This window comes from Paracoccus sp. N5 (genome assembly GCF_000371965.1).
In the GTDB taxonomy this organism is placed as follows: domain Bacteria; phylum Pseudomonadota; class Alphaproteobacteria; order Rhodobacterales; family Rhodobacteraceae; genus Paracoccus.
This window is the reverse complement of the sequence record NZ_AQUO01000001.1, coordinates 166159-220353: the sequence shown is the minus strand read 5'-3', so window position 1 is coordinate 220353 and position 54195 is coordinate 166159. Positions and strand designations below refer to the sequence as shown.

Annotated in this window: 53 protein-coding genes, 2 tRNA genes and 5 pseudogenes (1 of these 60 only partly in view); 38 read left to right on the top strand and 22 right to left on the bottom strand. The window is 68.2% G+C overall.

Annotated features, from left to right (window positions below; all coding sequences use genetic code 11):
- Positions 1 to 193: 193 nt before the first annotated feature.
- Positions 194 to 268: transfer RNA gene (locus PARN5_RS0101075), tRNA-Gln, on the bottom strand.
- A gap of 97 nt (positions 269 to 365) precedes the next feature.
- Here PARN5_RS0101075 and PARN5_RS0101070 point away from each other — a divergent pair.
- On the top strand, positions 366 to 1574 hold the full coding sequence (locus PARN5_RS0101070; protein ID WP_017997953.1) for an NAD(P)/FAD-dependent oxidoreductase: 1209 nt from the start codon (positions 366 to 368) through the stop codon (positions 1572 to 1574).
- Here the strand turns inward: PARN5_RS0101070 and kdsA are convergent, their stop codons facing one another.
- Genes kdsA through PARN5_RS0101055 form a run of 3 tightly spaced genes read right to left on the bottom strand, consistent with a single transcriptional unit; the run spans position 1575 to position 4784 of the window.
- Positions 1575 to 2408, bottom strand: coding sequence for a 3-deoxy-8-phosphooctulonate synthase (kdsA, locus tag PARN5_RS0101065; RefSeq protein WP_017997952.1), 834 nt, complete (start codon positions 2406 to 2408; stop codon positions 1575 to 1577).
- Entirely contained in the window at positions 2405 to 4147 is a 1743-nt protein-coding gene (locus PARN5_RS0101060; protein ID WP_017997951.1) for a capsule polysaccharide transporter, read from the bottom strand. Before PARN5_RS0101060 ends, kdsA begins: the two co-directional genes overlap by 4 nt.
- Entirely contained in the window at positions 4131 to 4784 is a 654-nt protein-coding gene (locus PARN5_RS0101055; RefSeq protein ID WP_017997950.1) for an ATP-binding cassette domain-containing protein, read from the bottom strand. The genes PARN5_RS0101060 and PARN5_RS0101055 overlap by 17 nt, the downstream gene beginning before the upstream one ends.
- Before the next feature lie 183 nt (positions 4785 to 4967).
- Between PARN5_RS0101055 and PARN5_RS0101050 the strand changes: the two genes are divergently transcribed.
- A complete protein-coding gene (locus PARN5_RS0101050) occupies positions 4968 to 5579 on the top strand; it encodes a uracil-DNA glycosylase family protein (RefSeq protein WP_036744646.1) in 612 nt (203 codons plus the stop codon).
- Positions 5563 to 6315, top strand: coding sequence for an SseB family protein (locus PARN5_RS0101045; protein ID WP_017997948.1), 753 nt, complete (start codon positions 5563 to 5565; stop codon positions 6313 to 6315). The genes PARN5_RS0101050 and PARN5_RS0101045 overlap by 17 nt, the downstream gene beginning before the upstream one ends.
- Positions 6316 to 6382: 67 nt before the next feature.
- Here the strand turns inward: PARN5_RS0101045 and PARN5_RS0101040 are convergent, their stop codons facing one another.
- Positions 6383 to 6943, bottom strand: coding sequence for a DUF882 domain-containing protein (locus PARN5_RS0101040; protein ID WP_026155082.1), 561 nt, complete (start codon positions 6941 to 6943; stop codon positions 6383 to 6385).
- 309 nt (positions 6944 to 7252) lie between these two features.
- Between PARN5_RS0101040 and PARN5_RS0101035 the strand changes: the two genes are divergently transcribed.
- The 11 genes and pseudogenes from PARN5_RS0101035 (at position 7253) to PARN5_RS0100990 (ending at position 16902) form a co-directional block, all read left to right on the top strand.
- Positions 7253 to 8887, top strand: a complete 1635-nt coding sequence (locus PARN5_RS0101035) for a L,D-transpeptidase family protein (protein WP_232419271.1) — start codon at positions 7253 to 7255, stop codon at positions 8885 to 8887.
- A 28-nt stretch (positions 8888 to 8915) separates the two neighbouring features.
- Positions 8916 to 10019 (top strand): UDP-3-O-(3-hydroxymyristoyl)glucosamine N-acyltransferase, encoded by a 1104-nt coding sequence (locus tag PARN5_RS0101030; RefSeq protein WP_017997945.1) that lies wholly within the window; start codon positions 8916 to 8918, stop codon positions 10017 to 10019.
- A gap of 12 nt (positions 10020 to 10031) precedes the next feature.
- On the top strand, positions 10032 to 10292 hold the full coding sequence (locus PARN5_RS0101025) for a phosphopantetheine-binding protein (protein ID WP_036744643.1): 261 nt from the start codon (positions 10032 to 10034) through the stop codon (positions 10290 to 10292).
- 137 nt (positions 10293 to 10429) lie between these two features.
- Entirely contained in the window at positions 10430 to 11638 is a 1209-nt protein-coding gene (locus PARN5_RS0101020) for a beta-ketoacyl-[acyl-carrier-protein] synthase family protein (RefSeq protein WP_026155081.1), read from the top strand.
- Positions 11639 to 12093: 455 nt separating this feature from the next.
- Positions 12094 to 12229, top strand: a pseudogene (locus PARN5_RS23940) (IS5/IS1182 family transposase); the annotation flags it as partial.
- Between the two features lie 124 nt (positions 12230 to 12353).
- The gene (locus tag PARN5_RS0101015; protein ID WP_017997942.1) at positions 12354 to 12905 is read left to right on the top strand and encodes a thioredoxin family protein; all 552 of its coding nucleotides are present in this window, start codon (positions 12354 to 12356) and stop codon (positions 12903 to 12905) included.
- Positions 12906 to 13589 (top strand): phosphoglycolate phosphatase, encoded by a 684-nt coding sequence (gene gph / locus PARN5_RS0101010; RefSeq protein WP_017997941.1) that lies wholly within the window; start codon positions 12906 to 12908, stop codon positions 13587 to 13589. It abuts the gene before it with no gap.
- Positions 13590 to 13677: 88 nt separating this feature from the next.
- Positions 13678 to 14106, top strand: coding sequence for a TIGR01244 family sulfur transferase (locus PARN5_RS0101005; protein ID WP_017997940.1), 429 nt, complete (start codon positions 13678 to 13680; stop codon positions 14104 to 14106).
- Between the two features lie 30 nt (positions 14107 to 14136).
- Positions 14137 to 14277, top strand: coding sequence for a hypothetical protein (locus tag PARN5_RS23935; protein ID WP_156429043.1), 141 nt, complete (start codon positions 14137 to 14139; stop codon positions 14275 to 14277).
- A gap of 75 nt (positions 14278 to 14352) precedes the next feature.
- The gene (gene typA / locus PARN5_RS0100995) at positions 14353 to 16173 is read left to right on the top strand and encodes a translational GTPase TypA (protein WP_017997938.1); all 1821 of its coding nucleotides are present in this window, start codon (positions 14353 to 14355) and stop codon (positions 16171 to 16173) included.
- A gap of 84 nt (positions 16174 to 16257) precedes the next feature.
- Entirely contained in the window at positions 16258 to 16902 is a 645-nt protein-coding gene (locus PARN5_RS0100990; RefSeq protein ID WP_017997937.1) for a hypothetical protein, read from the top strand.
- A 25-nt stretch (positions 16903 to 16927) separates the two neighbouring features.
- Here PARN5_RS0100990 and PARN5_RS0100985 read toward each other — a convergent pair whose 3' ends face one another.
- Positions 16928 to 17251 carry a 2Fe-2S iron-sulfur cluster-binding protein gene (locus tag PARN5_RS0100985; protein ID WP_017997936.1) on the bottom strand — a complete coding sequence of 108 codons (324 nt, stop codon included), beginning with the start codon at positions 17249 to 17251 and terminating at the stop codon, positions 16928 to 16930.
- 78 nt (positions 17252 to 17329) lie between these two features.
- Here PARN5_RS0100985 and PARN5_RS0100980 point away from each other — a divergent pair, with 78 nt between their 5' ends.
- Positions 17330 to 17623 carry a hypothetical protein gene (locus tag PARN5_RS0100980; RefSeq protein WP_026155080.1) on the top strand — a complete coding sequence of 98 codons (294 nt, stop codon included), beginning with the start codon at positions 17330 to 17332 and terminating at the stop codon, positions 17621 to 17623.
- Positions 17624 to 17821: 198 nt separating this feature from the next.
- Positions 17822 to 18197, top strand: a pseudogene (locus PARN5_RS24690) (IS3 family transposase); the annotation flags it as partial.
- 50 nt (positions 18198 to 18247) lie between these two features.
- Here the strand turns inward: PARN5_RS24690 and PARN5_RS0100975 are convergent.
- Together PARN5_RS0100975 and PARN5_RS0100970 are read right to left on the bottom strand one after the other, a co-directional pair.
- Positions 18248 to 18324, bottom strand: a tRNA-Arg gene (locus tag PARN5_RS0100975).
- A gap of 208 nt (positions 18325 to 18532) precedes the next feature.
- Positions 18533 to 19021, bottom strand: coding sequence for a GNAT family N-acetyltransferase (locus PARN5_RS0100970; RefSeq protein WP_017997935.1), 489 nt, complete (start codon positions 19019 to 19021; stop codon positions 18533 to 18535).
- 187 nt (positions 19022 to 19208) lie between these two features.
- On the opposite strand from PARN5_RS0100970, the gene PARN5_RS0100965 reads away from it, so the two are divergent.
- Together PARN5_RS0100965 and PARN5_RS0100960 are read left to right on the top strand one after the other, a co-directional pair.
- Positions 19209 to 19934: a molecular chaperone DjiA gene (locus PARN5_RS0100965; protein ID WP_017997934.1), complete on the top strand. Its 726-nt coding sequence runs from the start codon at positions 19209 to 19211 to the stop codon at positions 19932 to 19934.
- A 61-nt stretch (positions 19935 to 19995) separates the two neighbouring features.
- Positions 19996 to 20460 carry a hypothetical protein gene (locus tag PARN5_RS0100960; protein ID WP_017997933.1) on the top strand — a complete coding sequence of 155 codons (465 nt, stop codon included), beginning with the start codon at positions 19996 to 19998 and terminating at the stop codon, positions 20458 to 20460.
- Here the strand turns inward: PARN5_RS0100960 and PARN5_RS0100955 are convergent.
- From PARN5_RS0100955 to PARN5_RS0100945, 3 genes are read right to left on the bottom strand one after another with little or no spacing between them, the layout of a single operon-like run.
- Positions 20457 to 20885 carry a Fur family transcriptional regulator gene (locus tag PARN5_RS0100955; protein ID WP_017997932.1) on the bottom strand — a complete coding sequence of 143 codons (429 nt, stop codon included), beginning with the start codon at positions 20883 to 20885 and terminating at the stop codon, positions 20457 to 20459. The genes PARN5_RS0100960 and PARN5_RS0100955 overlap by 4 nt on opposite strands.
- A gap of 49 nt (positions 20886 to 20934) precedes the next feature.
- Positions 20935 to 21678, bottom strand: coding sequence for an SDR family oxidoreductase (locus tag PARN5_RS0100950; RefSeq protein WP_017997931.1), 744 nt, complete (start codon positions 21676 to 21678; stop codon positions 20935 to 20937).
- Between the two features lie 9 nt (positions 21679 to 21687).
- Positions 21688 to 23133 (bottom strand): aldehyde dehydrogenase family protein, encoded by a 1446-nt coding sequence (locus tag PARN5_RS0100945; RefSeq protein ID WP_017997930.1) that lies wholly within the window; start codon positions 23131 to 23133, stop codon positions 21688 to 21690.
- Positions 23134 to 23252: 119 nt separating this feature from the next.
- On the opposite strand from PARN5_RS0100945, the gene PARN5_RS0100940 reads away from it, so the two are divergent.
- Both PARN5_RS0100940 and PARN5_RS24445 read left to right on the top strand, forming a co-directional pair.
- The gene (locus PARN5_RS0100940) at positions 23253 to 23963 is read left to right on the top strand and encodes a VIT family protein (protein WP_017997929.1); all 711 of its coding nucleotides are present in this window, start codon (positions 23253 to 23255) and stop codon (positions 23961 to 23963) included.
- A 643-nt stretch (positions 23964 to 24606) separates the two neighbouring features.
- Positions 24607 to 24786, top strand: a pseudogene (locus tag PARN5_RS24445) (hypothetical protein); the annotation flags it as partial.
- On the opposite strand, the gene PARN5_RS0100935 reads toward PARN5_RS24445, so the two are convergent.
- From PARN5_RS0100935 to PARN5_RS0100915, 5 genes are all read right to left on the bottom strand, one after another.
- Positions 24756 to 25523, bottom strand: coding sequence for an ABC transporter ATP-binding protein (locus PARN5_RS0100935; RefSeq protein ID WP_017997928.1), 768 nt, complete (start codon positions 25521 to 25523; stop codon positions 24756 to 24758). The pseudogene PARN5_RS24445 and the gene PARN5_RS0100935 sit on opposite strands and share 31 nt — an antisense overlap.
- A gap of 43 nt (positions 25524 to 25566) precedes the next feature.
- Complete coding sequence (locus PARN5_RS0100930) at positions 25567 to 26433, bottom strand: ABC transporter ATP-binding protein (protein ID WP_017997927.1); 867 nt, start codon at positions 26431 to 26433, stop codon at positions 25567 to 25569.
- Complete coding sequence (gene nikC / locus PARN5_RS0100925) at positions 26430 to 27335, bottom strand: nickel transporter permease (protein ID WP_026155076.1); 906 nt, start codon at positions 27333 to 27335, stop codon at positions 26430 to 26432. The genes PARN5_RS0100930 and nikC overlap by 4 nt, the downstream gene beginning before the upstream one ends.
- A complete protein-coding gene (locus PARN5_RS0100920; RefSeq protein ID WP_036744641.1) occupies positions 27332 to 28333 on the bottom strand; it encodes an ABC transporter permease in 1002 nt (333 codons plus the stop codon). The genes nikC and PARN5_RS0100920 overlap by 4 nt, the downstream gene beginning before the upstream one ends.
- Before the next feature lie 87 nt (positions 28334 to 28420).
- On the bottom strand, positions 28421 to 30022 hold the full coding sequence (locus PARN5_RS0100915) for an ABC transporter substrate-binding protein (protein WP_157403889.1): 1602 nt from the start codon (positions 30020 to 30022) through the stop codon (positions 28421 to 28423).
- A gap of 182 nt (positions 30023 to 30204) precedes the next feature.
- Between PARN5_RS0100915 and PARN5_RS0100910 the strand changes: the two genes are divergently transcribed.
- The 4 genes from PARN5_RS0100910 (at position 30205) to PARN5_RS0100895 (ending at position 34126) form a co-directional block, all read left to right on the top strand.
- Positions 30205 to 31428: a glutathionylspermidine synthase family protein gene (locus PARN5_RS0100910; protein WP_017997923.1), complete on the top strand. Its 1224-nt coding sequence runs from the start codon at positions 30205 to 30207 to the stop codon at positions 31426 to 31428.
- Between the two features lie 3 nt (positions 31429 to 31431).
- Complete coding sequence (locus PARN5_RS0100905) at positions 31432 to 32079, top strand: DUF1190 domain-containing protein (RefSeq protein ID WP_017997922.1); 648 nt, start codon at positions 31432 to 31434, stop codon at positions 32077 to 32079.
- A gap of 174 nt (positions 32080 to 32253) precedes the next feature.
- A complete protein-coding gene (gene eda, locus PARN5_RS0100900; protein ID WP_017997921.1) occupies positions 32254 to 32892 on the top strand; it encodes a bifunctional 4-hydroxy-2-oxoglutarate aldolase/2-dehydro-3-deoxy-phosphogluconate aldolase in 639 nt (212 codons plus the stop codon).
- 7 nt (positions 32893 to 32899) lie between these two features.
- Positions 32900 to 34126 (top strand): MFS transporter, encoded by a 1227-nt coding sequence (locus tag PARN5_RS0100895; RefSeq protein WP_017997920.1) that lies wholly within the window; start codon positions 32900 to 32902, stop codon positions 34124 to 34126.
- Between the two features lie 471 nt (positions 34127 to 34597).
- On the opposite strand, the gene xseA is transcribed toward PARN5_RS0100895, so the two are convergent.
- Complete coding sequence (gene xseA / locus PARN5_RS0100890; protein ID WP_017997919.1) at positions 34598 to 36145, bottom strand: exodeoxyribonuclease VII large subunit; 1548 nt, start codon at positions 36143 to 36145, stop codon at positions 34598 to 34600.
- Between the two features lie 93 nt (positions 36146 to 36238).
- On the opposite strand from xseA, the gene purD reads away from it, so the two are divergent.
- Complete coding sequence (purD, locus tag PARN5_RS0100885; RefSeq protein ID WP_017997918.1) at positions 36239 to 37501, top strand: phosphoribosylamine--glycine ligase; 1263 nt, start codon at positions 36239 to 36241, stop codon at positions 37499 to 37501.
- A 345-nt stretch (positions 37502 to 37846) separates the two neighbouring features.
- Complete coding sequence (locus PARN5_RS0100875) at positions 37847 to 39409, top strand: 2-isopropylmalate synthase (RefSeq protein WP_017997916.1); 1563 nt, start codon at positions 37847 to 37849, stop codon at positions 39407 to 39409.
- A 32-nt stretch (positions 39410 to 39441) separates the two neighbouring features.
- Here PARN5_RS0100875 and PARN5_RS0100870 read toward each other — a convergent pair whose 3' ends face one another.
- The gene (locus PARN5_RS0100870) at positions 39442 to 40281 is read right to left on the bottom strand and encodes a putative rhamnosyl transferase (protein ID WP_017997915.1); all 840 of its coding nucleotides are present in this window, start codon (positions 40279 to 40281) and stop codon (positions 39442 to 39444) included.
- Between the two features lie 254 nt (positions 40282 to 40535).
- On the opposite strand from PARN5_RS0100870, the gene PARN5_RS0100865 reads away from it, so the two are divergent.
- The 9 genes and pseudogenes from PARN5_RS0100865 (at position 40536) to PARN5_RS23100 (ending at position 50526) form a co-directional block, all read left to right on the top strand.
- Positions 40536 to 41570, top strand: coding sequence for a rod shape-determining protein (locus PARN5_RS0100865; RefSeq protein WP_017997914.1), 1035 nt, complete (start codon positions 40536 to 40538; stop codon positions 41568 to 41570).
- 10 nt (positions 41571 to 41580) lie between these two features.
- Positions 41581 to 42531 carry a rod shape-determining protein MreC gene (mreC, locus tag PARN5_RS0100860; protein ID WP_017997913.1) on the top strand — a complete coding sequence of 317 codons (951 nt, stop codon included), beginning with the start codon at positions 41581 to 41583 and terminating at the stop codon, positions 42529 to 42531.
- Positions 42524 to 43054 carry a hypothetical protein gene (locus PARN5_RS0100855; protein WP_017997912.1) on the top strand — a complete coding sequence of 177 codons (531 nt, stop codon included), beginning with the start codon at positions 42524 to 42526 and terminating at the stop codon, positions 43052 to 43054. The genes mreC and PARN5_RS0100855 overlap by 8 nt, the downstream gene beginning before the upstream one ends.
- Entirely contained in the window at positions 43054 to 45000 is a 1947-nt protein-coding gene (mrdA, locus tag PARN5_RS0100850) for a penicillin-binding protein 2 (RefSeq protein ID WP_017997911.1), read from the top strand. Before PARN5_RS0100855 ends, mrdA begins: the two co-directional genes overlap by 1 nt.
- Positions 45001 to 45003: 3 nt before the next feature.
- Complete coding sequence (gene rodA / locus PARN5_RS0100845) at positions 45004 to 46146, top strand: rod shape-determining protein RodA (protein ID WP_017997910.1); 1143 nt, start codon at positions 45004 to 45006, stop codon at positions 46144 to 46146.
- Positions 46124 to 47068, top strand: coding sequence for a glyoxylate/hydroxypyruvate reductase A (locus PARN5_RS0100840; RefSeq protein ID WP_017997909.1), 945 nt, complete (start codon positions 46124 to 46126; stop codon positions 47066 to 47068). The genes rodA and PARN5_RS0100840 overlap by 23 nt, the downstream gene beginning before the upstream one ends.
- Before the next feature lie 73 nt (positions 47069 to 47141).
- On the top strand, positions 47142 to 48563 hold the full coding sequence (locus PARN5_RS0100835; protein WP_017997908.1) for a mannose-1-phosphate guanylyltransferase/mannose-6-phosphate isomerase: 1422 nt from the start codon (positions 47142 to 47144) through the stop codon (positions 48561 to 48563).
- Between the two features lie 67 nt (positions 48564 to 48630).
- Positions 48631 to 49617, top strand: coding sequence for an ABC transporter substrate-binding protein (locus PARN5_RS0100830; protein WP_017997907.1), 987 nt, complete (start codon positions 48631 to 48633; stop codon positions 49615 to 49617).
- Positions 49618 to 49763: 146 nt separating this feature from the next.
- A pseudogene (locus PARN5_RS23100) lies at positions 49764 to 50526 on the top strand (integrase core domain-containing protein).
- 54 nt (positions 50527 to 50580) lie between these two features.
- Here the strand turns inward: PARN5_RS23100 and PARN5_RS0100820 are convergent.
- The 3 genes from PARN5_RS0100820 to PARN5_RS0100810 are packed head-to-tail and all read right to left on the bottom strand — an operon-like array spanning position 50581 to position 52317.
- Entirely contained in the window at positions 50581 to 50907 is a 327-nt protein-coding gene (locus tag PARN5_RS0100820; protein WP_081614979.1) for an ArsC/Spx/MgsR family protein, read from the bottom strand.
- Between the two features lie 17 nt (positions 50908 to 50924).
- On the bottom strand, positions 50925 to 51014 hold the full coding sequence (locus PARN5_RS23930; RefSeq protein ID WP_232419269.1) for a lipoprotein: 90 nt from the start codon (positions 51012 to 51014) through the stop codon (positions 50925 to 50927).
- Between the two features lie 7 nt (positions 51015 to 51021).
- Complete coding sequence (locus tag PARN5_RS0100810) at positions 51022 to 52317, bottom strand: DUF3422 domain-containing protein (protein WP_017997903.1); 1296 nt, start codon at positions 52315 to 52317, stop codon at positions 51022 to 51024.
- A 178-nt stretch (positions 52318 to 52495) separates the two neighbouring features.
- On the opposite strand from PARN5_RS0100810, the gene PARN5_RS0100805 reads away from it, so the two are divergent.
- The 3 genes and pseudogenes from PARN5_RS0100805 (at position 52496) to PARN5_RS0100800 (ending at position 54045) form a co-directional block, all read left to right on the top strand.
- Positions 52496 to 53002, top strand: coding sequence for a L,D-transpeptidase family protein (locus PARN5_RS0100805; RefSeq protein ID WP_017997902.1), 507 nt, complete (start codon positions 52496 to 52498; stop codon positions 53000 to 53002).
- Positions 53003 to 53256: 254 nt separating this feature from the next.
- Positions 53257 to 53369, top strand: a pseudogene (locus PARN5_RS23925) (IS481 family transposase); the annotation flags it as partial.
- Between the two features lie 406 nt (positions 53370 to 53775).
- Complete coding sequence (locus PARN5_RS0100800; protein ID WP_017997901.1) at positions 53776 to 54045, top strand: hypothetical protein; 270 nt, start codon at positions 53776 to 53778, stop codon at positions 54043 to 54045.
- Between the two features lie 65 nt (positions 54046 to 54110).
- Here PARN5_RS0100800 and PARN5_RS0100795 read toward each other — a convergent pair whose 3' ends face one another.
- Positions 54111 to 54195: the 3' portion of an NAD(P)(+) transhydrogenase (Re/Si-specific) subunit beta gene (locus tag PARN5_RS0100795; RefSeq protein ID WP_017997900.1), read on the bottom strand. 1349 nt of this gene lie beyond the right edge of the window; 85 of the gene's 1434 nt are visible here — the last part of the coding sequence; the start codon falls outside the window, past its right edge; the stop codon is at positions 54111 to 54113.

The window sequence follows — 54195 nt, the reverse complement described above, 5'->3', positions numbered from 1 at the left end:
CCCGAGGATCCGACCGCCTCGGGCACCCTTGATCTTCACCTCACCAGCACCCCCCTGGGGCAGAATCTGGGGCATTTGAAGCCCGGCCATTACAGGTCAGGGGCCGTATTCAGCAGCCTCGCTACCCGCCAGGCCAATGATCGCGCTGCGAAAATCCAGCTTCGCGACCTGTCTGAAATCACTTTGATGGATCTGGCTGGGGCGGTAGGATTCGAACCTACGGTACACGGTACCAAAAACCGTTGCCTTACCACTTGGCCACGCCCCAACTCTGTGGAGGCGTATCTAGCCAAGCTGGCAGGGGGGTGCAAGAGGCATTTCCGAATTTTCTTGTGGACGAAAGTTCAGGCCGGTAAGCGCCCGCCATGGAACAGTTCGATACCGTCATTCTGGGTGCCGGCGCGGCAGGGCTCTTCTGCGCCGGCTCGATTCTTGCCGAGGCGCCGGGCGGCGCGGGACGCATCGCCGTGCTGGATCATGCCAGGGCACCGGGCGAAAAGATCCGCATCTCGGGCGGCGGGCGCTGCAATTTCACCAACCTGGCAAGCGCGCCTGACCGCTTTCTGTCGCGCAATCCGCGCTTCTGCGCCTCGGCGCTGGCCGGCTTCACCGCGCGGGATTTCGTCGATCTGGTGGATCGGGCCGGCATCGCCTGGCACGAGAAGACGCTGGGACAGCTTTTCTGCGACGGCAGCGCGCGGCAGATCGTCGACTTGCTGCTGCATCGCATCCGCGGCTGCGAGTTGCGGCTGGAGACGAGAATCGATGCGGTCGACCCCGAGCCGGAAGGTTTCGTGCTGCGCGGGCCGCAGGGCGCGCTCAGGACGCGGCGGCTGGTGGTGGCCAGCGGCGGCAAGTCGATCCCGAAGATGGGGGCGACCGGTATCGGCTACGACATCGCCACGCGCTTCGGGCTTGAACTGGTCGAGCCTCGGGCCGGGTTGGTGCCGCTGACCTTTGCCGCGCAGGATCTGGACCTGTGCCGGCCGCTGGCCGGGCTGTCGCTGGACGCCGAGGTCGCGCATGGCAGCGGGCGCGGCCGGACGCGGTTTCGCGACGGGCTGCTCTTTACCCATCGCGGGTTGTCGGGACCGGCCATCCTGCAGATCTCGAGCTTCTGGCGGCCGGGCGAGCCGATCGTGGTCGATCTGGCGCCCGAGGTCGACCTGTCGTCGGCGCTGCGGGAGTTGCGCGGGCAGGGCGGGCGGGTCGCGCCTGGCACGGCTTTGGCGCGTTGGCTGCCGGCGCGCCTGGCCGAAGCGATCTGCGCCGAGTTCGGCCTGGCTGGCGCGCGGCTGGCCGACCAGGGCAACGCGGCGCTGGATCGCCTCGCAAACCGGGCCAATCGCTGGCAGTTGCGCCCCGTCGGCTCGGAAGGCTGGCGCACGGCCGAGGTCACGGTCGGCGGCGTCGACACGCGCGGGCTGGATTCGCGCAGCATGCAGGTCAAGGCCGTGCCCGGCCTCTATTTCATCGGCGAGGTCGTGGACGTGACCGGCTGGCTTGGCGGCTACAACTTTCAATGGGCCTGGGCATCGGCCCATGCTGCGGCCAAGGCCATCGCCGCCGGCTGATCAGCCCATCACCGGATCGGATTTCGCCAGCGCGTCGAAGCGCATCAAAGAGGCGACCAGGTCCGGCATTCGGTCCAGCTGGATCATGTTCGGGCCGTCCGAGGGTGCGTTGTCGGGATCCTGATGCGTCTCGATGAAGACGCCGGCGACGCCCAGCGAAACCGCGGCCCGTGCCATCACCGGCGCGAATTCGCGCTGCCCGCCCGAGGAGCCGCCCTGGCCGCCGGGCTGCTGCACGGAATGCGTGGCGTCCATGATGACCGGCCAGCCGGTGCGCGCCATGATCGGCAGGCTGCGCATGTCCGCGACCAGGGTATTGTAGCCGAAGCTGACGCCGCGTTCGGTCAGCATGATGCGCCGGTTGCCGGTCGAGGCGACCTTGTCGGCGACGTTGGGCATGTCCCAGGGCGCCAGGAACTGGCCCTTCTTGATATTGACCACCGCGCCGGTCTCGCCCGCCGCCAGCAGAAGGTCGGTCTGGCGCGACAGGAAGGCCGGGATCTGGATCACGTCGACCACGGCGCCGGCCGTGCGGGCCTGCGCGCTGTCATGGACATCGGTCAGCACCGGGCAACCGATGCGGGCGCGCACCTCTTCCAGCATGCGCAAGCCTTCTTCGATGCCGATGCCGCGCCGGCCCTTCAGCGAAGTGCGGTTGGCCTTGTCGTAGCTGGCCTTGAACACGAAGCCCGCACCGGCGCGGCGACAGGCCCCGGCCATGGTCTCGGCGATCATCAGGGCGTGGTCCAGCGTTTCCAGCTGGCAGGGGCCGGCGATCACCGCCAGCGGCAGGTCATTGCCGAAGGTCACGTTGCCGATCTGGACATGGTTCATGAGGACACCTGTTCGCGCAGGATCGAGGCCGTCAGCGAGAGCATCAGGTAGATGCCCGAGAAGATCAGGAAGGCGACGATCGTGTTCTGGAAAGCCTTGGGATAGGTCGCCTCGTCCGGGGGGACGGGCGCGACCGAGAGCGAGAGATAGCGCACCTGCTTGTTGGCCTCGATCCGCGCATTTTCCATCTGCGCGGCGGCGGCGGCCAAAAGCTCCTGCCGGGTCATCAGATCGGATTCGGCGATGCGAATCTCGCCCGAGATCGAGGCCAGCGAGCCGCGCGCGTTGCTGTCTTCGGTCAGTTGGCCGCGGGTATCGGCCAGCATCTGCTCAAGCCGACTGATGTCGCCCTGCACGCCGGCGACGCGGCTCTGGTTCGGGCGGGCGTTGGATTGCAGCTGACCCAGTTCCAGCTTCTTCTCGGCCAGCTGGCGCTCGAGCTCGGCAATATGGCCCATGATGACCGAGCCCTCGGCCACCGGGTCGAGCACGCCCAGCTTCTGCTGCAACTCCTGCACCCGCCGCTGGGCTTGCAGCACCTTCTCCTCGGCGTCCTGGTAGCTTTCGACCGAGCCCTTCATCTGGTCCTCGCGCAGGCGCGCGGTCATCTGGTCGACCTGGCCCTCGGCATATTTGATCAGCGCCAGCGAGAATTCCTGGCTGAGCTTCGGGTCCGGTGCGATCACCTCCATGTTGACCACGCCCTCGGTCGGGTCATAGCCGATCTTCACCGAATTCTGGTAAAGCTTGTAGGCCTGTTCGTTGGTCGCATCGGGCGCGAGGCGCAGCACCGGATCGATGGCGGGGTTCTGGAACGCCTGCTTGAAGCCCAGATCCTTGTCGAGCCGCAGCATGGCATCGCGCGAGGTCAGGTAGCTTTGCACCGACACCGAGTCGGTATTGGTCGCCAGCTGCGTGCCGCTGAACAGCCCGCCCAGGCTGCCCGAACTGGATTTCTCGGCCTGCTGGATCTGGAACTGCGAGATGGTGGCGTAAAGCGGCGTCGCGACCGTGAAGTAATACCAGGCCGCGATCACGGTCGGCAGGCCCACCAGCGCGATCAGCCGCGCCGCCAGCATCATCAGCTTGCGGCGACGGCGGCGGGCGATGTCCTGCTGGATGCGGATGATCTCGGCGGCGCGGCGATCCTCGGTCAGCGCCTCGCGCGAGGGCAGGTTGGTCTGGCCGGGTGGCAGCGGCACGATCTCGCTACCGCGGCCACGGCGGGCGGGGCTGTTCTTGCGGGTCGGCACCGGCATGGTGCTCGGGGCAGGCTCGGCCTGGGCCTGGGCGCGCGCGCCTTCTTCGGACAGGATCTTGCCGACGGCGGCGCGGTGGAACGGATCGATGCCGCGATCGCGCAGCATCACCACCGCCTCGTGGTCCGATTCGACGTCGATCTCATGCATGGCGGCGATGCGGCGGGCCATGCGCAGCTGGCGATCGGTCAGGTTCTCGGCCCGGACGGCGGCAATGCGCTCGGCCATCGCGGTCGGCGCGGATGCGGCGGGGGCGCGTGGCGCCGCGCCGGGAAAGCGCATGTCGCCGAAGCCGTCGTCGCCGGCCGCTGCCGCGAACAGTTCCTCCGGCGCGGTCTGCGGGCGCTGCGCCGGGTCGCGCTTCTGCACCGAGATCTGCACCTTGCGCGCCGTCTCGACCGCGTTCGAGCCGCGACTGACCGCCAGGACCGATTCCTCGCGGGTGATGCGATAGGCGCGGGCCTTAGGCGGTGTAGTCATAATATTGCTTGGCCTCTTCGAGGGTTTCGAACTGATAAAGCTTGCCGTTGCGCAGCACCGCGGCGGAGCTGCAGAATTTCTCGATCGTCTGCGCCTGGTGCGAGACCACCACAACCGTCGCCGATTTCAGCCGGTCATACAGGACCGAGCCGGCCTTGCGGTTGAATTCCGCATCGGTGGTGGTCGGCATGCCCTCGTCGATCAGGTAGACGTCGAATTCCAGCGCCAGCATCAGCGAGAAGGTGAAGCGCGAGCGCATGCCGGCGCTGTAGGTGCCGACGGGCATGTCGAAATATTCGTCGATGTCGGTCAGCCAGCGGCAGAACGCCTCGACATAATCCGGGTCGAGCCCATAGATGCGGGCGATGAAGCGGGCGTTTTCGTTCGCGCTCATGGTGCCGGTGATGCCGCCCATGAAGCCCAGCGGAAACGAGACCCGGCAATCGGTGCGGATCGTGCCCTCGTCGGGCTTTTCCAGCCCGCACATCATGTTGATGATCGTGGTCTTGCCGGTGCCGTTCGGCGCCAGGATGCCCATCGAGCGCCCCATCTCGATGCGGAACGAGGCCCGTTCGAGGATCACCTTGCGCTGCGTCCCGGTCCAGAACGACTTGGAGACATCGTCGAATTCGATCATCAGCCCGTCCCGAGCCGCGCTTTTGCTGCGGCCGCCATGTTGAACCCGCCGCGCGTCCTGCCCGGCGGATTTCGCGGACATTATGCGCAGGGGCCTGCGCTGTCCACCTTGGCCGATCAATGCTTGAAATATCGTGAAGGCCCAACTCTTTTTTACCGGGCATTGCGCGCATATCTGCCGGGGATGACCCGCTCCTCCCAGCTTGTGCGCGAGATCTCGGCCTGCCGGCTTTGCGCGCCGCGCTTCGCCGCGACCGCGACCCGCCACGCGCCCCGGCCGGTGGTCTGGTTCCGGCCCGGCGCGCGCATCCTGATCGTGGGCCAGGCGCCGGGCCTGCGCGTGCATGAGGCGGGGCGGCCCTTTGCCGACCGCTCGGGCGACCGGCTGCGCGAGTGGATGGCGGTCTCGTCCGAGGAATTCTATGACCGGCGCCGCGTCGCCATCGTGCCGATGGCCTTCTGCTTCCCGGGCTATGACGCCAAGGGCTCGGATCTGCCGCCGCCGCCGCTTTGCGCGCTGACCTGGCGCGACAAGGTGATGGCGCGGTTGCGGCCCCGGCTGACGCTGCTGGTCGGCGGCCATGCGCAGCGCTGGCACCTGGGCGCGAAGGCCGGCGTCACTTCCACGGTGGCGGGCTGGCGCGATCATGCGCCGCGCATCTTTCCCTTGCCTCATCCGTCCTGGCGCAATACCGCCTGGCTGCGGCGCAATCCCTGGTTTCAGGCCGAGCTTCTGCCCGAGCTGCGCGCCGCCGTCGCCGATTTGCTGAGAGAGCCCGATGACCCCGCTGGATGAGCTTTGCCAGATCCCCTTTCACGAGGCCGAGGCCCCGGCCCGCGCCCTGATCCTGTCGCGCCTGGCCGATAGCGAGCTTTTCGCCGCGCTGGTGGCGGAGCCCGTCGCGGACGCGGCCGAGCTGCGCATGTTCGACCTGCCCGAGGGTCGCTTCGCGCTGGCCTGCGACCGCGAGGAGCGGCTGGCCGGCTTCATCGGCGGGCCGGTCGCCTATGTCGGCCTGCCGGGCCGGGTGCTGGCGCAGGCGCTGGCATCCGAGGGGCAGGGGCTGCTGGTCAACCCCGGCCATGCCTCGCAGCTGATGCTGGATGCGCCGATGCTGGCCTGGCTGGTCGAGGCGCTCGAGGCGCGGCCCAGCATGGCGCCCGACGAGGCCGCGCGCCGGCTTGGCGCGCCGCTGCCCGCGGTGGCGGCAACGCTGGCCGCGCCGCTGGCGCAGCGGCTGGCGGACATGCGCGGGGTGGTGGAACGCCTGGCGCTGGTGCTGGCGGAATGGCCGGACGGGCGCCTCAGCCATCTGCTGATGCCTCAAGGCGTCGCGGCCGAACATCAGCCCGCCGTCGCCAAGGCGCTGGCCGAACTGCTGGCCTTTCTGCCCGAACTGCCGGGGGGCGTCGACATCGGCTTCGCGGCCGGCGCGCCGCCCGCAGGCGCGCTGGTCCTCTCGCCGCCGCCGCCGGAACCCGCGCCCGAGCCGGTGCGCCGCGATCCCAAGGCGCCGCCGCGGCTGCGCTAGGCGCAAACGAAAACCCGCCCCAAGGGGCGGGTCTTTGCGTGATCATCGGATTGTGATCTCTCGCGAGTCAGGCGCCCCAATGGCGGACCGGGCCGCAGTCCATATGGACGAAGTTCGAGCGCGAATATTTGCCGACGCCCCCCGCCTGGCAGGCGGAAGCGGCCTTGTACATCTGCGAGACCGAGCGCGATTTCAGGCGCAGGTCGGCAGCCTTGCCCACCATGTGCAGCGAGTTGCGCGCCACGCCCGAGGACCGCGAACGCAGCATGGCGTTGGTCTTGGGCGAGCGATAGCCCGACAGCATCATGTAGGGTTCGTTGGTTTGCAGCAGCCGGTGCGAGGCTGCGGCGATGTCGACGGTGCGCGGGTCGATCCCGATCACCTGGCCCGTGCGCCAGTCGCGCATGAACACGTTGATTTCATTCAGGGCGTCACGGATATATTTGCCATCGACCCAATAGACGGTATCGATGCTTTCCCCCGTGCGCCCGGAATACATGCGGATGCGGCGGATGTCGCCGGCGCCCCGCAGCAGCCCGAAGGCATTGGCCATAACCGGCGCGGCTGCCACTGTCGTCGCTGCGAAGGCACCAAGAATGCCCCGCCGCGAGATGGTTTCAAACGTCATGTCAGATCGCCTGTCCTGCTTCGTTTGTGTCGCCGCCCATGGTGGAGCGACCCGTCCCGGTTTAGCCGGAACTGATTAAGAATATGTCACCGCCGCGCGAGCGGAGGGAAGCATTTGATTCCGGGCGCGGCGAAGTTCCGCCATTCTCGGCGGGTTTCCGCCGATCGTCTAACCGATTCGGAACCCGGCAGCAGAATTTTGCGGGGGCGTGCTCGGGCCGCATCACTGATGCAAGAAAAATCTGCCGGCGCTGGACCGCAAATCGCGCCGATGCGAAGATTTCCGCCACCGGAAAAGGAAATGCAAAAGGTGTCTACCGCAAGATTGATTCGCGCCATGGTTGTTGTCGGGCTGCTGGCCGTCGTGCCGCGCCCGATGCTGGCGCAGGCGCTGGAAGCGGCGCCGGTAGCCGCCCTTCCGGCCCCGCGGCTGGCGTTTTCCGAACAGGAAATGCAGCTGGCGCGGCAGGTTGCGCGCTTTCCGGCGCTGGCGGATTTCTATGGCACCAACGGGTTGAAGCCGATCTTCCTGGGGCAGGGGGGCGCCGCCCGGCGCGCGGCGCTGATCGACGCGGTGGGGCAGGCGGAATCGCATGGCCTGCCTGCCGCGCGCTATCGTCAGGCGGCCTTGCGTCGGCTGGACGGCGCCGATCCGGATTCCATCGACGAGGAACTGGAATTCGCCCGGGTCTTCGCCGACTGGAGCCACGACATCACCGGCGGCATCCTGGATCCGCGCAAGGTCGAATCCGGCATCCGGCGCGAGGTGGCGCGGCCGCGCACGGGCGACCTGCTGCGGGCCTTTGCCGGCTCGACCGACCCGGTCTCGGTGCTGGCCGGACTGCCTTCGCAGGATGCCCGCTATCAGGCGCTGCGCGAGGCGCTGGCGAAACAGGCGCGTTTCGTCGTGCCGCAGGGCATGCCGGCGGTGCCCGAGGGGCTGTGGCGCGAAGGCACCAGCGATCCGGCCGTCGCCGCGCTGCGGCTGCGGCTGGCCGCCATCGGCTTTGCCGCTGCGCCGACCGCGAGCCCGGTGACCTTCGATGCGCCCCTGGCCGAGGCGGTCGCCGGTTTCCAGCAGGCGGTGGGGCTGCCGGCCGACGGCGTTGCCGGGCCGCGCACCGTGGCGCGGCTGAACCGCGGCACCGGCCCCGAGGCCGACGCCATCCTGGTGGCGCTGGAGCGCATGCGCTGGATGAACGGCCACGACCTGAACGCCCGCCATGTCTGGGTCAACCTGCCCGAGTTCAACGCCCGCATCTTTGACGGCGGCCAGGAAATCTTCGAGACCCGCACCGTCATCGGCAAGGCCAACCAGGAATTCGAGACGCCCGAGTTCAGCGAGACGATGAAATACCTGGTGGTCAATCCGCGCTGGAACGTGCCGCGCTCGATCACCGTCAAGGAATACCTGCCGCGGCTGCAGGCCAATCGCAACGCGGTCAGCCACCTCGACGTGGTCGACGGCGCCGGCAACGTGATCGCGCGCGACCGCATCGACTTCCGCAAGTATTCGGCCAGGACCTTCCCCTATCGCATGCGCCAGAAGCCCAGCGACGACAATGCCTTGGGGCAGGTCAAGTTCATGTTCCCGAACCCCTGGAACATCTATCTGCACGACACCCCGACCAAGCACCTGTTCAACCAGTCGAGCCGGGCCTATTCGCATGGCTGCATCCGCATCGGCCGGCCGGTCGACCTGGCGCATGAACTCTTGCGGCCGCAGGTCGCGGACCCCGACGCGGTGTTTTCCAAGGCGCTGGCCTCGGGGCGAGAGACCTATCTGAACCTGCGCCCGCCGGTGCCGGTGCATCTGGTCTATTTCACCGCCTTCCCGGACGAGGCCGGGCAGATCCGGCGTTTCCCCGACATCTACGGTCGCGACGCGCTGGTCCATGCAGCACTGGTCAAGGCCGGGCTGGATTCTGCCGCGGCGGGTGAATAGATACTGCCCCAACGACAGGGGAGCCCGCATGACCGTCACCATCGCCGACCTGGCCCGAGCCCTCGACGCCCGCCTGTGGGGCGACGGCAGCCTGACCGTCACCGGTGCCGCCGAGGCGGGGCAGGCGGGTCCCGGCCAGATCGCCCTGGCGACCACGCCCGCCTATGCCGAGAAATTGGCGCCGGGCGGCATGGCGCTGCTCGCCGACGGCAGCGACCCCGAGGCCCTGGGGCTGAAGGCCGCGATCCTGGTCGCCCGGCCGCGCCTGGCCATGGCGGGGCTGACGCGCGCCTTCGATCCCGGCCCGGGCATCGCCCCGGGCATCCATCCGACCGCCGTGATCGACCCCGGCGCCGAGATCACCGAGGGCGCCGCCATCGGCCCCTTCGTGGTGATCGGCGCGCGCGTGCGCATCGGGGCAGGGGCGCGGATCGCCGCCCATGTCTCGATCGGGCCGGATACGGTGATCGGGCGCGATGCGTTGCTCCATCCGGGCGTGCGCATCGCCCATGGCGTGACCATCGGCGACCGGGTGATCCTGAACCCCGGCGTTTCGATCGGCGGCGACGGCTTCTCCTTCGTCACGCCCGAGAAATCCGGCGTCGAGGAAATCCGCCATACCCTGGGCGAGCGCGCCGAGATCCGCCAGCAGCACTGGACCCGCATCCATTCGCTGGGCGGCGTCGAGATCGGCGACGATGTCGAGGTCGGCGCCAATTCGACCATCGACCGCGGCACCATCCGCGCCACCCGCATCGGCCGGGGCACCAAGATCGACAACCTCGTGCAGATCGGCCACAATTGCGTCGTGGGCGAGGACAGCCTGCTTTGCGGGCTGGTCGGCGTCGCCGGCTCGGCCCGGATCGGCAACCGGGTGGTGCTGGGCGGGCAGGTCGGCGTCTCGGACAATATCTTCGTCGGCGACGACGTGATCGCCGGCGGCGCCACCAAGATCTTCACCAACGCGCCCGCCGGCCGGGTGCTGCTGGGCAGCCCGGCGGTCAAGATGGAAACCCATGTCGAGGCGCAGAAGAACATCCGCCGCCTGCCGCGGCTTTACGCGCAGGTGGCAGAGCTTCGTGAAACTGTTAAGAACTTGTTGGACAAGCGCCCCGGCGCCGACAAGGCCTGAATGGAGACCGATATGACAGAAGTCCGCGACCGCATCATCCGCATCGTCGCCGAACAGGCGATGCTGGACCCATCGGAGCTGAAGCTCGACATGACGCCGCAGGACATCGGCATCGACAGCCTGGGCCTGGTCGAGTCGATCTTCGCCATCGAGGAAGCCTTCGACATTTCGGTGCCCTTCAACGCCAACGAGCCGGAAAAGTCCGAGTTCGACATCTCCAGCCTGGGCGCCATCGTCTCGGCGGTGGAAAAGCTGGTCGCTGAAAAGGCATGAGCGCCAAGAAGCTGAAGGGCGAGAAGCCGCCAAAGGCCGAACGCAAGACCGCCAAGGTCAAGGGCAAGGTGAAAAGCGCGACCAAGGCCGCGCGCACCATGCTGGGCCGCGTCATCATGGGGCGTCACGCCAACGGGATGCGCCGGGTGGCGATCACCGGCATGGGCACGGTCAACGCGCTGGGGCGCGACGTGCCCGCGACCTTCGAGGCCATGCGCGAGGGGCGCTGCGGCATCGGCCCGCTGGAATTCCGCGATGTCGAGCGGCTGGCGATCCGCATCGGCGGCCAGGTCCGCGACTGGGAGGCGGAGACCTATTTCAACCGCCAGCAGATCGTCCTCTATGACAAGTTCACCCAGTTCACGCTGCTGGCCGCACGCGAGGCGGTCGAGCAGTCGGGCCTGATCTTCGAGGGCGAGCTGGGCTTGCGCTCGGGCGTGGTGCTGGGCACCGCCGCCGGCGGCATGAACACCTGGGACGAAAACTACCGCACCGTCTATGAAGAGGGCAAGAACCGCGTCCATCCCTTCGTCGTGCCCAAGCTGATGAACAACGCGGCCTGTTCGCATGTCTCGCTGGAATACGGGCTGCTGGGCCCCAGCTTCACCGTGGCGACGGCCTGCGCCAGTTCCAACCACGCCATGGGCATGGCCTTCAACATGGTGCGTTCGGGCGCGGCGACCGTGATGCTGACCGGCGGTTCCGAGGCGATGCTGTGCTTTGGCGGCGTCAAGGCCTGGGAGGGGTTACGGGTCATGTCCAAGGACGCCTGCCGCCCGTTCTCGGCCACCCGCAACGGCATGGTGCAGGGCGAGGGGGCAGGGGTCTTCGTCTTCGAGGACTGGGAGCACGCGGTGGCGCGCGGCGCCGACATCCTGGCCGAAGTGGTGGGCTTTTCCATGTCGGCGGACGCGCAGGACATCGTCATGCCCTCGGCCATCGGCGCCGAGCGCACCATCACCAATGCCATGCTGGACGCGCATATGCGCCCCGAGGAAGTGGGCTATATCAACGCCCATGGCACCGGCACGGCGGCCAATGACAAGACCGAATGCGCCGCCGTGGCCCATGCCTTCGGCCATCACGCCGACCGGCTGATGATCTCATCCACCAAGTCGATGCATGGCCACCTGATCGGCGGCACTGGCGCGGTCGAATTGCTGGCCTGCATCATGGCTTTGCGCGACGGCGTGATCGCGCCGACCATCGGCTATGAGGAGCCGGACCCGGAATGCGCGCTGGACGTGGTGCCGAACACCGCGCGCGAGGCACGGGTCGAGGCGGTACTCTCGAACGCATTCGCCTTTGGCGGCCTGAATGCGGTGATCGCGCTGCGCAAGGCGTGAGGAAAGAGGAGCGCCGGTGCATTGAAATTACTGATCTTACTCCAGGATCAGTCGCGGCGATGGACAACAACTGGTTGTGGAAAGGACAAAGGGGCCGAATAGCCATTATTTCGGTTGCTCGACAGCTTCTTACGATCAGGTGGATATTATGATAACCAAGATTATGTAATATCGTTCTGCTATTTTCTTCTCGGGATCCGGAGCTTGGTTCCTTGCTTGCTGGGCTTCGCGAGTCAATCGGCATCATGCCGCGATCCGTCACCAGCCAGATTGCCGCGGCCCCCCAAGAATCCGCCGCGCCAGCGCGGTCGCTGCCTTGGCCAGCCGTGAAGAAGCGGATCGGATGGCTTTGACACGGCGCCCGCCGTGTAGTTTGGGGCTCATCGGCCATCCAGATGGCCCGAAAGCCCATCATGCATTAAGACTGAAGCCGAACCACCCCATGGGTCAGGACAGCAATCGCCCGCAATGAAATCCTGCGCATATCGAAGCGCGTCGGCCGAACCCTCTGGCGAACGATGGAGCGGGTATGACCGCAGAATCCGTACGAACCCAAGATACTGCGGGAAACTGCTCGGAAGGACTGCGCGCACAGGACTTCGGCCGTCAGGCCACGGGCAAAAACACCGGGCTCGGACCCCGACGCCAATCCCGGCTTTGCACCTGGCGACCGCGTGGTGCTAAACATTCGCCAGCCACCCAGGAAGGAGATCTCATGGCAGTCCGTCCTCCCGTCTGTGAATTCGGCGCCGCCATGCCGGATTTCACGCTGCCGGACCCCGATGGCCGCATGGTCGCGCTCGACGACATCGCCGGGCCGCGCGGCACGCTGGTCATGTTCATCTGCAACCATTGCCCCTATGTGCAGGCCGTCATCGATCGCATCCAGCGCGACGCCGCCGATCTGCAGAAGCTGGGCATCGGCGTCGTCGCCATCTCGGCCAATGACGTTGCCGAATACCCGCAGGACGCGCCCGAGCACATGAAGGCCGAGGCGCTGAAACACGGCTTCAGCTTTCCCTATCTCTACGACGAGACCCAGGCGGTCGCGCGCGCCTATGGCGCCGAATGCACGCCGGATTTCTTCGGCTACAACGCCAAGGGCGAATTGCAGTATCGCGGCCGGCTCGACGCCTCGGGGCGCAGCCCGGGCGACCCGGACGCCCGGCGCGAGCTCTACGAGGCTATGGCGCAGATCGCCGAAACCGGGCAAGGTCCGCGGGACCAGATCGCCTCGATCGGCTGCTCGATCAAATGGAAGGCTTGAATGACCGTCTGTTTCGCCCCCTGTCCCGTGGTTTTCGACCTTGACGGCACGCTGATCGACAGCGCCCCCGACATTCATGCCTGCGTGAACGCGGTGCTGCGCCTGCATGGCGTGCGGCCGCTGACGCTGGACCAGGTCCGCGGCTTCATCGGCGGCGGCGTGGATCTGCTGTGGCGCCGCGTCATCGGCGCGACCACCTTGCCGGTCGAGGCGCATCGCGATCTGGTCGCCTCGTTCATGACCCGCTATCACGAGGCGACCGGCCTGACCCGGCTTTACCCCAACGTTCTGGAAACGCTTGGCATTCTTGCGGATCGCGGCTATCCGCTGGGGCTATGCACCAACAAGCCGCTGGCGCCGACGCAAGCGGTGCTGGAGCATTTCGGCATCGCTCGGCTGTTCGGCGCGGTGATCGGCGGCGATTCCCTGCCGCAACGCAAGCCCGACCCGGCGCCGCTGCGCGCGGCCTTCCAGGCGCTTGGCGCCAATCCCGATGCGCCGCGCGGGGTCTATGTCGGCGACAGCGAATTCGACGAGGAATGCGCCCGCAACGCCGGCATGCCCTTCCTGCTGTTTACCCGCGGCTATCGCAAGACCCCGGTCGAGCAGTTGCAGCATCGCGCCAGCTTCGAGGATTTCGCCCAATTGCCGCTGCTGGTCGAGGAAGTCTCGGCGCTGAGCTGAGACGATCCATCGCCGCGCTTGACAGCGGCGCGAAACGGGACGATCCGTCGCCACACGCCGCCCCGACCGAAGCCCCAGGAGATCCCGCATGGACCTGCGCCAACTGACCCCCGACCTTGCCGTCTCGGCCCAGATCCTGCCCGAGGATGTGCCCGCCCTGGCCGAGGCCGGCTTTCGCGTGCTGATCAACAATCGCCCGGACGAAGAGGTCGGCCCTGACATGGACCATGCCGCGATGAGCGCCGCGGCCGGCGCAGCGGGCCTCGCCTATGTCTTCAACCCCTTCACCCCGGGCCAGATCACGCCCGAGATGATCTCGACCCAGGCCGAGGCGCTGGCGCTCAACGGACCGAAGCTGGCCTATTGCCGTTCGGGCAACCGCTCGACCGTGCTCTGGGCACTGGCGCGCGCCGGCCAGGAGCCGGTCGCGGACCTGCTGCAGACGGCGGCACGGGCGGGTTACGACCTCTCGGGCGTGCGGCCGCTGATCGAATCGCTGGCCGCCTCCGAAGGCTGAACGCCGGGAACTCCACGCCGCACCCGGGTGTTGGCTTGGCGCAGGACCGGACCGCAGGACTTCCCGAGGCGGCCGTCGGAGCAAAGGAAAACTGCCATGAACTCGATCATCTATCTCGTCGGCCTCGTCGTCGTGGTGCTGTTCATCCTGGGCATGCTGGGCCTGCGCTGAGCGCCGTTGCGATTGGCGCTGGCCTTTCGCGCCCCTCTGCGTTACCGGGGGCGCAATTTCTGAAAAAGGCGCCCCATGGACATCCGCAATATCGCGATCATCGCTCACGTTGACCACGGCAAGACCACGCTGGTCGACCAGTTGCTGAAGCAATCGGGCAGCTTCCGCGAAAACCAGGCCGTGGCCGAGCGCGCGATGGACAGCAACGACATCGAGCGCGAGCGCGGCATCACCATCCTGGCCAAGGCCACCTCGGTCGAGTGGAAAGGCACCCGCATCAATATCGTCGACACCCCCGGCCACGCCGATTTCGGTGGCGAGGTCGAGCGCATCCTGTCGATGGTCGATGGCGTCTGCCTGCTGGTCGATGCCGCCGAAGGCCCGATGCCGCAGACCAAATTCGTCACCTCCAAGGCGCTGGCGCTTGGCCTGCGCCCCATCGTGGTGCTGAACAAGGTCGACAAGCCCGCCGCCGAGCCCGACAAGGCCCTGGACGAGGTGTTCGACCTGTTCGCGAACCTTGGCGCCACTGACGAACAGCTGGACTTTCCGCATCTCTATGCCTCGGGCATCGGCGGCTGGGCCGACGAGACGCTCGAGGGGCCGCGCAAGGATATGTCGGCGCTTTTCGACATGGTGCTGCGCCATGTCGAGCCGCCGAAACAGGTCGCGCGCCAGGACGAGCCGTTCCAGATGCTGGCGACCACGCTGGGCGCCGACCCGTTCATCGGCCGCATCCTGACCGGCCGCGTCGAGGCCGGCCGCGCCAAGCCGGGCGACACCATCAAGGCGCTGTCGCGCGACGGCGAGCGCATCGAGCAGTTCCGCATCTCGAAGGTGCTGGCCTTCCGCGGCCTGACCCAGGCCCCCATCGACGAGGCCGTCGCGGGCGACATCGTCACCATCGCCGGCATGTCCAAGGCGACCGTGGCCGATACGCTCTGCGCGCCCGAGGTGGAAACCGCCCTGCCCGCCCAGCCCATCGACCCGCCGACCATCAGCGTCACCTTCGGCATCAACGACAGCCCGCTGGCCGGCCGCGACGGCAACAAGGTGCAGTCCCGCGTCATCCGCGAGCGGCTGATGAAAGAGGCCGAGACCAATGTCGCGATCAAGGTCGAGGACACGCCCGGCGGCGACGCCTTCGTGGTCTCGGGCCGCGGCGAATTGCAGATGGGCGTGCTGATCGAGAACATGCGCCGCGAAGGCTTCGAACTGTCGATCTCGCGCCCGCGCGTGATCTTCCAGGAGATCGACGGCGTCCGCCACGAGCCGATCGAGGAAGCCATCATCGATGTCGATGACGAATACACCGGCGCGGTGATCGACAAGCTGACCGGCGCCCGCAAGGGCGACCTGGTCGAGATGAAGCCCGCCGGCCACGGCAAGACCCGCATCGTCGCGCATGTCCCCTCGCGCGGGCTGATCGGCTATCAGGGCGAGTTCATGACCGACACCCGCGGCAATGGCGTCTTGAACCGCATCTTCCACAGCTGGGCGCCCTACAAGGGCCCGATTCAGGGCCGGCGCCAGGGCGTGCTGATCTCGATGGAGGACGGGGTTTCCGTGGCCTATGCGCTGTGGAACCTGGAAGAGCGCGGCAAGATGTTCATCGGCGCGCAGGAGCAGGTCTATCAGGGCATGATCATCGGCGAGCATTCGCGCGACAACGACCTGGAGGTGAACCCGCTGAAGGGCAAGAAGCTGACCAACGTGCGCGCCTCGGGCACGGACGAGGCGGTGCGGCTGACGCCCCCGGTCCGCATGTCGCTGGAAGAGGCCATCGCCTATATCGACGACGACGAGCTGGTCGAGGTCACGCCGAAAAGCATCCGCCTGCGCAAGCGCCATCTCGATCCGCACGAGCGCAAGCGGCAGGCCCGCGCCGACGGCTGAATTCCTTGCGCTTCCCACGCATTGCAGGCTTCCGCAGCGGCGGAAGTCTGCTAAGCTGGCCCGAGGATCCGGCAGGAGCGGCTGATGGAAAGCCGAGGGAACGTCTATCAGAATCTGATCTTCGCGGCTCAGGATTATCTGGACCGCACCGGCGCCCTGCCGGTTGATCTTGCGGAATTCGCCCGGATCACCGAAACACCCGAGGAAGAGATCCGGGCCTTGTTCAGTTCGACCGAGGAACTGCACGAGGGGCTGATCTATCACGCCGTGACGCTGCTGAACGACGCCCTGCGCGAAGGCGCGGTCGCCTCGGCGACCAGCGATCCCTTTGTCCAGCTTCACGCCATCGCCGACAGCTACCTGGGCTGGGCCGAGAAAAATCCGGCCCTGTTCCGGTTGCTGGTGACGGGGTTGAACGGGCCGATCAAGCCCGACAGCACGCTGCATCGCTATACCCGCTCGATGCGCGACCTCTATCACCGCAAGCTGGTCGAGGCGCGGCGCCTGGGCCTTCTGGCCGAGGACACCGACATCGAGGTGGTGACGATGATGCTGCATTGCATCGTCAAGGGCGGCAACATGATCTTCCTGACCCGGGCCACCGACCCCTGGTTTGCCGATGACACGCGTTCGACGGTGGATCTGGCGAAAAGCATCTTCTCGCAGTTCATGGACAACATGATCCGCGCCAATGCCCCGCGCGACCGCAAGGTGAAAGAGAACGCCTGACCGCCCTGCCCCGGCGGCCGCGGATTCAGATCTGCCGCTCGGGCAGGTTCACCACCAGCCCGTCCAGCTCCGGCGTCACCTTGATCTGGCAGGTCAGCCGCGAGCGCTCGGGATCGGGCTGCCAGGCAAAGTCCAGCATGTCCTCTTCCATCGGATCCTTGGGCGGCAGGCGGTCGACCCATTCCGCCGCGACATAGACATGGCAGGTCGAACAGGCGCAGGCGCCGCCGCAATCCGCGTCGATGCCGGGCACGCCATTGTCGCGGGCGCCCTCCATGACGGTCATGCCGGGTTTCACGTCGATTTCGTGGGCGGTGCCGTTGTGCTCGATATAGGTGATCTTCGCCATGGGTGCCTTCCTTCGCTTCCCTCGCAGATAGGCGATTGCGCGGCGCCTGAAAAGCCCCGCACAGCCCGAAGCGCGACGATGAGAAACCTGCTGGTCGGGCTGACCAAGGTTCACGGGGCTGGGCCGGGCGGCGCAGTCGCCTGGCAGGGCAAGGTGCCTACGCAGATCGAAGCGATCGCAACTGCTCTTGCTGGCCATGCGCCCGAACCCGAACGGGCGGGCCTGGAGTCCAGCCTCGTTGCGGTCTGGCCTTGGCACGGCATGTGCAACGTGAAGTGCCGCTGGATTGCATCCATGCACGTCGGGCAGCAGCGGCACTCAAGCTCCAGGCCCACAAGGTCCGGCGCAACCGGTGCGATCCGGTTGGTCTGAACCCGTTCCCACGAAGTCAATGGCCACCCATCGGGGCGCGCGCCTCGTGGCCCGGCAAGAGATCGTCGGAATGCGTATGGCGCTTATAATGGGGCATGGTCCGCTGGCGAGGGATCTGGAGGGCCAGCCACGACACTGGCGTTCCCGCGAAATCAGCGCCGTGCCGTCGACCGGCAACTCGTCGGAATTGCCTGGAATGGGGTTCCAGCGAAGGAGGTTTCGAAGCGACGCGGCGTCGCGCTCCCTCTATGCCTGGAAGCGCAAGTTCGCGAAGCTGGCGGCGGGTGATCGGAGAAGGATGCCCGAGATCCGGCGACTGAACTGGCACGTGCTGTCGAGAAATGTGACATCCTGACAAGGGCAAGCCATGTGCGCCATTGCTTCGAGCACAATGGCGAGCGCGTATTCGCTCCGGGATGCGATGTGTCGTTGCCTGCGCATCTGGCCGAGCGGGTTCTATGCCTGGCTGCAAGCACCGTTGAGAAAGCGAGCACGGGAAGACAGGTGCCAGAACGAGTTGCTGCAAAAGGCCTGGGTCGAGAGCGCCAAGGTCTACGGTTATCGCAAGCTGCATGAGCGAGGCCAGAAGGGCCAGGCATCCAGGCCTGAATGATTTCAAGGATTTGGCGACCCCGGGACGACTCGAACGCCCAACCTAGTGATTAGAAGTCACTTGCTCTATCCAGTTGAGCTACGGGGCCGTGATTCCTCTGATAGCGGTTCGGAAAACGGTTCGCAACCTGCGGCCGCCTTCCTTACCGATTGTGTTCGCGACCATATTTGGTGCAGAGCCGGGACCTGGAAGTCGCCTGCTCGATCCGGCTGAGCGACGCGGCCGTGTCGCCTTGCGCGGCGACAAACCGCGCCGCACGCGGCAGTCATGGCAAGGGCAGCGGCTGAAGCAACCGCTCAATCGGTGCCGGACAGGTTCAGCGTCATGAAGACGCTGTTCGGATCCGGGGCGTAGTCGCCGAAGGGCCCGCATTCGACGAAACCCGCCCGGGCGTAAAGCCCCCGCGCCGCGACGAAGGTGGGCTGCACGCCGGTCTCCAGGCTCAGCCGGGCCAGCCCCTCCGCGCGGGCATGGTCGATCAGCGCCGCCAGCATGCGGCGGGAATGGCCGCGACCGCGCGCCTCGGACAGGACATGCATCGACTTGATCTCACCCTCGCCCGGCGCGATGCGCTTGACCGCGCCCATGGCCAGCGGGCGACCAGCCTCGCGCAGGACGAAAAAGCCGATCTCGGGCCGCTCCAGCGCGGCGCGCGGCAGCATGTGGATCGACTCGGGCGGCGTGTCGGCATTCATGTCCTCGGTGTGGCGCTGGAACAGCAACTCCAGATCCGGCGCCAGCGGGCTTTCGCGCCCGATCACCATATCCCCGTCAATCGCCGCCATGAACGCCCTCCGAAGCCTTGCCGCATCAGGCTTAGCAGCGCCGGAGCGAATTGCGAAGCCCCCGGACAGCCCCTGCCCTTCGTCGCCGGCGGGACCCGGGCCCCGTGCCGGAACGCCGCAGGGGAAACGGTGCAACTTGCGGGAATGTCAGTGGACTTGGCCGGAAGGGCCGCCTAGGCTGGATGCCATGGACGCCGCGATCAGGGAAAAGACTTCGACCTGCCCGGAACTGCCGAAGCCTCGCAGCTTCTGGCAGCGCATTGCCGATCGCCTGGCGGCGATCGTCGGCGCGCGCCGGCCCGCAACCCCGCCCGAGAAATCGGTGGCCTTCACCATCGCGGTCATTGCGCTGGGGGCCAAGCTCGCCAAGGCCGACGGCGCCGTCGCCCGCTCCGAGGTTGCGGCCTTTCGCCGCGTCTTCATCATCCCGCGCGCCGAGGAAAAGAACGCCGCCCGGGTCTTCGACCTGGCGCGGCAGGACGTCGCGGGCTTCGACGCCTGGGCGCGGCGCATCGCCGCCATGTTCCCGCCGGGCGATCCGGTCCTGGCCGACGTGGTCGAGGGGCTGTTCATCATCGCCGTCGCCGACACCGACCTGCACGAGGCCGAGATCCTGTTCATCGACGAGGTGGCGCGCATCTTCGGCCTGCCGCCCGAGCAGGTGGCCACGATCCGCGCCCGCCACGACCGCCGCCAGGGCTGCCCCTCCTGCGAGGTGCTGGGTGTGGCGCCCGACACGCCGCTGCCCGAGGCGCGGCGGCGCTGGCGCGACCTGGTGCGCGAGAATCACCCCGACCGCGCCATCGCCCGCGGCCTGCCGCCCGAGGCGATCCGCCTGGCCGAGGCCCGCACCCGCGCCATAAACGAGGCCTGGGACACCTTCCGCACCATGCACGCGCCGCGCCCGGCCTGAGGCGGGGAACCGGCGGCCATCGGTGCGGGTTTTGCCTGCAAACAGCCCCGGGGACCGGACCATGCGCGCTTTTTCCCACCTGATCCTTGTCGCGGCGCTCGTCGCGGCCCCGGCGCTTGCGCAGGTCTATGAGCCGCCCAAGGCCGACGAGCCCGCGCCCGAGGAATCGCTGGAAAGCGGCATCGAGAATTTCCTGAACAACCTTCTGGGCCAGGCGCAGCCGCATCTGGACCGGCTGGGCCGCGATCTGGGCGATACGCTGGGCTCGGTCGCACCGGTGCTGCAGGACATCGGCGAGCTGATGGACGACGTGCGGAACTATCAGGCGCCCGAGCGGCTGGAGAATGGCGATATCCTGATCCGCCGCCGCGCCGATGCGCCGCCGCCGCCCCCGGTCGGCGACGCGCTGCGCGAGATGCTGCGCCCGGCGCCCGAGGACGACCCGCGCCTGAACCCGCCGATGGCGGACCCGGATGCGCCGCGTCCCCTGCCCGACCCGGACCCGGAAAGCGAGATTGCGCTCTAGGGCTGGCGCTTGCGGCGAACGTAAAGCTCCAGCCGGTGGCGGACGATCTCATAGCCCATCTCGGCGGCGATCTCGGCCTGCAACCGCTCGATGCGCTCGTTCAGGAACTCGATGACCTCGCCGGTCTCGACGTCGATCATGTGGTCGTGGTGCTGGCCGTCGGCGGTCTCGAACCGCGCCGGCTCGCCTTCGAACTCCAGCTTCTGGATCACGCCCTGCGCCTCCAGCGCCGAAAGCGTGCGATAGACCGTCGCCAGCGATACGCCGGCGCCCGCCTCGGTCGCGCGGCGGTGCAGCTGGGTCGCGTCGGGATGATCGGCGGCATCGGCCAGCACGCGCAGAAGCGCCGCCCGCTGGCGGGTGATGCGCACGCCGGCGCGGCGCAGCGCCTCTTCGAAGGCCAAGGCTCGGGCTTCCGTCTCCATGTCCTTTCATCACCCGAAGCCGCGCCGACTGCAACCGGCTTGATCGGCCTCAGACCGTCCGGCCGCCGTCCACGTCGAGGATGACCCCGGTGATGAAATCCGCCTCGTTCGAAGCCAGATACAGCGCGGCATTGGCGATGTCGCGCGGCTGCGACAGCCGGCCCAGCGGAATGGTCGCCAGGAAACGCGCGCGGTTCTCGGGCGTATCCGGGCAGCCCATGAAGCGCTCCAACATCCCGGTCTCGCCCATGACCGGAGCGATGGCGTTCACGCGGATGCCATCCGGCGCCAGTTCCACCGCCAGGCTGCGGGTCAGCGTGTTCACCGCGCCTTTCGAGGAGTTGTACCAGGTCAGCCCGGGGCGCGGCCGGCTGCCCGCCGTCGAGCCGACATTGATCATCACGCCCGCGCGCTGTTCGCGCCACCAGGGCAGGACGGCGTGGCACATATGAAAGATCGACAGCACGTTCACGTCATAGATGCGCCGGAACGCAGCCTCGTCGGTCGCCAGCAAAGGGCCGTTCGGCACCGTCCAGCCGGCGTTGTTCACCACGATGTCGAGCCCGCCGAAGGCCGCGCGCGTCTTGTCGACGGCATCCGCGACCTGCGCCCCCTGGGTCACGTCGCAGGCCAGCGCCAGGCCGCCGGTTTCCCCGGCGACGGCCTCGGCCGCCTCGGCATTGATATCCAGCACCGCGACCCAGGCGCCCTCGCGCGCGAAGGCCTGCGCGATGCCGCGCCCGAAGCCGGACCCTGCCCCCGTGACCAATGCCGTCTTGCCTTGCAGCCGCATGTCTCCCCCCTATGCGTAGCGATGGACGATGGTTTTCAGCCGCGAGAATTCGTAGAGCGCGGCAAAGCCCTTTTCCCGGCCATGGCCGGATTTGCGCAGGCCCCCGAAGGGCAGCTCGATGCCGCCGCCGGCGCCATAGGCGTTGATGAAGACCTGGCCGCAGCGCATGGCATTGGCCACCCGCGCCTGCCGGTCGCCGTCCCGAGTCCAGATCCCGGCCACCAGCCCGTATTCCGTGCCATTGGCGATGGCGATGGCCTCGGCTTCGCTGTCGAAGGGGATGGCGGCCAGGATCGGGCCGAAGATCTCCTCCTGCGCCAGCGGGATTCGCGGATCGACCGGGCCGAAAAGCGCCGGGGCGACATAGAAACCGCCCGCCGGCGCATCCGCCGCCACTCGGCCGCGCGCGATCAGCGGCGCCCCGGCCTCGGCGATGTAACGCTCGACCCGCGCCTTTTGCCGGGCCGAGATCAGCGGGCCCAGCAACGCGCCTTCGGCCGGGCTGGCCTCGACGGCGCGGAAGCGGTCGGCCAGCATGGCGGTCAGCCGGTCCCAGATGCCGCGCTGGATCAGCACGCGCGACCCGGCCGAGCAGGTCTGGCCGCCGTTCTGCACGATGGCATTGGTGATGACCGGCGCCGCGGCCTCGAGGTCGGCATCCTCGAAGACGATCTGCGGCGACTTGCCGCCCAGTTCCAGCGTGCAGGGGACGTGGTTCCGGGCCGCCGCGATCTGGATGGCCTGCCCGACCTCGGGCGAGCCGGTGAAGCTGATGAAATCGACGCCGGGATGCTCTGACAGCGCCTTGCCCGCCACCTCGCCCCGGCCGGTGACGATATTGATGGCGCCGGGCGGAAAGCCCGCCTGCCCGGCCAGTTCGCCGATGCGCAGGATGGTCAGGCAGGCATCCTCGGCGGGCTTGGTCACCGTGGCATTGCCCATGGCCAGCGCCGCCCCGACCGAGCGGCCAAAGATCTGGACCGGATAGTTCCAGGGGATGATATGGCCGGTCACGCCATGCGGCTCGCGCCGCGCGGTGGCGTCATGGCCGTTCAGGAAGGGGATGACCTCGCCATGCAGCTTGTCGGCCGCACCGCCGTAATATTCGAAATAGCGCGCCAGCGCCGCCATGTCGGCGCGGGACTGGGCAATGGGCTTGCCGTTGTCGCGGGTTTCCAGCGCGGCGAGCGGCTCGGCCTCGGCCTCGATCAGCAGCGCGAGGCGCAGCATCAGCCGGCCGCGCTCGGCCGCGGTCAGCCGGCCCCAGTCGCCCGCCAGCGCCGCGCGGGCGGCGGCGACGGCGGCATCGATGTCCTCGGGGCCGGAATCGGCGATGGCGGCGAAGGGCTGGCCGTCGATGGGCGAGATCATCGGCAGCTCGCGCCCCGATGCCGCCGCCCGGCCGCGCCCGCCGACCAGGTTCAGTGCCTGCGGCAAGGTCAGGGGATGCTGCATCGTCGCCTCCTCTCGGCGGGATTCGTCCTGCGACAGCCTGACCGGGCGCGGGACGGGACGCAAGGCTGGCAAAACCGGACCGGGACGCTAAGCTGGCCGCGCAACCGCAAGAGGATCCCATGACCCGCACCGCCATCAGCGCCCATCCCGACGATCCGCATTATGTCAGCCGCATGGGCTGGCTGCGGGCCTCGGTCCTGGGGGCGAATGACGGCATCGTCTCGGTCGGGGCGCTGATCGTGGGCGTGGCCGCCGCGGGTCCGGGGCGCGAGGCGATCCTGATCGCGGGGCTTGCGGGGCTGGTCGCGGGCGCGATGTCGATGGCGATGGGCGAATATGTCTCGGTCAGCTCGCAGTCCGACACCGAGCGCGCCGACATCGCCCGCGAGACCGCCGCGCTGCGCGAGATGCCCGAGGAAGAGCTGCACGAGCTGGCGGCGATCTATGAATCGCGCGGCATGACCCCCGGCACCGCATTGCAGGCGGCGCGCGAGGTGACCGAGCATGATGCCCTGGCCGCCCATGTCCGCGACGAGCTGGGGCTCAGCGAGGCGTCGAGCGCCAATCCGCTGCAGGCGGCGGCGGCTTCGGCCGCGACCTTCAGCACGGCGGCGGCGGTGCCGCTGCTGGCGGCGATCCTGGCGCCGGGGGGCGCCGTCATCGCCGCGGTGCTGGTCTCGGTGGTGCTGGCGCTGGCGGTGCTGGGCGCGCTTGGCGCCTGGGCGGGCGGCGCACCGCCCGGCCGCGCCGTGCTGCGCGTGGTGCTGGGCGGCGTCTTCGCGCTGGCAGTGACCGCCGGCATCGGCAAGCTTTTCGGCATCGCGGTCTAGCTGCTCAGTCCCGGCATCTGGAGGATCGGATCGAGGATGAATCTGTCTGGTTCTGAACCCCGGATCTTGCAGACGTATCCCTAGGGCGTGAGGCCGCCAAGGGTCTTGAGCCTGCGCGCGAAGTTGCAGGTGAGGAGGAACAGGCCGACAGCCCAGTGGACTGTCGGCTCCGACGCAAGATGAAATCCGCGAGATCGGTGCGGAGCGGATCGCGGCTGTCGCAATGGAAGCGCCTGGCGTTCAGCCGAAAACGATCCCCGGATCGTTTCTGATCCGCTTCGCCCTCCCTGATCGTGTGATCCATCCGCTCGACCTGGCCATCGGGCCCTCGGACCAATGGCGGGCGGGGCCTCATCATCGCCGCCCGGATGGCGTGCGCGACCGTGGCGCAGCCGTGACGGGCCTGGCCCATGGTGCTTCCTTCCATTCCAAAGAATGGATCGCACCATCAAACCGTGGGACCAAACACCAGTCCTTGTTGCCGAACAGGCCGCGCGGGAGGCGCGGGTGGACAACCGGCGGCTTCTGAACGGCATCTTGGTGCATTGGACCGGCTCGCCCTGGCGTGATCTGCCGAGCGTTATGGCCACTCGACCACGATCTGTAACCGCTTCAACCGTTGGGCAGGGCGGGGTCCGGCGTCGATGCCAGGCTCTAGCACCAGCGCAACCGCGTCGAGAGGATATTCAACAAGCTCAGGCAGTTCCGAAGGATCGCCACCCGATACGAGAAAACCGTCCGCAACTGCCTCGCCACAATCCTCACCCCATGCTCCAGGCCTTGGATGCGAGCTTATGAGTCCGCTGCCTGGACCGCCGCATAGCCTCGGCTCGCGGCCAGCAGGTCGCGGGCGTAATCGCTGCGCGCGGCGCCCTGGCGCAACGCGGCGGCGGTCATCTCCTCGACGATTTCGCCGCCGCGCATCACCGCCAAGCGGTCGCACATATGCGCCACCACGGCGAGGTCGTGGCTGACCATGACATAGGTCAGCCCGCGGTCCCGGCGCAGGTCGGCGAGCAGGTTCAGGATCTCGGCCTGCACGCTGACGTCGAGCGCCGAGGTCGGCTCGTCCAGCAGCAGAAGCTGCGGTTCCGCCGCCAGGGCGCGCGCGATGGCGACGCGCTGGCGCTGGCCGCCCGACAGCTGATGCGGATAGCGGAAGCGGAAGCCGCGCCCCAGGCCGACGCTGTCCAGAAGCGCGGCGATGCGCTGGTCGATGCGGTCCATGCCCTGCAGGCGCAGCGTCTCGGACAGCACCCGGTCGACGGAATGGCGCGGGTGCAGGCTGGCATAGGGGTCCTGGAACACCATCTGCACCGCCTTGTGAAAGGCGCGCGAGCGCTGGCGGCCGGTCACGGTTTCGCCCGCGACCTCGATCCGGCCCGACCATGAGTCGATCAGGCCGGTTATGGCGCGCAGGATGGTGGACTTGCCCGAGCCGGATTCGCCGACGAGGCCGAAGCTTTCGCCCCGCGCCACCGCGAAGCTGGCGCTGCGCACGGCATCGACGCGCTCGGGCGGGTGGCCGAACCAGACGTCCAGATCCTTGACCGTCAGCATGGGTTGCCCTGTTGCGGTTGGGTATTTTCGGAGCAAAGAAGCATCACAGCCCTCCGGGCAGCGGCGTGGCGATTTCCTCGTCGCGCCAGCTGTCCTGGCGTTGCAGGGTCGAGAGGCGCGGGACGGGCCGGTCGAGGCGCGGCAGGCTGTTCAGCAGCCCCTGGGTATAGGGGTGGCGGGCGGCGTGCAGGTCGCGGGCGGGCAATTCCTCGACCACGCGGCCGGCATACATGATCAGCACCCGGTCGCAGAACTGGCCGACCAGGTTCAGGTCGTGGCTGATGAAGATCAGCCCCATGCCGCGGTCGCGCACCAGCTTGTCCATGATGCGCAAGACCTCGTTGCGGACCGAGACGTCCAGCGCCGAGGTCGGCTCGTCCGCGATCAGGATCTCGGGGTCCGGGGCCAGCATCATGGCGATCATCGCCCTCTGGCCCATGCCGCCCGAGATTTCATGCGGATAGGCGTCGAAGACCCGCTCGGGGTCGCGGATCTGCACAGCGCGCAGCATGTCCAGCGCCTTGTCGCGCGCCGCCTGCCCGCCCTGGCCGGAGTGCAGGCGGTAGCTTTCCATGATCTGCCGACCGATGGTCATCACCGGGTTCAGGCTGAACTTGGGGTCCTGCATGACCATGCTGATGCGGGCGCCGCGCAGCTTGCGCATGCGGCGCTCGGGCAGGTTCAGGATGCTTTCGCCGCCCAGCTCCAGCCGCTCGGCCGTGACCTTGCCCGGCGGGCGCACGAGGCCCAGGATGGCGCGGCCGGTCATCGACTTGCCCGAGCCGGATTCGCCCACCACCCCCAGCCTTTCGCGGCCAAGATCGAAGCTGACGCCGCGCACCGCCTGGAAGGTGCCGCTGCGGGTCGGGAAGCTGACGCGAAGGTCGCGGACGGAGAGCAGCGGGGTCATTCGGCGCCTCCCTTCGGGTCCAGCACGTCGCGCAACCCGTCGCCCAGGAGGTTGAAGGCCAGGCTGACGATGAAGATCGCCAGGCCGGGCATGGCCGCGACCCACCAGAAGTCGAGGATATAGGTGCGTCCGTCCGAGATCATCGCGCCCCATTCCGGCATCGGCGGCTGTGCGCCAAGCCCGAGGAAGCCGAGCCCGGCGGCGGAGAGGATGATCCCCGCCATGTCCAGCGCCACCCGCACGATCAGCGAACTGACGCAGAGCGGCCAGATATGCCCGATCAGCAGCCGCAGCGGCCCCGCACCCTGCAGCCGGGCGGCGGCGATGTAATCGGCGTTGCGGATGGTCAGCGTCTCGGCCCGCGCCAGCCGCGCATAGGGCGGCCAGGAGGTCACGGCCAGCGCCAGAACCGCATTGCCGATGCCGGGGCCAAGCGCCGCGACGAAGGCCAGCGCCAGGATCAGCTTGGGGAAGGCCAGGAAGATGTCGGTGATCCGCATCAGCACCTGGTCGACCCAGCCGCCGGCGAAACCCGCCACCGTGCCGACGAAAAGCCCGATCACCGGCGCGACCAGCGCCACGGTGCCGACGATGAAGAGCGTGATGCGCGAACCGTGGATCAGCCGCGACAGGATGTCCCGCCCCAGCGCATCCGTGCCCAGCCAGTGCTGCGCCGAGGGTGGTTTCAACCGGTCGGCCAGGTTCTGGGCAAAGGGGTCCTGCGGCGAAAGCCAGGGGGCGAAACCCGCGACGAACAACAGCGCCAGCAGGATCACCAGCCCCAGCATGGCCAGCCTGTTCGCCCGGAACGTCAGCCAGCCTTGGTAGAGCGCGCCCATCCGGGCCTGACGCCGGGTCTGCGGCGCGTCCGAGAGCAGCCATGCCCTTGTCGTCTCGGTCATTTCGCCCTCGGGTCAAGGGTGCGGTAAAGCACGTCGGAGAGGATGTTCAGCGCCACGAAGCAGGTGCCGATCAGCACCGTGCCGCCCAAGACCGCGTTCATGTCGCCGGCGAGCAGCGCCTTGGTGATGTATTGGCCGAGCCCCGGCCAGGAGAACACGATCTCGGTCAGCACCGAGCCTTCCAGCAGCGAGCCGAAGCTCAGCGCGATCACCGTGATCAGCGGCACCAGGATGTTGCGGAATGCATGCGCCCAGACCACCCGCCGCTCGGACAGGCCCTTGACCCGGGCGGTGGTGATGTATTCGGCCGAAAGCTGCTCCAGCATGAAGCTGCGGGTCATGCGGCTGACATAGGCCAGGCTGAAATAGCCCAGCAGGCTTGCCGGCAGGATGATATGGCTGAAGGCGTCGCGAAACGCGCCCCAGTCGCCGGCAAGCAGGCTGTCGACCAGGATCATCCCCGTCGCCTCGGGCACCATGCCGTCATAGACGATGCCCTGCCGGCCCGGGCCCCCGACCCAGCCAAGGATGCCGTAGAACAGCAGAAGACCCATCAGCCCCAGCCAGAAGATCGGCATGGAATAGCCGACCAGCGCCACCACCCGGGCGATCTGGTCGATCCAGCCGCCGCGCCGCGCCGCCGCGACCACGCCCAGCGGCACGCCCACGCAGACGCCGATCAGCGTGCCAAGCGCCGCCAGCTCGAATGTGGCGGGAAACACCCGCCGCAAGTCCTGCGCCACCGGATGGCCGGTCGAGATCGAGCGCCCGAAATCGCCGCGCAGCACCTCGCCCATATAGACCAGGAACTGCTGCCACAGCGGCTTGTCGAGCCCCATGGCAAGCCGGGCGGCCTCATACTGCGCCTGGGTCGCGCGTTCGCCCACCACCTTCAGCACCGGGTCGATCGGCATGACCCGGCCGATGATGAAGGTGACGAGCAGCAGGCCCAGCAGCGTCAGCGCCAGGGACAGCAAGAGCCCGGCAAGGCTGCGCATCCTGCGCCCCAGGCGCGCGCCGCGCCGGGCCGAGGGCGGGCTTGCCCCCGGCCCCGGCGCGGCACTCAGGTCGGTATGCGTCACGCCCTATTCCTTCGTGACCTTGCGATACATCGCCGAACTGACCGAGCCGCCGGCGGTCCAGCCATGGATGTTCTTCTGCATGCCGTCGCGCTCGATGCGCTGGAACATCGGGATGATCGGGGCGATCTCGCGATATTGCTGCTGGATGTCCAGATACATCTGCCGGCGCTTGTCGGTATTGCCTTCCAGCGTGGCGGCGACGGTCGCCTTGTTCATCTCGTCCGGCACCGCCCAGGCGTTGCGCCAGGCCAGCTGCGACAGCTTGGCGTCGTCGGCGTTGTCGGGGTTATAGGCAAAGGTCGAGGCATTGGTGTTCGGGTCGGCATAGTCCGGCCCCCATTCGCCGACATAGATCGGCACCTGCCGCGCGCGATAGGCGTCGAGCGATTGCGCGCCGGTGACCTGCTGGATCTCCAGCGTCAGCCCGACCTGCGCCATCGAGGCCTGCAGCGTCTGCATGACATTGCTGTATTCGGCCATGTCGCGGACCGTGGTCTTGATCGTGCCCGAGGTCACGCCGGCATCGGCCAGGATCTTTTTCGCCTTCTCGATGTCATAGGTCCACGGGTTCTCGTCAGAGGCGCCCAGATAGCCTTCCGGCAGGAAGTTCTGGTGGATCTTGAACTGGCCCTTCAGGAAGCTGTCCTCGATGCCCTTGTAGTCCACCAGATAACGCATGGCCTGCACCACGGCGGGGTTGGACAGGATCGGATCCTTCTGGTTCAGCCCCATATACAGGATGCGGCCGCGCGGCTCGTTGCCGATCACCAGCTTGTCGTTCGTGGACAGCGCCTCGATATCGGTCGGGGTCAGGTTGCGGGCCACGTCCACGTCGCCCTGCTCCAGCAGCAGCCGCTGGGCGCTGCTTTCCTGGACATGGCGCACGATCACCCGCTTCATCGCCGGCGCGCCCTGCCAGTAATCGGCATTGCCGACCAGCTGCACCGCCTCGTTGGGTTTCCAGGCGCCCAGGTTGAACGGCCCCGAACCCGCGCTGTTGGTCGAGAGCCAGGCATTGCCCAGATCCTCGCCCTCGGCATGGGACAGCACGGTCTCCTTGTCGACGACCGAGGCGACCTCCGAGGCCAGGCTGTTGAGCACGTAGCTTTGCGCATAGGGCTGATCCAGCTTCAGCACCAGCTTGTTGCCGTCGAAACTGATCTGCTGGTCGACGTTCTCGGCGGTAAAGCCGAACTGGTTCAGGATGAAGGCCGGCGACAGGTTCAGCTTGACGGCGCGTTGCAGCGACCAGGCGGCATCCTCGGCCCGGACCGGATTGCCGGACTGGAACTTGACCCCGTCGCGCAGGGTCAGGGTCACGGTCTTGCCGTCCTCGCTGACCTCCCAGCTTTGCGCCAGGCTGGGCTTGAAGCCGGCCTCGAGGTCGGCCGGATCGAAATCGACCAGCCGGTCGTAAAGGTTCTTGATGACATCCTGCCCCGACAGCTCGAAACTTTGCGCCGGGTCCATGCTGATGATGTCGTCGATCTGGCCCGCCACGACCAGCGTATCGGCCGGCGTCTCGGCCCAGGCGGCCGGCGCGGCCGCAGCCATGGCCACGGCCGAGGCCAGAAGCAGCGCGCGAAGCGGGAAACGGTTCTGCATGATGGTCATCCCTGTTGTCGCGCCCCGGGTGTCCCGGGGCTGGAATGGCAGCAGCTTGGCCCGAAGCCTTGCGTCCCGCAAGCCCCTCGCGGGCACGGCACCCGGCCAGCGCCCGGCGAATTTCCAGATGCGGGCTTGCGCCCCACGGCGCCCGCGCCCTATCTCGGAACCAAGGAGTGACCATGGAAAAACGCAATCTTCCCGAACGCCCGGGCTGGCGCGAAGAGGCGGTGAAGCTGGGCTTCACCTTCGCCGACATGGGCGGGGAGCCCTATTGGGACGAAACCAGCGCCTATCGCTTTACCCTGCAAGAGATCGAGCAGGACATCGAGGCGCCCGCGACCGAACTGCACGCCATGTGCCGCGAGGCGGTGGCGCTGGTCGCCCGCGACGAGGCCTGGCTGACCCGGCTCGGCATCCCGCAGCGGCACTGGGACCTGGTCGCCGGCAGCTGGGCCGAAGGACAGCCCGAGCTCTATGGCCGCATGGACCTGGCCTATGACGGGACGGGCCCGGCGAAGCTTCTGGAATACAACGCCGACACGCCGACCGCGCTTTACGAATCCGCCAGCTTCCAATGGCTCTGGTTCGAACAGCAGCAGGCGGCGGGCGTCCTGGACGAGGATTGCGACCAGTTCAACAGCATCCACGAGGCCATCGTGGCGCGCTGGACCCAGATCTGCGCCGATGGCGAGGACGTGCATTTCGCCGCCGACCCCGAGAACCCCGAGGATTACGCCACGGTCGAAACCCTGGCCTGGGCCGCGCGCGAAGCGGGCCTCGGCGCGCATTTCACCGCGCTGGCCCAGATCGGCCTGACCGACGAGGGCCAGTTCGCCGACGAGCAGTCCCGCGTCATCGGCACGCTCTTCAAGCTCTACCCCTGGGAGGACATGCTGCGCGACGAATTCGCGACGCATCTGCAAAGCGCCGGCGCCCGTTTCATCGAGCCGCCGTGGAAGGCGATCCTGTCGAACAAGGGCATCCTGCCGCTGCTGTGGCAGATGTTCCCCGGCCACCCGAACCTGCTGCCGGCCTTCTTCCTCGACGACGTGGCCGAGGCGCTGGCGGGCGGCAGCCCCGCCCCCGCCGTGGCCCAGGCCTTTGCGGCCGCGCAGGACGACTTGGCGCGCGGCCATGTGCTGAAGCCGATCTTCTCGCGCGAAGGCGCGGGCGTCACCATCTTCGAGGCCGGCCGCGAGGTCGCCCGGACCGAGGACGACAGCTATTCGCATCACCCGATGATCGTGCAGGGCCTGGCGGAACTGCCCGCATTCGACGGCTTCCACCCGGTGCTCGGCGCCTGGATCGTGGGCGAGAGCTGCTGCGGCCTCGGCCTGCGCGAGGACCGCTCGCGCATCACCCACAACCTGTCGCGCTTCAAGCCGCATTTCATCGAGGGCTGATCCATGACCGATCCCGCTACCCGCCCCGCCCGCAAGCGCTCGCGCCATGTCGCGCTGGCGCTGGCCGGCGCCGCCACCCTGGCACTCGCCGCCTGCAAGGACGAACAGGTCGACGCGCAAAGCTTCCCCGATCTCGAAAGCTGCGTCGCGGCGGCCAAGGACAACAGCCTGTGGTTCACCGAAGAGGATTGCCGCACCAATTTCGCCGCCGCCCAGCAGGAATTCCTGGAAACCGCGCCGCGCTACGAATCCAAGGAGCTTTGCGAACAGGAACATGGCGCCGGCAACTGCGGCAGCGATCCCGCCGCCCAGCAGCCCGCGACGGGCGAGGCGCAGGCGCAGAACTCCGGCGGCGGTTTCTCCTTCATGCCGCTGCTGGTCGGCTACATGATGGGCTCGATGCTGTCGCGCGGCGGCGGCATCTTCTCGCAGCCGATGGTCAGGACCGCCGACGGCCGCTTCTCCACCCCCAAGGGCGACCAGAGCTTCGCCACCAACCGCGGCGCCGGCAAGGTCGCGCCCTCGACCTTCCAGCGCGCGCCCTCGACGCTGGGCAAGCCGCCGATGTCGGCCGCCCAGGTCAGCCAGAGGGGCGGCTTCGGCGCCAGCGCCACCGCGCGCTCGGGCAGCCGCAACGGTTTCGGTGGCTGATGGCTTCTCTCTTGTGGAAATATCCTCGGGGTGAATTGCGGCAAAGCCGCAAGAGGGGCGGAAAGCCCCTGCCCTTCCGACGCGGCGCCGTTTCCAGTTAACGCTAACATCGACACTTGAAACGCGCCGCGGAAAAGCGCACCCTGCCGCCGAATTTTCAGGAACGAGGCCGCCATGACCCCAGAGATCCAGTCCCAGAAATCCCGTGCGCTTTGCGAACTCGCCCCGGTGATCCCGGTCCTGGTGGTCGGCGACGCCGCCCGGGCCGAGGGCCTTGCCACCGCCCTGGTCGCGGGCGGGCTGCCGGTGCTCGAGGTGACGCTGCGCACCCCGGCCGCGCTCGCGGTGATCCGCGAGATGGCCAAGGTGCCGGGCGGCCATGTCGGCGCCGGCACCGTGCTGACCCCCGATGACGCGAAACGCGCCAAGGAGGCCGGCGCCAGCTTCGCCGTCTCGCCCGGCCTGACCGAGACCCTGGCCCGCGCCTGTGCCGAGATCGAGCTGCCGCTCCTGCCCGGCGCCGTCACCGCCTCCGAGGTGATGCGGGCGATGGAGCTTGGCTATTCCATGCTGAAATTCTTCCCGGCCGAGGCGGCGGGCGGCGCCAAATCGCTGAAATCCCTGGCGGGGCCCCTGCCGCAGGTCAGCTTCTGCCCGACCGGCGGCATCACGCTCGCCAATGCCCCGGATTACCTGGCGCTGCCGAATGTGGTCTGCGCCGGCGGCAGCTGGATCGCCCCCGATGCCGATGTCGCCAGCGGCAACTGGCAGGCGATCGAAACCCGCGCCCGCGAGGCCGCCGCCCTGAAATGAGCCGGTCATGATTGCCTCCGACCCGATGACGGATCCGATGCGCCGTGCCCGGCGCAATGTCGTGGTGCTGCTGATCGCCCAGGCGGTGATGGGGGCGCAGATGTCGATGATCTTCATCGTCGGGGGCCTGACCGGGCAGATGCTCAGCCCCAACCCCTGCATCGCCACGCTGCCCTTGTCGATGATCGTGCTGGGCTCGGCGCTGTCGGCGCGGCCGCTCGCCGGCTTCATGCGCCGGCGCGGCCGGCGGGCCGGCTTCGTTCTGGCCTGCGGCGCCGGTGCGTTGGGTGCCGCCGCTGCCGCGACCGGCATGATGCTGGGGAATTTCTGGCTCTTCATGCTCAGCGGCCTGCTGACCGGGGTCTATCAGGCGGCGCAGGGCTTCTATCGCTTCGCCGCCACCGATTGCGCCCCGGCCGAGTTCCAGTCGCGCGCCATTTCCTGGGTGCTGGCCGGCGGTCTCGCCGCCGCTCTGACCGGCCCGCTGCTGGTGCGGCTGACCGCCGACCTGACCGCGGTGCCTTTCCTTGCCACCTATGCCGCCATTGTCGGGCTGAACCTGCTCGGGCCGCTGCTTTTCGGCTTCCTCGACATCCCGCGCCCGGCGGCGGCCCCCGCCGGCAGCCCCGCCGGCCGGCCGCTGCGGGCATTGCTGCGCGAGCCCCGCATCCTGGTCGCAATGATCTGCGGCATGGTCGCCTATGCGCTGATGAACCTGGTGATGACCTCGACACCGCTCGCCGTGGTCGGCTGCGGCTTCGCCACGGCGGATGCGGCGAATATCGTCTCGTTTCATGTGCTGGCGATGTTCGGGCCGTCCTTCTTCACCGGCCATCTGATCGCGCGTTTCGGGGCCACGCGCATCGTCATGCTGGGCCTCGCCATCCTTGCCGGCGCCGGCGCCGTGGCGCTGTCGGGGGTAGAGCTCGGGCATTTCTATGCCGCGCTGGTGCTTCTGGGGCTGGGCTGGAACTTCGGCTATATCGGCGCCACCGCCATGCTGACCCGCGCCTATCGCCCCGAGGAGCGCGAGCGGGTGCAGGGCCTGAACGACGCCGTGGTGTTTTCCGGCGTGTTCCTGGCCTCGCTGTCCTCGGGTGGGCTGATGAACTGCATGGGCGGCTCGGCCCAGGCCGGCTGGAACGCGGTGAACCTGGCCATGCTGCCCTTCCTGGTGCTGGCGGGCGGCGCGCTTTTGTGGCTCATGCTGCGGCCGCGCGAGGTTGCGCGGTAGGTGCCCCACGCGGGGTGTTGTCTGTCACGGGGTGTCGGTGGGTTTGATCCGAGAAGACCGCAGAGGTCTCGCGGTTATCGGAGAAGGTCGCGCTTCGTTGCAGCCGTCCGGTGGCGCTGTGCCCTGCGGTGAGGATGGACGTAGCTTGCGGCCGGGAAGTGCGCTGCGATCTGGTGATAGGTCAGCCGGTCAAGGCGCGCCACGATGAAGGTGGCAAATTCGGGCTGCGCCGATCTCGGGGATCCGGCCCGTGCGGTGTTTGCGGCGATGTTCGGTCACGGGCACGTCGCAGCGAGACAGGCTTGAGAGGCCGCTTTCCGCAAAACTGGCCTGTTCCGGCGTCGTCAAACCCACTGTCATTTCTTCTGCAAGCCATTGATTGTCTTACGTTGAAAAATGACCCGGTATCAGACCCTTTGTCCGCCGTCACGGGGTGCGACTGGCGCTCCCCCGGCATATCAAAAAAAGAAATCAGAACAGGGACTGCTGGCCCTTGGGATCCCGCGGTTTGCGGGCCGGTTTGGCCGGCGGCTTTTCGGGGCGCGCGGCGAGGCGGCCGTCGTGGAATTCGATCTCGAACCCGGGCGCCTTGGCGGCCTCGGTCGCGCTGGTCAGCAGATGGTCCGGGCCATGGACCACCGCGAAGCCGCGTTTCAGCGTCTCGGTATAGCCCAGGGTCTGGCGCAGGCGGTCCAGGCGGTCGAGGCTGTCGCGGCGCGGCGGCGCGATGCGGGCGGCCGTCCCCGCCAGCCGCGCCGAGAGCCGCGCGAGCTCAGCGCGGTCGCGGCCCGATCCGGCCAGCAGCCGTGCCCGGGCGCGATCCAGGCGCGGGCCGAGATCGGCCAGGCGCTCGGCCTTGCGGCGCGCGAGCCGGGTCAGCCCGGGGGTCAGGCGGTCTTCCTGGGCCTGCAGGTGCTGGCGGCGGTTGCGCAGGTTGCCGCGCAGCGCCGCCAGCGACAGCGGCAGCCCGGCCAGCCGGTCGCGGCAGCGGCGGGTGAAGCCCTTCAGCGCCGGTTCCAGCCGCTCGGCGAAGAGGTCGAAGCGCTGCCGGGCCGGATCGGTCAGCGCCTGCGGCCGGCCGAGCGCGCGTCCCAGGTCGGCCAGGCGCTGCCGGTGGCGCTGGCGGGCCTGCTGGCCGGCGCGGATCATGCGCGTGCCGCATTCGCCCAGCCGCGCGGCCAGTTCCGCGCGCACCGGCACCGCGATTTCGGCGGCCGCCGTCGGCGTCGGTGCCCGGCGGTCCGAGGCGAAGTCGATCAGCGTGGTGTCGGTTTCATGCCCCACGGCCGAGATCAGCGGGATGGCGCTTTCGGCGGCGGCGCGCACCACCGATTCCTCGTTGAAGCCCCAGAGATCCTCCAGGCTGCCGCCGCCGCGGGCGACGATCAGCAGGTCCGGGCGCGGAACCGGGCCGGCCGGGTCCAGCGCGTTGAAGCCGCGAATAGCGGCCGTCACCTGCGGCGCGCAGTCCTGGCCCTGCACCGCAACCGGCCAGATCAGCACCCGGGTTGGGAAGCGGTCGCGCAGCCGGTGCAGGATGTCGCGGATCACCGCGCCCGAGGGCGAGGTGACGACGCCGATCACCCGCGGCAGATAGGGCAGCGGGCGCTTGCGCGATTCGTCGAAGAGCCCCTCGGCCGCCAGCGCCTTGCGGCGCTTTTCCAGCATCATCATCAGCGCGCCGGCGCCCGCGGGCTCGATCTCGTCGACGATCAGCTGGTATTTCGACTGGCCGGGAAAGGTGGTCAGCCGGCCGGTGGCGATGACCTCGATGCCTTCCTCGGGGCGGGTGGACAGGCGCGCGGCCTGGCCCTTCCAGGTGACGGCGGCGATGCAGGCGCGCTCGTCCTTCAGATCGAAATAGAGATGCCCCGAGGACGGGCGCGAGACGCGGCCGATCTCGCCGCGCACGCGGACGCGGCCGAACTGGTCCTCGAGCGTGCGCTTGATCGCCCCCGAGATCTCGGAAACGGTGAACTCGTGGGCATTGCTGGGGGCGGCATCGTCGATCAGGTCCATGGTACTGGTTCTGGCGCGGGCGGGCCGCGGGATCAAGGCTTGATCCGGGGGGCGGCGCTTCCTAGAAGGCGGCAGGCAGCGGAAGGGGCGCGCATGAACATCCTGATCCTTGGCAGCGGCGGGCGCGAACATGCGCTGGCCTGGGCGGTGCGGCAGAATCCGAAATGCGACCGGCTGTTCGTCGCCCCGGGCAATGCCGGGATGGAAGCCCTGGCCCGGCTGGCGGATCTGGACATCCTGTCCGGCGCCGCCGTAATCGGCTTTTGCGAGGAGAATGCCATCGACCTGGTGATCGTCGGTCCCGAGGCGCCGCTGGCCGCCGGTGTCGCCGACGACCTGCGCGCGGCGGGGCTGCTGGTGTTCGGGCCCTCGAAGGCGGCTGCGATGCTGGAAGCCTCGAAAAGCTTCACCAAGGCGGTCTGCGACGCCTGCGGCGCGCCGACCGCCGCCTGGGCGCGCTTCGACGCGGCCGGGCCGGCGCGGGACCATGTGCGGGCGCAGGGCGCGCCGATCGTCATCAAGGCCGACGGGCTGGCCGCCGGCAAGGGCGTCACCGTCGCCATGACCGAGGCCGAGGCCATCGCCGCCGTGGACGACGCCTTTGGCGGTGCCTTCGGCGCGGCCGGGGCCGAGGTGGTGATCGAGGAATTCATGGCCGGCGAGGAGGCGAGTTTCTTCATCCTCTGCGACGGCACGGACTGCCTGCCCATCGGCACCGCGCAGGACCACAAGCGCGTGGGCGAGGGCGACAGCGGGCCGAATACCGGCGGCATGGGCGCCTATTCCCCGGCGCCGGTGCTGACCCAGGCGATCCAGGACGCGGTCATGGCCGAGATCGTGCGCCCGACCGTGGCCGAGATGGCGCGACGCGGCACGCCGTTCCAGGGCGTGCTCTATGCCGGGCTGATGATCGAGGACGGCCGGGCCCGCCTGGTCGAATACAATGTGCGTTTCGGCGACCCGGAATGCCAGGTGCTGATGATGCGGCTGGGCGCGCAGGCGCTGGACCTGATCCTGGCCTGCGCCGAGGGCCGCTTGCGCGATGCCAGCGTCACCTGGGCCGAGGACCATGCCCTGACCGTGGTGCTGGCGGCGAAGGGCTATCCCGGCGCCTATGAAAAGGGCAGCGAGATCCGCGGGCTGGAGACCCTGCCCGAGGATTCGAGCCGCATGGTCTTTCATGCCGGCACCGCGCGCAAGGACGGTGCTCTGGTCGCGACGGGCGGCCGGGTGCTGGCGGCGACCGGGCGCGGTGCGACGCTGGCCCAGGCGCATGACCGGGCCTATGCCCTGGCGGATGCGATCGACTGGCCCGGCGGATTCTATCGCCGCGACATCGGCTGGCGGGCGCTCTAGCGTCCTTTCGGGTATTTGGGAAACGGTGAAATTGCGGAGGCCTGGCCCCGGCGTCGCGGTCGCATGGGTATTTTCGGAGCAAAGAAGCCCAGGTCGGCGAGGCGCGGGAGAATTTTCGGTCTTTTCAAGTGCGGGGCGGCGCGATTATAGTTCCGGCATGACTCGGATGCGACAGATCATTGCCGGTATCGAGGACGCGCAGGACGGCGCGGCCTTTGGCATGCAATCCCGCGGTCTGCTTCTTCTTACGCTGCGCTGAGCGGGTCTTCCGGGCCGCCGCTCAGTCTGGTTCGTGCCCGGTTTCACGAACAAGCAACGATTCATGCGTAAGAAAGACCGAAAGCCATGACCGACAAGAATCACGTCCTGATCTTCGACACCACCCTGCGCGACGGCGAGCAATCGCCCGGCGCCACCATGACCCATACCGAGAAGCTGGAAATCGCCCAGATGCTGGACGAGATGGGCGTGGACATCATCGAGGCCGGCTTTCCCATCGCCTCGGAGGGCGATTTCGCCGCCGTGAGCGAGATCGCCAGGCGCGCGCAGAATGCCGTGATCTGCGGCCTGGCCCGCGCCCAGTTTCCCGATATCGACCGCTGCTGGGAGGCGGTGAAGCACGCGAAGCGGCCGCGCATCCACACCTTCATCGGCACCTCGCCGCTGCACCGCGCCATCCCGAACCTGGACATGGACCAGATGGCCGAGCGGATCCATGAGACCGTGACCCATGCCCGCAACCTGTGCGACGACGTGCAATGGTCGCCGATGGACGCCACCCGGACCGAGCATGATTACCTGTGCCGGGTGGTCGAGATCGCCATCAAGGCGGGTGCCACCACCATCAACATCCCCGACACCGTGGGCTATACCGCGCCGCGCGAATCCGCCGACCTGATCCGCATGCTGATCGAGCGGGTGCCCGGCGCCGACGCGGTGATCTTCTCGACCCATTGCCACAACGACCTGGGCATGGCGACCGCGAACAGCCTGGCCGCGGTCGAGGGCGGCGCCCGCCAGATCGAATGCACCATCAACGGGCTGGGCGAGCGCGCCGGCAATACCGCGCTGGAAGAGGTGGTGATGGCGCTGAAGGTGCGCCACGACATCATGCCCTGGACCACCGGCATCGACACCACCAGGATCATGGGCCTGTCGCGGCGGGTCTCGCAGGCCTCGGGCTTCCTGGTGCAGCCGAACAAGGCGGTGGTCGGCAAGAACGCTTTCCTGCATGAATCCGGCATCCACCAGGACGGCGTGCTGAAGAATGTCGAGACCTTCGAGATCATGCGCCCCGCCGATATCGGGTTGAACGAGGCCAATATCGCCATGGGCAAGCACTCGGGCCGCGCCGCGCTGCGCGCCAAGCTGCGCGACCTCGGCTATGACGTCGGCGACAACCAGCTGAAGGACGTCTTCGTGCGCTTCAAGGCCCTGGCCGACCGCAAGAAGGAAATCTACGACGAAGACCTGGTCGCGCTGATGCAGGACAGCGTCGCCAATACCGAGAACGACTATCTGCAGGTCAAGCACCTGCGCGTGGTCTGCGGCAGCGATGGGCAATCGGCCGACCTGACCATGAGCGTCGGCGGCGAGGAAAAGACCGTCCATGCCACCGGCGACGGCCCGGTCGACGCCTGCTTCAACGCGGTCAAGGCGATCTGGCCGCATGGCGCCCGGCTGCAGCTGTACCAGGTCCATGCCGTGACCGAGGGCACCGATGCCCAGGCCACCGTCAGCGTGCGGCTGGAGGAGGAAGGCCGCGTCGTCACCGGCCAGGCCGCCGATACAGACACCATCCTGGCCAGCGTCAAGGCCTATGTCGGGGCGCTGAACCGGCTGAAGGTGCGGCGCGAGATGGTCGGCGAAGGCGCCGATGCCAAGCAGGTCAGCATGTATTCGCACTGAAAAGGCGTTTGCAAACGACGATCGGGGCGGCGTCAGGCCGCCCCTTTCCTTTCGACGAAACCCAGGTCGAGCCCTTGCAGGAAGGGGAAATCCTCGGCCAGGTCGCGCTGGAAGTCCTCGGCCGTCAGCGGCTGGAACCATTTCGGGAACCTGGCCCAGATGGTCGCGACCGAATCGCCCTCGTCCCAGCGGGTCTGCACATAGCCGAGCCCGCGCACGTCGGTCAGGCCGGGGAAGTGCTTGGGCAGTTGGAAGTGGTTGAAGGCATAGATGCTGCGCCCCGGTCCCCGCATCCGCACCGCGGCGCCGGCGCCGATGAAGGGCTGGTGCGCGCGCCAGAAGCTGACCGGCTCGCCTTCGTAGCTGCCGAAGACCAGGCCCTGCGGATAGCTGATGGCAAAAGCCGGCAGGTCGGCGAAGCGGCGGGCATGGCGGCGCAGCCGGGCGACGTGATGGCGCGAGAAGGCGTCGTCGTCGTCGACGCGGAACTGGATCACCGGCCGCCCCGCCGCCTCGGCCGCTTGCAACAGCGGCTGGCGCAGCGCGTCCTGGGTGTCGCGGCTGTCCGAGACGATGATCCGCACCTGCGGCAGGTCGGCGCAAAGCCCGCGCAGCCGCGCGAGCCACTCGGCCGGCAGTTCGGGCGAGGTCAGCAGCCAGAAGCTGAAATCCGCATCGGTCTGCGCCCGGATCGAGGGTAGGCAGAGCCGCTCGAAGGCGGCGAAGCGGCGCGCCAGGCGCTCGGGCGCGTAAAGCATGGCGCGGCGGCGTTCCATGATCCGGGCCATGTCGCCGCCCTTGCCCGTCGTCTCGGCCCAGTCGCATTTCCCAAGAAAGGAAAACCGGCAGATCCCCACGATATCGTCCCGCAATCCCTGCCCTTTCCCCGCAAAGCGAACCTCCGGCAGGCTAGGCACGGCACCCGGCGCGGTCAAGCGCGCCGGCTGCTCGCGAAAGCCCGCCCAGGCCCGCGCTGCAGCAAAATTTACGGGTTTTCCCCGGAGAGGGCTCGGCCTATATGTCGCGCACCTTCGGCGGGGCGACTCATCGGGGCAATCGGGCAATGGCCGTCGGCAAACGACGGCGAACGGCCGTCATGGCAGGGACGGCAGAAGGGGTAGTCATCATGGCCTTTGGCGGGTTGTTTTCCACCGACATCGCGATCGACCTCGGGACCGCGAACACGCTGATCTACGTCAAGGGCAAGGGCATCATCCTGAACGAGCCTTCGGTCGTGGCCTATCACGTCAAGGACGGCAAGAAGCAGGTCCTGGCCGTGGGCGAGGACGCCAAGCTGATGCTGGGCCGCACGCCCGGCAGCATTGAGGCCATCCGGCCGATGCGCGAGGGCGTGATCGCCGACTTCGACAGCGCCGAGGAGATGATCAAGCATTTCATCAAGAAGGTGTTCAAGCGCACCAGCTTTTCCAAGCCCAAGGTCATCGTCTGCGTGCCGCATGGCGCAACCCCGGTGGAAAAGCGCGCCATCCGGCAGTCGGTGCTGTCCGCCGGCGCCCGCCGCGCCGGGCTGATCGCCGAACCCATCGCCGCCGCCATCGGCGCCGGCATGCCGATCACCGAGCCGACCGGCAGCATGGTCGTGGACATCGGCGGCGGCACCACCGAGGTCGCGGTGCTGTCCCTGGGCGACGTGGTCTATGCCCGTTCCGTCCGCATCGGCGGCGACCGCATGGATGACGCGCTGATCAACTATCTGCGCCGCAACCACAACCTGCTGATCGGCGATTCCACCGCCGAGCGGGTCAAGACCCAGATCGGCACCGCCCGCATGCCCGACGACGGGCGCGGCGCCACCATCATGGTGCGCGGCCGCGATCTGCTGAACGGCATCCCGAAGGAGATGGAGATCACCCAGGCCATGGTCGCCGAGGCCCTGGCCGAACCGGTGCAGCAGATCTGCGAGGCGGTGATGGTGGCGCTGGAGGCGACGCCGCCGGACCTCGCCGCCGACATCGTCGACCGCGGCGTGATGCTGACCGGCGGCGGCGCCATGCTGGGCGAGCTGGACCTGGCACTGCGCGAGCAGACCGGCCTGTCGATCAGCCTGGCCGACCAGCCGATGAGCTGCGTCGCCCTGGGCACCGGCAAGGCGCTGGAGTTCGAGAAGCAGCTGCGCCACGTCATCGACTACGACAGCTGACCCGCGGATCATGGCGCGCAAGGGCCCCGACTACGCGGCTCCGGTCCGCCGCATCCTGGTGTCGCTGCTGGTTCTGCTGCTGCTGGCGGTCTTTCTGTTCTGGCAGATCGACAGCCCGCGGGCCGAGCGCATGCGGGCGGCCTTCATCGACCGTTTCGTGCCCAGCTTCGACTGGGCCATGGTGCCGGTGACCAAGCTGTCGCGCATGGTGGCGGGCTTCCAGTCCTATTCCCGGCTCTACGAGCAGAACCAGGAGCTGCGGCGCGAGCTGCAGAAGATGTCGGCCTGGAAAGAGGCCGCGGTGCAGCTGGAACAGGAAAACGCCAAGCTGCTGGCGCAGAACAACGTGCGCATCGACCCGGCGCTGACCTCGGTGTCCGGCGTGGTGATGACCGACAGCGGCACGGCCTTTCGCCAGTCGGTGCTGCTGAACGTCGGCGCCCGCGACGGCATCCTGGACGGTTGGGCGACCATGGACGGGCTGGGGCTGGTCGGGCGCATCTCGGGCCTGGGGCAGACCACCAGCCGGGTCATGCTGCTGACCGACCCGACCAGCCGGATCCCGGTGACCATCCTGCCCTCGGGTCAGCATGCGCTGCTGACCGGCGACAACACCGCCCTGCCGGCGCTGGACTTCATCGAAAGCCCGGAAAACATCCGCCCCGGCGACCGCGTGGTCAGTTCCGGCGACGGCGGCGTGTTCCCGGCCGGGCTGCTGGTCGGGCAGTTGGCGCTGGCCAGCGACGGCCGGATGCGGGTGCGGCTGGCGGCCGATTACGGCCGGCTCGAGTTCCTGCGCGTGCTGCGCAGCCACCCGGCCGAGCAATTGCCCGACACCGGCCTGCTGATCCCGCCGCCGCCGAGCGATTTCATCGGCCCGCCGATGCCGCCGGCCATGGACCTTGAACCGGCGCCCGCCGAGGCCGAGGCCCCGGCCGCGCCCGAGGTTGCGAATGATTGATCCGGGCCGGCGCCGGCGGATCCTGGGACAGGCGCTTTACGTCGCGCTGTTCCTGGCGATCCTGTTCTGGCGGCTCTTGCCGCTGGCGCCGGGCCGCGTGGTCTGGCCCGGCCCCGACCTGGGGCTGTGCCTGACGCTGCTCTGGGTGCTGCGCCGGCCCGAGCAGGCACCGGTGCTGGCCATCGCCGCGCTCTACCTGATCGAGGACATCCTTTTGCTGCGTCCCATCGGCCTTTACGCCGCCATCGCCGTGCTGGGCACCGAGGCCGCACGAAAGCGCGAGCACCGTTGGCGCGAACTGCCATTCATGGTTGAATGGCTGCGGGTGACCATGCTTCTGGCGCTGATGATGCTGGCCTATCGCTTCGTGCTGACGACCTTCTTCCTGTCCCCGCCGCCGCTGGGCCAGGCCATGCTGCAATTCATCGCCACCACCGCCGCCTATCCGCTGGTCGCGGGGCTGGCCGCTTGGGGGCTGGGCCTGCCGCGCAGCACCGCCGACCGGGACGCAAGGACCCGCTGATGCGCAAATCCGACCGCGAGATCGTCGAAAGCAGCCGCTCCATCACCCGGCGCGTGCTGATGCTGGGGGTGATCCAGGCCGCCGTCGTCTCGGTCCTGGGACTGAAGCTGCGCTCGATGCAGATCGAGCATGCCGACGAATACCGCATGCTGTCGGACGGCAACTCGATCAAGATCCGGCTCCTGCCGCCGGCGCGCGGGCTGATCCTCGACCGCCACGGCACCATCATCGCCGGCAACGAACAGAACTACCGCGTCACCCTGACCCGCGAAGAGGCGGGCGACGTCTCCGCCGTCATCGCAAGGCTGCGCCGCATCATCCCGATGACCGACCGCCAGGCGGCCGAGATCCTGGAAGAGATCCGCAAGCGCAGCGCCGTCACCCCGGTCATGGTCGCCGACCGGCTGAGCTGGTCCGAGTTCTCCTCGATCGCGCTCAATGCCCCCGCCCTGCCCGGCGTGACGCCGGAATCGGGCCTGTCGCGCAGCTATCCGCGCGGCGGCGATTTCTCGCATGTGCTGGGCTATGTCGGCCCGGTCTCGGATTACGACCTCTCGAAGATCGAAAACCCGGACCCCGTGCTGCGCCTGCCCGAGTTCCAGCTGGGCAAGGTCGGCATGGAGGCGAAGCTGGAAGAGGCGCTGCGCGGCAAGGCCGGCGCCCGCCGGGTCGAGGTCAACAGCGCCGGGCGCGAGATGCGCGAGCTGTCGCGGCAAGAGGGCCAGCAGGGCGCCACCGTGCAGACCACGCTGGACGCCGGATTGCAGAACTTCGCCACCCAGCGGCTGGGCGAGGAAAGTGCGGCGGCCGTGGTCATCGACGTGACCAATGGCGACATCGTGGCGATTTCCTCCTCGCCGGTCTTCGATCCGAACAAGTTCGTGCGCGGCATCTCGGGGCCGGATTACCGCATGCTGATGAACCACGACCACCGGCCGCTGGCCGACAAGACCGTGCAGGGCGCCTATCCGCCGGGCTCGACCTTCAAGATGGTCACGCTGCTGGCCGGGCTGGAATCGGGCGTCATCAACCCCGGCTCGCGCTTCTTCTGCCCGGGCTCGCTGCAGGTCGCCGGCCGCAAGTTCCACTGCTGGAGCCGGGGCGGGCACGGCATGGTCGATGCGGTGCAAAGCCTCGAACGCTCCTGCGACGTCTATTATTATGAGCTGGCGCAGCGCGTCGGCATCGACCGCATCGCCGCCATGGCGCGCAAGCTGGGCATCGGCGTCAAGCACGACCTGCCGATGTCGGCCATCACCGAAGGCATCGCCCCCGACCGCGCCTGGAAGCGGGAACGCTACGGCCAGGAATGGCAGGTCGGCGATTCCATCAACGCCTCGATCGGCCAGGGCTATGTGCTGGCCTCGCCCCTGCAACTGGCGGTGATGACGGCGCGGGTGGCGACGGGCCGCGCGGTCTCGCCCCGGCTGGTCAAGGCAATCGACGGCGTGCCCGAGCCGGTGCCGGAATGGCCCGAGCTCGGCATCAACCCGCTGCACCTGCGCACCGCCCGCGGCGGCATGGATGCGGTGATGAACAGCAGCCACGGCACCGCGCGCCGGGCCCGCATCATCGCGCCGGAATGGCAGATGGCCGGCAAGACCGGCACCAGCCAGGTGCGCAACATCACCGCCGCCGAGCGCGCGCGCGGCGTGATCTCGAACGACCAGCTGCCCTGGAACCGCCGCGACCACGCGCTTTTCGTCTGCTTCGCGCCCTTCGACATGCCGCGCTACGCGGTCTCGGTGGTGGTCGAGCATGGCGGCGGCGGCGGTGCGGTCGCCGGCCCCATCGCCCGCGACATCCTGCTTTACGCGCTGGCCGGTGGCCTGCCGCCGATCTCTGCCTATCCCGATGACGGCACCCGCGCCAAGGTGCAGGAAATGTGGTCCAAGATGAACCTGGCCCCCTCTGCCCGCCCGGCCGAGACGCGCGCGAAAGCCTGAGCGATGAGCTATCTGAACTATCACGTCGCCCAGGTGCCAAGTGGCTGGCGCAAGATCCTGCACCTGAACTGGCCGCTGGTTTTCCTTGTCACGGCCGTCAGTTGCATCGGCTTTCTCATGCTCTATTCGGTCTCGGGCGGCGACATCGACCGCTGGGCCATGCCGCAGATGGAGCGTTTCGCCGCCGGCATGGTCCTGATGTTCGCCCTGGCCTTCGTGCCGATCTGGTTCTGGCGCTCGATCTCGGTGATCTCCTATGTGATCTGCGTGCTCTTGCTGGTGCTGGTCGAGATCATGGGCGACATCGGCATGGGCGCGCAGCGCTGGCTGGTGCTGGGACCGATCCGCATCCAGCCGTCCGAGCTGACCAAGATCGCCTTCGTGATGACGCTGGCCGCCTATTACGACTGGCTGCCGGTCGAAAAGGTCTCGCGGCCCTTCTGGGTGCTGATCCCGGTCATGCTGATCCTGCTGCCGACGGGCCTCGTGCTGATGCAGCCCGACCTTGGCACCTCGATCATGCTGATCGCGGGGGGCGGCATCGTGATGTTCGCGGCCGGCGTCAGCCTGTGGTATTTCGCCGCCGTCATCGCCATCGTCGTCGCCGGCGTCACCGCGGTGATGGAGAGCCGGGGCACCGACTGGCAACTGCTGCACGACTACCAGTTCAAGCGCATCGACACCTTCCTCGACCCCAGTTCCGACCCGTTGGGCGCGGGCTACAACATCGCCCAGGCGCAGATCGCGCTGGGGTCGGGCGGCTGGTCGGGGCGCGGCTTCATGCAGGGCACGCAATCGCGGCTGAACTTCCTGCCGGAAAAGCACACCGATTTCATCTTCACCTCGCTGGCCGAGGAGTTCGGCTTTGTCGGCGCCGGCTCGCTTCTGGCGCTTTACGTGCTGATCCTGGGCTTCTGCCTGCATTCGGCGCTGACCAACCGCGACCGTTTCGCCAGCCTCTTGACCATCGGCATCGCCGGGACGTTCTTTCTGTATTTCTCGATCAACATGGCCACGGTCATGGGCATGCTGCCCGCCAAGGGGTCGCCCCTGCCGCTGGTCAGCTATGGGGGGACCTCGCTGATGATCCTGCTGATGGGCTTCGGCATCCTGCAATCGGCGCATGTCCACCGGCCGCGGGGCTGACCGGATGCGGGTGCTGTTCGCCGCCCCTGCCCGGCTGTGGGACGCCTGGGCCCCCGCGCTGCGGGCCGCCTGCCCCGAAATGGCGCTTTGCCGCGACGGCGATCCGGCCGGTTTCGACGCGCTGATCCATGCCCCGGGCTACCCCGAGGACGGCACGCTGGACTTCTCGCCCTTCACCCGGGCCCGCGTGGTGCAAAGCCTCTGGGCCGGGGTCGAGCGCATCGTCACCAACCCGACCCTGACCCAGCCCCTGTGCCGCATGGTCGATCCGGGGCTGGCGCAGGGCATGGCGGAATATTGCACCGGCTGGGCGCTGCGGGCGCATCTGGGCATGGACCGCTATGCCCAGGACGGCGTCTGGCGCAACGACGTGACGCCGCCGCTGGCCAGCGCGCGGCGGGTGACGGTGCTGGGCATGGGCGAGCTTGGCCGGGCCGTGGCGGCGGCGCTGGCCGGGCTTGGCTTCCGCGTCACCGGCTGGTCGCATTCCGGCCGCGCCGTGCCGGGGGCCGAGGTTCTGGCCGGTCCCGACCTGTCCCGGGCGCTGGCCCGGGCCGAGATCCTGATCTGCCTGCTGCCCGACACGGCCGCGACCCGCGACCTGCTCGACGCCGATCGGCTGGCGCTGCTGCCGGCGGGCGCCACGGTCATCAACGCCGGGCGCGGCACGCTGATCGACGAAGCGGCGCTGCTCGCGGCGCTCGGCTCGGGGCACATCGCCCATGCGGTGCTCGACGTGTTCCGGCAAGAGCCGCTGCCGCCGGATCACCCGTTCTGGTCGCATCCGCGCGTGACCGTGACCCCGCATGTCTCGGCCGAGACCCGGCCCGAAAGCGCCGCCGCCGTCGCGGCCGAGAACCTGCGCCGCGCCATGCGGGGCGAGCCGCTGCTCTACCGCGTGGACCCGGCGCGGGGCTATTGAAAGGTCAGGTTTACCGGCAGGCCGCGGCCATGCTATCCGGCGAGGGACCGCCTTGCGCCTTGGAGTTGATTTCATGACGATTACCCCCGTTCTTCTGGCCGGAGGCTCGGGCACGCGGCTGTGGCCGGTGTCGCGCAAGAGCTTTCCCAAGCAATTCGCTCCGCTGATCGGCGCGGAGAGCCTGTTCCAGGCCTCGGCCCGCCGGCTGTCGGGCGCCCGCTATGCCGCGCCGCTGGTGATGACCAATGCCGATTTCCGCTTCATCGTGGCCGAGCAGCTGGACCAGATCGGCATCGCGCCCGCCGCCATCCTGATCGAGCCCTCGGGCCGCAACACCGCGCCGGCGATCCTGGCCGCGGCGCTGACGGCGGCCGAGACCGACCCGGAAGCCGTGCTGCTGGTCGCGCCCTCGGACCATGTCGTGCCGGATGCCGAGGCCTTTGGCCGCGCCGTCGACCTGGGCCTGCCGGCCGCGCAGGAGGGTCGCATCGTGACCTTCGGCATCACGCCGACCCGTCCCGAAACCGGCTATGGCTATATGGAGGCCGAGGCGGCCGCCGAAGGCCCGGTCGCTCTGAAGCGCTTCGTCGAAAAGCCCGATGCCGAGAATGCCGCAAGGATGATCGCGCAGAGGAATTTCCTGTGGAATGCTGGCATCTTCCTGTTCTCGGCCCGGACCATGATCGAGGCCTTCAAGGCCCATGCCCCCGAATACCTGGCCCCGGTGCAGGCGGCGCTGACCGAGGCGCGGCCGGACCTGGGCTTCCTGCGCCTTGCACCCGAGCCCTGGGACCGGCTGCCCGACCGGTCGATCGACTATGCCGTGCTGGAAAAGGCCGCAAATCTGTCGGTGGTCCGCTTCTCGGGCCACTGGTCCGACCTCGGCGGCTGGGACGCCGTCTGGCGCGAGACGCAGAACGCCGCCCCGGCCGAACGCGGTGCCGTCACCGACGCCCGCTCGACCGCCATCGACTGCGACAACGTGCTCTTGCGTTCGCAGGATGAGGGCATCGAGGTCGTGGGCATCGGCCTTCGGGACGTGATGGTCGTCGCCACCAATGACGCGGTGCTGGTCGCCGGCATGGACCGCGCGCAAGAGGTCAGGAAGGCGGTCTCGGCGCTGAAATCCAAGGGCGCGCGCCAAGCCGAAAGCTTCCTGCGCGACCACCGCCCCTGGGGCTGGTTCGAGACCCTGGCGCTGGCCGACCGCTTCCAGGTCAAGCGCATCGTCGTGAACCCCGGCGCGGCGCTGTCGCTGCAATCGCATTTCCACCGCTCGGAACACTGGATCGTCGTCTCCGGCACCGCCCGGGTGACGGTGGACGAGACGGTGACGCTGGTGACGGAAAACCAGTCGATCTATGTGCCGCTGGGCGCCGTGCACCGGATGGAGAACCCAGGCAAGGTGCCGATGGTGCTGATCGAGGTGCAGACCGGCGTCTACCTGGGCGAAGACGACATCGTGCGCTACGAGGATGTCTATTCCCGCAACTGACCCTCGCGGTTTCGTGCGGCGGGCGTCGCTTGCGCGGCCGGGGCCGGCCGTCTAACCATGGCCGGCAATGAAACTGAGCGCCCTTTCCCTGCTGATCGCCCTGCTCGCGCCGCTCGGCGTCCGGGCAGACGCCCTGACCGTGCAGTTGCGCGGCCCGGCGCTGGCGGAATCGGCCGGCTTCCTGCTGGCGCAGGCGCGCGGACATTACGCGGCCGAAGGCCTTCAGGTCACGCTGCTGCCGGCCGACGGTGCGCCGCCCTTCGAGTCGCTGGCGCGCGGGGCAGCCGACGTGACGGTCGAATGGATGCCCATGGCGCTGGTCGCGCGCGAAAACGGCCTGCCGGTGGTGAATGTCGCGCAGATCCTCGCCAAGCCGGCTCTGCGGCTGACCTGCACTCGCGACAGCGGCGTCGCGGCTGCCGCCGACCTGCGCGGCAAGACCGTCGCGAGCCCGTTTCGCGGCGCGGATTATCCGCTGCTGGCCTGGCTGAACCGGCTGGGGCTGAAACCCGACGACAGCCTCTCGGGCGTGGCGCTGCTGGGGCAATGGCCGATGGCGGGCGAGATGCTGCGCCACCGCCAGGCCGCCTGCGCGACCACACTGGCCTATGACCCGCTGCCGGGCGACGGGCTGGTGGTGCTGAACCCGGCGACCGAGGACGCCGCGACGCTGGAGGACGGGCTCTATGCCCTGCCCGCCACCTTGTCCGACCCGCAGGCACAGGACCGGCTCGCCCGCTTCCTGCGCGCCAGCATGAGGGGCTGGCACGAGGCCGTGGCCGACCCCGAAACCGCTGCCGGGCTGATCCTGGGCCCGGATCCGGACGCAGGCGCGCTGCGTCGCCAAGCCGCGATGATCGAGGCCATCGGGCCGCTGCTCTCTCCCTCGGGCGCATTGGACGAGGGTGATTACCGCCGCACCGTCGACAGCCTGCGCGCGGGCGGCGGGCAAGCCATCCTGCGGCGGGATCCGGGCGATGCCTTCACCTCGGCCGTCACCGCGCGAACGGCTTTGCCCGAAGCGGCGACCAGCACCGCAGACGCCGCGCCCTGAACGCAGCCTCGGCATTCGGGTATTTAAGGAGCAAAGAAGGCCGGACGCGGTCTTGGTCTTCTTCGTTGCCCAAATACCCATCCTGCCGTTGATCCACCCCCGTTGAACGGGTCCACCATGAAGAGAAGCGACACGAGCCCGATGAGATCGTGACGAAGCTGCGGGAGGTTGAAGTGCTGCGCGGCCCTGGGACGACGATGACGGATGCGGTGCGCCAGATCGGCGTTCCCGAACTGACCCATTGCAGGTGGCGCAAGCAGTATGGCGGCATGAGCCGCGATCAGCTTCGCCAACTGAAGGAACTCCAGAAAGAGAACGAGCGGCTGCGAAAGCGGTTGCCGATCTGACGCTGGACAAGCTGATCCTGACGGAGGCGGCACGGGGAACCGCAGGTCCGCGCAGCGAAAGTTCCGAGCCTCTCGCGCCGCCGGGCCTGCATCGGCCACGTTCGCACTGTCCTGCTAGCCGCGCGTCGGGGCGCCGGGGTCTGTCGCGTGCTGGGGCAGCGCCGCTCCACGCAGCGCATTCCCCCGGGTCGGGACGAGCGGCAACTGACCGAGAGCATCGTCGCACTGGCCCGCCGCTAGTGCAGGACCGGATCGCCGCCGTCGGCGCAAAGACCGCATACATCGCGCCCGGATCACCTTGGGAAAATGGCTACATCGAGCGTTTCGACGCCCGCCTGCGCGATGAGCTCCTCGAATGGTCTTCCATACGCTCGCCGAGGCCAGGATCATCGTGGAAACTTGGCGCCGGCGTTACAATACCCTGCGCCCCGCATGGAACGCGCGGCGACAAGCCACCGGCTCCGGAGGTCTTCATCCCCGCGTTTCCAGCGCGGACGGCTCTGCAACCCGGGCCAGCAATCCCACCCGCTGGAAAACGCGGCCAACATTGCACCAACAATAAAATGGACCCGCCAGCGGGGGGCTGGTCAGCGTGACGTTCCGGCACAGCGCACCCTCAGGCGGCGACTCCCAAGGCGCGCTTGACGTTCGCGGTCCAGCCGAGCAGGTGCAGATCGCCCGCGACAATCGCCGGCCGCTTCATCAGCGAGGGTTTCGCCGACAACATCCGCAGCGGCGTGCCGGCGCGTTCCGCCTCGGACATGCCGCGCCAGGTCAGGCTGGCGCGGTTGACCAGCTTCTCGCCGAAATCCGCGATCATGCGCTGCCATTCGGCCTCGTCCAGCGGCGTCTTGGCGACATCGCGAAACGCGACCTGCCAGCCCTCAGCCTCAAGCTCGGCCTGCGCCTTCTGGCAGGTCGAGCAATGGGCCAGCCCATACATCCGCAGCACCCCCGCCATCAGACCAGCGGGACCAGCGGCACGTTGCAGGCCGACAGCGCCAGCACGGCGCCAAGCAACAGGATGGTTTTCAAGACGGGCTCCTTCATGGTGAAATCAGTGACCGCCGGCATGCAGCCGGGCCTTGATGCGGCGCATGGCCAGCCAGACCCCGGCGACGACGAGCGGCGTCAGCGCCGCGACCATCACCGCCTTGTCGACATGCAGCGCATGGGCGACCGGATAAAGCGCATAGCCCAGAAGCCCCACGGCATAATAGCTGATCGCCACCACCGACAGGCCCTCGACCGTGTGCTGCAGCCGCAATTGCAGGTCGGCGCGCCGGTCCATGCGCACCATCAGTTCCTGGTTCTGGGCGCTGCGCTGCACGTCGACGCGGGTGCGCAAGAGTTCGCCCGCGCGCTCGCTGCGATCGACCATCGCCGCCAGCCGCTTCTCGGCCGATTTCACCGTGCGCATGGCGGGGTGATAGCGCCGGGCCATGAATTCGGTCAGCATCTGCCCGCCCATGAAGCGCGACTCGCGCAGCGAGGCGACGCGGTCCATCACGATCGCCTCGTAGGCCGCGGTGGCGCCAAAGCGGAACGATTGCTGCGTCGCCGTGCGTTCCAGTCGGGCCGAGACCGTCAGCAGCTCGTGCAGCACCGCGTCGGCCGGCCGGCTCTCGTCGGCCATGCCCTGCAGGATGTCGTTGAGCTGCGGGTCCAGCGCATTGAGCTGCTGCGTCAGCTGGCGCGCGCCGCCCAGGCCCAGCATGGACATGGCGCGATAGGTCTCGAGATCGGTCAGCCGCTGCACGATGCGGCCGATGCGGCCCGATTGCGTCCCGGGCTTCACGAACAGCGCGAAGCGCATCCAGCCGTCCGGGTCGATGCGGAAATCGCCCGCGACCACCGCCGCCTCTTCCAGCACCCAGACCGAGGCCAGGCTGTCGGCCGCGAACCATTCGCGCAGCCGCGGCATGATGGCAGCCGGATCCTCGGGCAGGAAATCGACCTGGATCATCACCGCCGCGATGCGCTTGCCCGGGGCATGATGCTGCCAGTCCTCGGGGAAGATGGCGCCGGCCGAGGGGCCGAAGGGCCGCGGCGGCAGGCCGGGCGCGAAGGCGGCATAGGTCACGAATTCGGTATGGCTTTCCCAGCGCAGCTGATGCCGGCCCAGCTGCGCGGTGTAATGGCCGGCGCTGGTGTCGGGGCTGGGCGCGCCGTGGCGGGCGCAAAGCTCGGCCAGATGCGCGACATCGCGGGCGCGGTCGCGGTTGGCCGCGTCGCGCGGCTCCTTCACCGCCAGGAAGACGGCCGTGCAGGGCGCCTTGAGCCGCGGCGAGGGCCGGGCGTGCAGCTCGTTGACCAGCGCATAGCGCAGCGGATGTTCGTCTTCGTCGTTCATGGCGGCATGTTTAGCCGCAGCCGGATTTCCCGCAAGCCGAAAGCCCAAGCTGCAGGTCAGCTCTGGCAAATCTGCCACCCGTCCCGGCAGGCATCAGGATTTCGTGAACCGCCGGCGGATTGCCCGTCACCCGCAGGACGGGCAAAATGCCGCAAAACACCGGATCGAGGGTCATCACATGGGCTGGCTGGGCCGTATCGTCGCCATCGCGCTTTTGCTGGGGCTTGCCGCCTGCGGACCCAGCAAGTTCAAGACCTATTCCGGCCCGCCGGTGACGCAGGTCGTGGTGAACAAGGGCGCGCGCCAGATGCTGCTGCTCAGCGGCAATACCGTGCTCAAGGCCTATCGCATCGGGCTTGGCAACGAACCCATCGGCCACAAGCAGTTCGAGGGCGACGGCAAGACCCCCGAAGGGCTTTACTACATCGACCGCCGCAACCCCGACAGCCGCTATCACCTGTCGGTCGGCGTGTCCTATCCGAACCCGAACGACACCGCCTTCGCGCTGTCGCAGGGCAAGGCGCCGGGCGGCGACATCTTCATCCACGGCCAGGGCCCCGAGGGCCGCGCCCTGTCGCAGCGCATGCAGGACTGGACCGCCGGCTGCATCGCCGTCCGCGACGAGGAGGTCGAGGATGTCTATGCCATGGTGCGCGACGGCACGCCGATCCTGATCACGCCCTAGCTGTTTGATGCCACGGTTTGATGGATCCTTTCGAAGGAAGGATGCCCTGTAGCACCCGTTCGTCATGGAGGCGTCGCGACCAGGCACGCCATCCGAGCAGCGATACAGCGATCGGATGCTTCGACCGCGGCGCCGCGAACTGGGGATTACTCCATGACCGGGGCCAAGCGGCGAAAGCGTCGAACGGTCGAGGACATGAAGACGCGGCCGAAAGAACCTCGCTCGACGGTGCCAGGCGGGAAGGAGAAGTGGCGATCGTGGCGTTCAGGCGCCATACGCTGCTGCCTACTGGACGACTGCCTTTGCGCCGACCTCCCATCGGACACGCTCGGCCTTGCACCGTTTCTTGCAGCGCCATGGGATAGCCCCACGATCAAAGAAGCAACCGTGGAGCGCTTTCACTACGAGGGCCAGGACCAGTTTCGGACGCACATCACAGACTTCATCTTGCGTCGGGGCCGACAGTCCACTGGACTGTTGTCTTGTCCCTCCTCACCCGGAACTTGCCCGCAGGCCTCAGACGCTCGGGGCTCACGCCCTGCCAATATTTCTGCAAGATCCGTCAGAGCCGGACAGATCCATCGTTGATCGGGTCCTCCAGATGCCGAGAACCGGACAACTGGGCCGCGATACGACCAAGGCACGAAAGCCGGGTATGCCATACGCGCTGAACTTGTATGGCACACCTGTTCAAAAGGGCAGATACAAATCCGCGCCGGCTCGGACTAACAAATTGGATGTATCCAATTTTAAGTTTCCGAGTAGCCGTGCCCATGTACCTGCCCCCCGTCATCAGTGAAGCGCTGATCGATTCGGCCGAAACCGAGGGCTATGTCCCTGGCGCCATCGAAAGCGTGCTGCGGTTCGGCCCGCATTCGCGCTGGCGGGCGGGGGCTATCGTCACCGGTTCGGCCAAGCATTCCCACGCCGTCGCCACCCGTTGCGCGCTGCTGATCCCGCGCCGGGGCAAGCGCACCCGCAAGCTGGCGCTGCACCCCGCCCTGCCCACCGACGTGGTCAAGTCCATGCTGGACGCCTATTAGCACCCGGAAACGCGAAGGGGCGGGCCGCGATGGCCCGCCCCTGTTTACCTTGTGGCCTGCCCCCCCTATTCGATCATTGGCAGGAGCTGGTCGAGGGATTTCTTGGCGTCTCCGTAGAACATGCGGGTGTTGTCCTTGTAGAAGAGCGGG

Excerpts from the sequence above, each read along its gene's own strand:
- typA (WP_017997938.1), top strand. The coding sequence starts at position 14,353 with ATGGACATCCGCAATATCGCGATCATCGCTCACGTTGACCACGGCAAG.
- PARN5_RS0101015 (WP_017997942.1), top strand. The coding sequence starts at position 12,354 with ATGGCAGTCCGTCCTCCCGTCTGTGAATTCGGCGCCGCCATGCCGGAT.
- PARN5_RS0100855 (WP_017997912.1), top strand. The coding sequence starts at position 42,524 with ATGATTGATCCGGGCCGGCGCCGGCGGATCCTGGGACAGGCGCTTTAC.
- PARN5_RS0101025 (WP_036744643.1), top strand. The coding sequence starts at position 10,032 with ATGACAGAAGTCCGCGACCGCATCATCCGCATCGTCGCCGAACAGGCG.
- PARN5_RS0100800 (WP_017997901.1), top strand. The coding sequence starts at position 53,776 with ATGTACCTGCCCCCCGTCATCAGTGAAGCGCTGATCGATTCGGCCGAA.
- PARN5_RS0100950 (WP_017997931.1), bottom strand. The coding sequence starts at position 21,678 with ATGCGGCTGCAAGGCAAGACGGCATTGGTCACGGGGGCAGGGTCCGGC.
- PARN5_RS0100910 (WP_017997923.1), top strand. The coding sequence starts at position 30,205 with ATGGAAAAACGCAATCTTCCCGAACGCCCGGGCTGGCGCGAAGAGGCG.
- PARN5_RS0100970 (WP_017997935.1), bottom strand. The coding sequence starts at position 19,021 with ATGGCGGCGATTGACGGGGATATGGTGATCGGGCGCGAAAGCCCGCTG.
- PARN5_RS0100960 (WP_017997933.1), top strand. The coding sequence starts at position 19,996 with ATGCGCGCTTTTTCCCACCTGATCCTTGTCGCGGCGCTCGTCGCGGCC.
- PARN5_RS0101055 (WP_017997950.1), bottom strand. The coding sequence starts at position 4,784 with ATGATCGAATTCGACGATGTCTCCAAGTCGTTCTGGACCGGGACGCAG.
- PARN5_RS0101045 (WP_017997948.1), top strand. The coding sequence starts at position 5,563 with ATGACCCCGCTGGATGAGCTTTGCCAGATCCCCTTTCACGAGGCCGAG.
- PARN5_RS0101050 (WP_036744646.1), top strand. The coding sequence starts at position 4,968 with ATGACCCGCTCCTCCCAGCTTGTGCGCGAGATCTCGGCCTGCCGGCTT.
- PARN5_RS0100990 (WP_017997937.1), top strand. The coding sequence starts at position 16,258 with ATGGAAAGCCGAGGGAACGTCTATCAGAATCTGATCTTCGCGGCTCAG.
- PARN5_RS0100905 (WP_017997922.1), top strand. The coding sequence starts at position 31,432 with ATGACCGATCCCGCTACCCGCCCCGCCCGCAAGCGCTCGCGCCATGTC.
- rodA (WP_017997910.1), top strand. The coding sequence starts at position 45,004 with ATGAGCTATCTGAACTATCACGTCGCCCAGGTGCCAAGTGGCTGGCGC.
- purD (WP_017997918.1), top strand. The coding sequence starts at position 36,239 with ATGAACATCCTGATCCTTGGCAGCGGCGGGCGCGAACATGCGCTGGCC.
- PARN5_RS0101040 (WP_026155082.1), bottom strand. The coding sequence starts at position 6,943 with ATGACGTTTGAAACCATCTCGCGGCGGGGCATTCTTGGTGCCTTCGCA.
- mrdA (WP_017997911.1), top strand. The coding sequence starts at position 43,054 with ATGCGCAAATCCGACCGCGAGATCGTCGAAAGCAGCCGCTCCATCACC.
- PARN5_RS0100930 (WP_017997927.1), bottom strand. The coding sequence starts at position 26,433 with ATGACCCCGCTGCTCTCCGTCCGCGACCTTCGCGTCAGCTTCCCGACC.
- PARN5_RS23930 (WP_232419269.1), bottom strand. The coding sequence starts at position 51,014 with ATGAAGGAGCCCGTCTTGAAAACCATCCTGTTGCTTGGCGCCGTGCTG.
- PARN5_RS0101005 (WP_017997940.1), top strand. The coding sequence starts at position 13,678 with ATGGACCTGCGCCAACTGACCCCCGACCTTGCCGTCTCGGCCCAGATC.
- PARN5_RS0100985 (WP_017997936.1), bottom strand. The coding sequence starts at position 17,251 with ATGGCGAAGATCACCTATATCGAGCACAACGGCACCGCCCACGAAATC.
- kdsA (WP_017997952.1), bottom strand. The coding sequence starts at position 2,408 with ATGAACCATGTCCAGATCGGCAACGTGACCTTCGGCAATGACCTGCCG.
- PARN5_RS0100810 (WP_017997903.1), bottom strand. The coding sequence starts at position 52,317 with ATGAACGACGAAGACGAACATCCGCTGCGCTATGCGCTGGTCAACGAG.
- PARN5_RS0100865 (WP_017997914.1), top strand. The coding sequence starts at position 40,536 with ATGGCCTTTGGCGGGTTGTTTTCCACCGACATCGCGATCGACCTCGGG.
- PARN5_RS0100935 (WP_017997928.1), bottom strand. The coding sequence starts at position 25,523 with ATGCTGACGGTCAAGGATCTGGACGTCTGGTTCGGCCACCCGCCCGAG.
- PARN5_RS0100915 (WP_157403889.1), bottom strand. The coding sequence starts at position 30,022 with ATGCAGAACCGTTTCCCGCTTCGCGCGCTGCTTCTGGCCTCGGCCGTG.
- PARN5_RS0100920 (WP_036744641.1), bottom strand. The coding sequence starts at position 28,333 with ATGCGCAGCCTTGCCGGGCTCTTGCTGTCCCTGGCGCTGACGCTGCTG.
- PARN5_RS0100805 (WP_017997902.1), top strand. The coding sequence starts at position 52,496 with ATGGGCTGGCTGGGCCGTATCGTCGCCATCGCGCTTTTGCTGGGGCTT.
- PARN5_RS0101060 (WP_017997951.1), bottom strand. The coding sequence starts at position 4,147 with ATGACTACACCGCCTAAGGCCCGCGCCTATCGCATCACCCGCGAGGAA.
- PARN5_RS0100840 (WP_017997909.1), top strand. The coding sequence starts at position 46,124 with ATGTCCACCGGCCGCGGGGCTGACCGGATGCGGGTGCTGTTCGCCGCC.
- eda (WP_017997921.1), top strand. The coding sequence starts at position 32,254 with ATGACCCCAGAGATCCAGTCCCAGAAATCCCGTGCGCTTTGCGAACTC.
- PARN5_RS0101020 (WP_026155081.1), top strand. The coding sequence starts at position 10,430 with ATGCGCCGGGTGGCGATCACCGGCATGGGCACGGTCAACGCGCTGGGG.
- gph (WP_017997941.1), top strand. The coding sequence starts at position 12,906 with ATGACCGTCTGTTTCGCCCCCTGTCCCGTGGTTTTCGACCTTGACGGC.
- nikC (WP_026155076.1), bottom strand. The coding sequence starts at position 27,335 with ATGACCGAGACGACAAGGGCATGGCTGCTCTCGGACGCGCCGCAGACC.
- PARN5_RS0101070 (WP_017997953.1), top strand. The coding sequence starts at position 366 with ATGGAACAGTTCGATACCGTCATTCTGGGTGCCGGCGCGGCAGGGCTC.
- PARN5_RS0101030 (WP_017997945.1), top strand. The coding sequence starts at position 8,916 with ATGACCGTCACCATCGCCGACCTGGCCCGAGCCCTCGACGCCCGCCTG.
- PARN5_RS0100945 (WP_017997930.1), bottom strand. The coding sequence starts at position 23,133 with ATGCAGCATCCCCTGACCTTGCCGCAGGCACTGAACCTGGTCGGCGGG.
- PARN5_RS0100980 (WP_026155080.1), top strand. The coding sequence starts at position 17,330 with ATGAGAAACCTGCTGGTCGGGCTGACCAAGGTTCACGGGGCTGGGCCG.
- PARN5_RS0100940 (WP_017997929.1), top strand. The coding sequence starts at position 23,253 with ATGACCCGCACCGCCATCAGCGCCCATCCCGACGATCCGCATTATGTC.
- PARN5_RS0100895 (WP_017997920.1), top strand. The coding sequence starts at position 32,900 with ATGATTGCCTCCGACCCGATGACGGATCCGATGCGCCGTGCCCGGCGC.
- xseA (WP_017997919.1), bottom strand. The coding sequence starts at position 36,145 with ATGGACCTGATCGACGATGCCGCCCCCAGCAATGCCCACGAGTTCACC.
- PARN5_RS0100955 (WP_017997932.1), bottom strand. The coding sequence starts at position 20,885 with ATGGAGACGGAAGCCCGAGCCTTGGCCTTCGAAGAGGCGCTGCGCCGC.
- PARN5_RS0100820 (WP_081614979.1), bottom strand. The coding sequence starts at position 50,907 with ATGTATGGGCTGGCCCATTGCTCGACCTGCCAGAAGGCGCAGGCCGAG.
- PARN5_RS0100875 (WP_017997916.1), top strand. The coding sequence starts at position 37,847 with ATGACCGACAAGAATCACGTCCTGATCTTCGACACCACCCTGCGCGAC.
- mreC (WP_017997913.1), top strand. The coding sequence starts at position 41,581 with ATGGCGCGCAAGGGCCCCGACTACGCGGCTCCGGTCCGCCGCATCCTG.
- PARN5_RS0100830 (WP_017997907.1), top strand. The coding sequence starts at position 48,631 with ATGAAACTGAGCGCCCTTTCCCTGCTGATCGCCCTGCTCGCGCCGCTC.
- PARN5_RS0100835 (WP_017997908.1), top strand. The coding sequence starts at position 47,142 with ATGACGATTACCCCCGTTCTTCTGGCCGGAGGCTCGGGCACGCGGCTG.
- PARN5_RS0100965 (WP_017997934.1), top strand. The coding sequence starts at position 19,209 with ATGGACGCCGCGATCAGGGAAAAGACTTCGACCTGCCCGGAACTGCCG.